We start from the raw sequence: 57,671 nt of genomic DNA, 5'->3' as shown, positions 1-57,671 counted from the left end.
TTCTTCGCGCCAGCGAGCAGCATCACGATCCGGTCGATGCCGAAGGCGGCGCCACCATGCGGCGGTGCGCCGTACTGGAAGGCGCGATAGAGACCGCCGAAGCGATCCTCGACGTCCGCCTGGCTGAGACCCACCTTTTCGAAGGCCTGGACCATCAGTTCCGGCGACTGGTTACGGATCGAGCCCGAAGCGATTTCGAAGCCATTGCAGACGGCATCGTACTGGAAGGCCTTGATCGTCAGCGGATCCTGGTTCTGCAGCGCCTCCAAGCCGCCCTGGGGCATGGAGAAGGGGTTGTGGGCGAAGTCGACCTTCTTCTCGTCCTCGTTCCATTCGAAGAACGGGAAGTCGACGATCCAGCAGAGTTCGAAACGGTCGCGGTCGATGAGGTTCAGCTCGTCGGCAGCGCGGTTGCGCGCTTCGCCTGCGAACTTGTAGAACTTGTCCGGCTCGCCGGCGACGAAGAAACAGGCATCGCCGTCATCGAGGCCGAGCTGGGTGCGGATCGCATCCGTGCGCTCTTCGCCGATGTTCTTGGCGAGCGGACCGGCTCCTTCGAGCTTCTCGCCTTCCTTGCGCCAGAAGATGTAGCCGAGGCCCGGCTGGCCCTGGCTCTGCGCCCAAGCGTTCATGCGGTCGCAGAAGGCGCGGGAGCCGCCGGTCTTTGCCGGGATCGCCCAGACTTGGACCTTCGGGTTGGACGCGATCATGTTCGCGAAGACCTTGAAGCCGGAGCCGGCGAAGTGTTCGGTCACGGCCTCCATGACGATCGGGTTGCGCAGGTCCGGCTTATCGGAACCGTATTTGCGAATTGCCTCGTCATAGGGAATGCGTGGCCATTCCTTCGTCACCGGCTTACCTTCGGCAAACTCCTCGAACACCTTGGTCATCAGCGGACCCGTGGCGTTCCAGACGTCTTCCTGGGTCACGAAGCTCATTTCGAGGTCGAGCTGATAAAACTCGCCAGGCAGGCGGTCGGCTCGCGGGTCTTCATCACGGAAGCAGGGCGCGATCTGGAAATAGCGGTCGAAACCGGCAACCATCAAGAGCTGCTTGTAGAGCTGCGGCGCCTGCGGCAGAGCGTAGAAGGTGCCGGGATGGATGCGGCTCGGCACCAGGAAGTCACGCGCGCCCTCCGGCGAGGAGGCCGTCAGGATCGGCGTCGAATATTCGGTGAAGCCGATATTGCCCATTTCACGGCGCATGGCAGAGATGATCTGCGTGCGCTTGACGATGTTCTTGTGCAGCGTCTCGCGGCGAAGGTCGAGGAAGCGGTACTTGAGGCGGACGTCTTCCGGATAGTCCGGCTCGCCGAAGACCGGCAGCGGCAGTTCCTTGGCGGCGGAGAGGATTTCGATCTCCTGCGCGTAGAGCTCGATCTCGCCGGTCGCCATCGCCTTGTTGACGGTGTCTTCAGTACGCGCCTTCACGAGGCCGTCGATGCGGATGACCCATTCGCCGCGAACGGTTTCAGCGATCTTGAAAGCCGGCGAATCCGGATCGGCAACAACCTGGGTGATGCCGTAATGGTCGCGAAGGTCGATGAAGAGAACGCCGCCATGGTCGCGAACGCGGTGGACCCAGCCGGAAATCCGGACATTCGAGCCAACATCCGACTTACGGAGGGCTGCACATGTGTGGCTGCGGTAGCGATGCATAATGTCAAATCCTGGTATTTTGGCTTGAGACGGCAGCAAGGGGCTCGAATGGCTCTCCGGTGCCGACAAGAAAATCGGGCGGAAAAGCGCATGGACGGTCTGATTTGTCAAGGCTTGGGCTGCATTGAGCACCACTTTGGCACGGTTTATTCGGGCGCCCGATGCAAGGGAACTGCGGCAGTTTGGCCCTCACTTCCTTATTGATGAAAAGCGCAGTCAACTTTAAAGATGGCGCCATTGTTGTTGCCGGAGCGCCAGATGCCCCTACTCACCCGCCGCAATCTGTTGAAGGCGTCCGCCGTCGCCGGCGCCTACAGTGCCGGCATGGGCATTGCCGGCAAGTTCGGCTTTGCCGGCTCGGCCACCGAACCGCAGGTGCTGAAGGCGGTGAAGACCGAGGCTTCGCTTACCGCTGCCGGACCGACGATGGATGTCATGACCTGGGGCGATGGCGGCCCGCCGCCGGTGCTTCGCATGGCCCGCGGCAGGCCCTATGCCGCACGCCTGACCAATGCTCTCGACGAGCCGACGACGATCCACTGGCATGGCCTTCGCATCGACAACAGGATGGACGGTGTGCCTTTCATGACGCAGCCCTACGTTTATACGGGTGACAGCTTTGACTACGCCTTCACGCCGCCGGATGCCGGCACCTTCTGGTATCACCCGCATTGCAACACGCTGACCCAGATGGGCCGCGGCATGACCGGCTTGATCGTCGTCGAGGATCCTGCCGATCCGACTTTCGATGCCGAGATCGTGCTCAACATGCGCGACTGGCGGCTCGGCGGAGATGGGCAATTCATCGCGCCCTTCCGTCCGCGCGACGCGGCAAAGACCGGCACCTATGGAACGGTGCGCACGGCGAACTGGCAGCAGGAGCCGCAATATGATGCGCCGGCCGGCGGCCTTGTCCGCCTGCGCATCGCCGTAACGGATGTCACCCGCGTCTTCTCGCTGCGGATGGAAGGCGCCAAGGCGACGGTAATCGCCATCGACGGCAATCCGGTGCCGCAGCGCTTTCCGCTTGACCTGCTCCAGATCGGTCCCGGCCAGCGGCTGGACCTTGCCGTGCGGATGCCGGACAGCGAAGGCGGTGTAGCGATACTGGAGGATATCCGGGGGACCGCGCCGAAAACGATCGCGAGCCTGCGCGCCGTCGGTCAGTCGCTGAAACGCAACGCCGGCGACCTTGCCCCGCTTGCCGCCAATCCGGTCCCGCAGGCCGATCTTTCCGCCGCCGAAAAGATCCCGCTGGTGCTCAGCGCCACAGCGGAAAACGCCTCCGTCGACAGCATATGCGGCACGCTCGACTACAGTTTCTGGGCGATCAACAGGCTGCCGTGGCCGGGCGATATTGCCGATCCGACCGCCCCGCTTGCCGAACTGAAGCTTGGCAAGAGCTACATCTTCCAGCTCGAGAACGTGACGCCGCACCTGCATCCGATCCATCTGCACGGCATGAGCTTCACGGTCATTTCGTCCTCGACACGCGAGGTGATGCCGCTCGTTTCTGACACCTATCTCGTCCAGCCCGATGAGAAGGTCCAGCTTGCCTTCGTCGCCGACAATCCGGGCAACTGGGTGCTTCATTGCCATATCATCGAGCATCAGAAGACGGGCATGACGAGTTATGTGCGGGTTGCTTGAGGTAAGCTCACATGAGGATTTCGCCGTCAAGATCAATCACTGTTTCATAGCGTGCTCCTTTCGATTTGTATCGAATCCATGGCTGAGCCACCTCGCATGACGCGGCGCGTTTCCGTCGCCGGTTCAAACTCACATACGGTCGCCGTTTTGTCCGGCAGCACCACTATCCCGCTTGCGTAGCGGCAAGGCTCAGGAGAACGGGACCAATCTAAAGCGCGGCATTTGAAGCCCGACTTAGCGGCGGTTCGTTCACCTGGATCCGCCAGGATTGATCAGTCCTGGAAGATTTGTGTGTTCGGCCATTTTATGGTCGTCAGGCGGTCTTCATAACAGCCCCTTCGATGACAACACCCGCAGTGACAAACTTCCACAGCGCGATAAGGAGCTTGCGCGCCAGGGCAACTATCGCGGCTTTCTTTAAACGACCACCATTCGATTGGACCCGATCCACAAACCAACGACTGAGCGCTGACGCTGGCTGATTGCGTAGCCATAGCCAGGACAATTGAATCATCGTGGTGCGCAACCGGGGATTCCCTGCTTTTGAGACACCTTGTTCGTGGTCGATCGTCCCGCTCATCCATGGGGTCGGTGTCAAACCTGCATAGGCGGCAATCTGCCGCCGATTATCAAAATGTCGGCACAGCGCTTCGGTCCAAAGAACGGCGGCAAACTCAGCGCCGACACCTTTTAAAGTAAGCAACATTGCCGGCGCCGGTGCCTCAGACGCTAGCGGCTCATGTACGGAAAGCAGGGAATTACGCTCGCTCTCCACCTCGACGATTTGCTCAAGCAGCAACTCAAGACGATCGAGTTCTCGATTTATTTGAGCCTTGAGATGCTTCGGCAAGCCACGGCCGTCTCCGGTGCAAAGCTCCTCAAGCCGTATGCGGCGATCTTTTCGAAGCGGTTGATAGCCGCTGACGCCCTGGGCGAAAAGTAGACCCTTGACGCGATTAACATGCCTTACTCGCTCCGCAATCAACACTTTGCGTTCCCGGGCAGATTCGACGCCGGTCTTCGTCCTCTGGAGCTGGCGCTCTGACCATTGCGCACACACGTGGCTCGCCACGCTTGAATGCCAGCAGTGTCCGCGTCAATGCCTCTCCATCAATCTTGTCGGTCTTAACGCGCCGACGTCGACGAGAGGTCGCGATAGAAGCTGCATCAACTACGTAACTCTCAATCCCGTTCGCTTCCAGAACCCGATGGATCCAAAAGCCATCCAATCCAGCCTCTTGGATCGTCACGATGGGAAACGACTTCCCTGTTCGTAGCCGCGCCTTCAGTTGGAGCTGCTCAAACCGAGCGAGCAACTCGGCTATATTGCCGCCGTCCACCACATGCTTCGACATCTTTTCGCCGTTGCCCGGCGACAACGAAGTGATCAACCAGGTCGATCGGCTAAGTTCCAACGACACAAAAATTGCGCCAAGATCAGTGCGGACAGCGGTTGGCGTCTTTGATTGAACGGATGTGGCTTCCATAACCTGTTCCTTCTGAGCGAGTGCTTTGATGCAGCCTCACTCTGCCAGAGCGTCGGCCGCTGTTCACTCCTCATGGGATCTAAAGCCCTCGTCCGCCTGCCGGCACCTTCTTCCGGCTTTAACGGGGCAAAGGTGATATGCCGCAACCTCTCCGTCCTTCTCAGTCATTTCGCGAGGCAAGCCCCGCTTGCGGGGAGAGGTTACGGTGAAGGGCTTCGGCATGACGCAGCCTCCTGCATCTGGTTCCTCGCCGATTGCGTTACGTCTGGCAGGAGGACGTGCACTGACCCCATGGGCGGCATCGAAATCTTCGCTTTCATTGTTCTGCCTGCGATGATCGCCGCCGGAGGCTGGATTGCCGTGCTCGCCAATGAATACAGCAATCGTGCGAAGCGCCGTATCGATCCCGGCGAATAACCCGCCGGCCACGCCGGCATAGGCACCTTCAACGTATTGACATATCGAGCGTAAAGGAGAAGGAAGGTTAACCGACCTTTTTCCTTGCGAATGAATTGACATGATAGAAACAACCGCCGAATTGGCGGCCGCCTGCAAAGAGCTGGCCAAGTCCGACTTCATTACAATCGACACTGAATTCCTGCGTGAGACGACATTCTGGCCGGAGCTTTGCCTGATACAGATGGCAAGCTTGACGACGGAAGTCATCATCGACCCACTTGCTAAGGGCATAGACCTTGCACCCTTCTTCGAGTTGATGGCCAACCAGAATGTGCTGAAGGTTTTTCATGCGGCGCGCCAGGACATCGAAATCATATTCCATCGCGGCGGGCTGATCCCGCATCCGATCTTCGACACGCAGGTCGCCGCCATGGTCTGCGGCTTCGGCGACAGCGTTTCCTATGACCAGCTCATCAGCCGGACAAAGGGCGTGCAAATCGATAAATCCTCGCGCTTCACTGACTGGAGCCGGCGGCCACTTTCCGAAAAGCAGCTCGATTATGCGTTGGCAGACGTCACGCATCTGCGCGACGCCTATCTCTATCTCAAGGCCGAACTGGAGCGCGAAGGCCGTTCGTCCTGGCTCTCGGAGGAGATGGATATTCTCGAATCGCGCGAGACCTACGACATGCATCCGGATGACGCCTGGCAACGTTTGAAGATGCGGCTGCGCAAACCGCAGGAACTTGCGACCCTCAAATATGTCGCGGCATGGCGCGAGCGGGAGGCGCGATCCCGCAACGTGCCGCGTTCGCGCGTATTGAAGGACGATGCGATCTACGAGATCGCCCAGCAGCAGCCGAAGGACACCGAGGCCCTGAGCCGCCTGCGCACGATCCCGAAGGGATGGGAGCGTTCTGCCGCCGGTACGGCGGTTCTCGAAGCCGTCAATACGGCCCTTGCCCTGCCGAAAGCCGAGATGCCCCATGTGCCCCGCCACACGCAGGCGCCTGAGGGTGCTGCCGCTGCGGTCGAATTGCTCAAGGTACTGTTGAAGCTGATTTCGGAAAAACACGGCGTCGCGCCGAAAGTCATCGCCAATAGCGAAGACCTCGACAAGATTGCCGCGGACGGCGAGAAGGCGGAGGTCGCGGCACTCAGCGGTTGGCGCCGCGAATTGTTCGGTGCGCCCGCGCTGCAGCTTATCAAGGGCGAGATCGCGCTCCGTTTCGTCGGCAAGAAAGTCGATACCGTTTCGCTTTGATGGCCCTTGCCCCTTGAGCCGGCTTGCGAAATCGCTTGACCGAAGCGTCTCGCGTGGAAAAATGCGCGCGGGCGCCAACACAGGTCAGATGTCATGAAAGAGATTTCTCCAGCGCAGAACTGGCTTCTCTTAACGGCCGTGATGGCTGCAAGCGGCGTAGCCTATGGCCTGGTGGTCTTTCCCGACGAACCGGTCATCATCGGCGCGGTCTTTGCGGTCTTTATCGGCATGCCGATTTTGGCCTTCGAGCGGAGAGCCTTCCTGCGCCCGCTCTACCGGCGGCTCCAAAAACTTCCGACGGCGTCGTTCATCATTTCAGCTTTGCTGATTTATGAAGCCCTCATGAACATCGGCTACGCGCTGGCCGCCTCGCTGCTGTCGGCGATCGGGCTGATCAAGCCTGCAGTTGTTCTTGAACATCCTTGTGATGCCGTTCAATGTCTTCATGTATGCGCTGGGGGTCTGCGCCGTCGTCATCTTCGTGTTGCGCGTGCGCGAACTGCTCGGCCGCGATGTTTTTCTCAGCATGTTTTCCGGCCGCTACCGGACCCCCGTCCAGGAGGAACGCATCTTCCTCTTTATCGACCTCGTCGATTCGACTCCTTTTGCCGAAAAGCACGGAGATCTTCGAGCGCAGCAATTGCTGAATTCGCTGTTTGCCGCTTTTGCCGAACCGGTGCGGCGGAACAAAGGGGCGATTGATGATTACGTCGGCGATCTCGCGATCATAACCTGGCCGCTCGCGCGCGGGCTGAAGGATGGCCGCTGCGTGCGCTGTATCTTCGACATCCTGAACGATATCGAAGCCGATGCGGAAAGCTGGCTGAAGCAATATGGACAGGTGCCCCGCCTGCGCGCAGCCCTCCATGGCGGCTTTGTCATCACAGCGGAAATCGGCGTCGATCACCACAAGATCACCTATTTCGGCGACACCGTGAATACAACTTCAAGGCTTGAGTCCCTTTGCAAGACACTGAACCGGCCGGTGCTGATCTCGAGCGAGCTGGCCCAACGCCTGACGCTGCCTGAAAGGATCAGCGCGCAGGACCTGGGTGTTCATGCGCTCAAGGGCCGGGGCCAGGGACTCGGCGTCATGACGCTGGCACAGGCCCTGCCGACGTCGGCAGCGTCACCAAAGCTTCATTCAACCTTCAATTAGGCGCCATCAATGGACTGCTAAGCGAAACCGCCATTTCATTTACTGGAGGTTTCCATGAAAGCTGCGCTTTTCAGTTCCGTCTCCCTCTTCTTCCTCGTCGCCGCCTCCGCTTCCGCCGACCAGCGGGCTTTTCCGGCCAAGCTCGCCGGCCAGGCGATCCTACCTGCCAACACGCTGGTTCCGGCACCCGCCGACGCGCCCGAATTCCTGAAGCACGCCGGCAAGTTCACCACTCCAGACCGCAAGCGCACCGAAGCGCTCGGCTCCGTTTCCGGCAAGGACGGACAGCGCCTCACCGACATCAAGCTGCCGCTCGACGGCCAGCCTGTCCAAGGCTTTTCCGGCATCAAGACGATGGAAGACGGCACGTTCTGGACGCTCTCCGACAATGGTTTCGGCTCCAAGGGCAACTCCAGCGACGCCATGCTCTTCCTGCACCAGATGAACCTCGACTGGACGACCGGCAAGGCAGACGTCGTCAAGAACATCTTCCTCTCCGATCCGAACAAGATCGCGCCCTTCCCGATTACTCTCGAAGGTGCCGAGAAACGCTATCTGACCGGTGGGGATTTCGACATCGAATCCATCCAGCCGGTCGCCGACGGCTTCTGGCTCGGCGATGAGTTCGGTCCCTATCTTTTGAAGGTCGATACCGAAGGCCGGTTGACCGACGTGATCGCCACCACGGCCGATGGCAAGCCGGTGATGTCGCCCGACAACCCGCTGCTCTCGGTTCCGGCAAATCCGGCCGCCAAGATGCCTGCCTTCAACCTCAAGCGCTCCGGTGGCTTCGAAGGTCTTGCCATGTCGAAGGACGGAAGCAAGCTTTACGGCCTTCTGGAAGGCGCGCTCTATCAGGATGACGGCAAGATGGAATCCGTTGACGGCCACACCGCCATCCGCGTCATCGAGTTCGACGTCGCCTCCAAGAAATGGACGGGCCGCAGCTGGTTCTATCCATTCGAGGACAAGGGTGCCGCGATCGGCGACTTCAACATGCTGGACGACACGACCGCCCTCGTCATCGAGCGCGACAATGGCGCCGGTACGAAGGACAAGGTCTGTGCCGATCCCAAGGAGCCCAAGCCGGACTGCTTCCAAGCTCCGGCGGAGTTCAAGCGCATCTACAAAATCGAGCTCGACGATGCCAACGCCGGCAAGGCCGTGCGCAAGATCGGTTACATCGACCTGATGCATATCGAAGACCCGGACAACAAGAAGAAACAAGGTGGCCGCGAAGGCTTCTACGACATGCCCTTCGTGACGATCGAGAATGTCGACCGCGTCGATGCCACGCACATCATCGTCGGCAACGACAACAACCTTCCCTTCTCCGCCGGCCGCGCCGTCGACAAGGCAGATGACAACGAGTTCAGCCTGCTGGAAGTGGGTGATTTTTTGAGTGCGAAATAGACAGACGCTCTTGGGGATCGAGAGGGTGGCGCGTGAGTGCTATCCTTCACTTCCTTGCGGCTGATGACGGATGAGGCGTTGCTCGGCGGACCGTTTTTTCGCTCTCCCGCCTCATACCTGTGCCTGCCACAGAATCCGGTGCGCCAAAAGTCCTTGAGGCGCGGGAGGCTCATCTTGATTTGCGCGAGAGTTATTCACGGCGCAGACGCGCCGTGGCTGGATTCCTCTGACGAGCACAGGAATGACGGTGTTCAAGGGCGCTTCAACGCAGAATAAAATCCACGAATGCCCCTACTCGAACCTGAACACCAGCCGTCTGTTCGTCAGCCGCGAGAGCTGCTGCAGGCGGCCGTCGAGGCGTTCTCCCGCGAAGTCGCGATATTCCGATGGCACGACGAATTCGAGGTCGATGCTTGGATTGGAGGACTTCCGGAATGTCAGGTTCTTCACCAGGCCCGGCATGGAGGCCGAGAACAGATAGACGACGCGCAGCATGCCGCCGAGCAGCTTGGCGCGCTCGACATATTGCGGGCCGGCGATCGTGGCAAGCGGTGCCGTCGAGCCGTCGTCTTGCAGGCCTTGGAAGCGGTAGTAATTGGCGAGCGCGATGAAGGCCCGGCCGGGATGGCTGATGCCGACGAAGGAGGAATGGGCAATCAGGTTCAGCGCCTGCAGGCCGCGGTAGTCCGGATGTGCGCGCCAGCTGATGTCGGCGAGCAGGCACGCCGCCTGGCGGTAGCGGGCTTCCTCTTCCGTTTCCACAACGCCGAAATAGGGCATCATGTAGCCGGTCCATCGGGCAAGCTCGCGCGCATGCTCAGGGGAACGCGCGCGCAGGATGGCAAGCTCGCCGGCCGCCGAAAGCAGCGGATCGGCGCGGCGCTCGCCCTCCGACAGCAGCGAGTAGAGATAGCCCTCGCGAACGCCCTGCGCCGAGAAGGAAATGATACCGGGATTCATCGCGCTCAACACTTCCTTCATGGCAACGGCACCGAAGGGCAGCAACGCACGGCGATGCTTCGAGACCGCCTGGAAGGCCGGATCCTTGGAGTCCCTGGCTACTTCCACCTGGTCGAGGAACTGCATCATCGCTTCGAGAGAAACCTCGTAGCCCTGCATCATGTGAAGCGGATATTGGGTAAGCTCCATGTGCAGCTTGGCGATGTTACGCCAGGTGCCACCAACCGCGTAGAAGGTCCGCCCGGCCCCCTTTTCCAGGATTTTTGTGGCGCTTCGAACATGCTTGCGAGCGAAAGTGCGGGCTCTTGCGAGGGAGCCGCCGGCATATTCCGAAAGGCGAAGCCCTCCAAGCGGCAGGGTGATCCCCCTGCCGATCTCGCGCTCCTTGATGTCGATGAGTTCCAGCGAGCCGCCCCCGAGGTCGCCTGCGATGCCGTCCGGATGGAAGAAGCCGCTGATGACGCCGAGCGCGGAAAACTTCGCCTCCTCCTCGCCGGAAAGCACGCGAATCTTGCGCTGGAGGATCGTTTCGGCCTGGTGGATGAAATCAGGCCCGTTGGAGGCTTCGCGCGCGGCAGCCGTTGCCAGCACATACATGGTCGCCGCGCGGGCCTGGTCGGAAAGAGCCTTGAAACGATGCAGGGCGGCCAGCGCGCGGGCGACGCTTATCTCATCCATCCTGCCGTTCAGCGCGATGCCCTTACCGAGGCCGCAAAGCACCTTTTCGTTGAAAAGGATCGCCGGCGACCGGGACATGCCTTCGTAGATGACCACGCGGATCGAATTCGACCCGATATCGACGACGGAGACCGGGGCAATCCCTGGCAGGCGCCCCTGGGCTTCTGATTCAACCATGCAGGTCCAGTTTTATCTCTTGGTCCAGCCGGAAAGCAGGCCGGCGATCAGCTTGGGCGCACTGGATTTCAGGGCTTCACCACGGCCGGAAAGGCTGGGATTGGTCATGAAATACTGCTGCGCATTGAACGGCTCTTCGCCTTTGCGCACTTCCATGCGCCGAGACGTGCCGTCGGGCAATATCTCGTAGCTCTGCTGATTGTCAATGATATTGCCTAGCATGATCTGGGACAAAACCTGCTCGTGCACAGTCGGATTGATGAGCGGGACGAGCGTCTCGACGCGGCGGTCGAGGTTTCTGGGCATCATGTCGGCGGAGCCGATATAGACGAGCGCCTTGTCGGACGGCAGCCCGTGTCCATTGCCGAAGCAGAAGATGCGGCTGTGCTCCAGGAAGCGGCCGACGATCGACTTGACGCGAATATTGTCGGAGAGGCCCGGCACCTGCGGGCGTAGGCAGCAGATACCGCGAATGACCAGATCGATTTCAACGCCTGCCCGGCTTGCCGTATAGAGCGCGTCGATAATTTCCGGATCAACGAGCGAGTTCATCTTCATCCAGATCGCTGCCGGCGCACCGTTCTTGGCATGTTCGATCTCCTCGTCGATGTGACGGAGGATGCGCGAGCGCAGCGTATAAGGCGAAACGGCGAGCTTCATGCTCTCCTCCGGCTCGCCGTAGCCGGTGATGAAGTTGAAGATGTTCGCCATATCGTGGGCGATCACCTGATTGCAGGTGAAGAACGAGAGGTCGGTATAGATCTTCGCGGTGACCGGATGGTAGTTGCCGGTGCCGAGGTGGCAGTAGCTGCGGAGTCTGCCCTCCTCGCGGCGAACGACCAACGACATCTTTGCGTGTGTCTTGAGCTCGATGAAGCCGAAGACGACCTGCACGCCGGCGCGTTCGAGGTCGCGTGCCCAACGGATGTTCGCCTCTTCGTCGAAACGGGCCTTGAGCTCGACGAGGGCAGTCACCGACTTGCCGGCTTCGGCAGCATCGATGAGAGCCCGGACGATCGGGCTGTCGTTCGAAGTGCGGTAAAGGGTCTGCTTTATCGCCACGAACGTCAGGATCGCGCTGCAGCCTGGAGAAGAAACTGGACCACCACGTCGAAAGACTCGTAGGGGTGATGAACCACCATGTCCTTTTCGCGAATGGCCGCGAAGCAGTCTCCGGCATGCTCGCGAACGCGTTCGGGAAATCGCGCATTGTAGGGCGGAAACCGAAGGTCGTCGCGCGGCGCCTTGGTGATCTCGGAGACCGTATTGAGCGCGAGCAGGCCCGGCAAAACGGCGACACGATTGTCTGGAACGTTCAACGCCTGCACCACGAACTGGCGCAGCGATGCCGGCATCTCGGAATCCGTCTCGATGCGGATCACCTTGCCGCGGCGGCGGCGCTTCAGCGCGGTTTCAAAGAAGCGCACGAGGTCTTCGGCTTCTTCCTCCACTTCGATATCGCTGTCGCGGATGAGGCGGAATGTACCGGAGCCCTGCACCTCGTAACCGGGATAGAGCCGGTGAATGAAGATGTTGGCGACATCCTCCAGCGTGATATAGCGGATCGTGCCGGCGTCATCCGGCAAGCGGACGAAGCGATCGAGCGCAGGCGGCAGGCGAAGCAGCGCCGTCATCGGCTCGCGCCCGCGCTTGCTGGTCAGCTGCAAGCCGATCGAGAAACCGAGGTTCGGGATGAACGGGAACGGGTGAGCCGGGTCGATCGACAGCGGCGTCAGAACCGGAAAGATCGCCTGCTCGAACTCTGCGGCCAGCCACTGCCGGCTCGGCGTCGCTGAGCGCGCCGGGACGGACGAACAGGATGTCTTCCTTCGCGAGCATACTGCTGCAGGACGGCAAGCGAAGCCTGCTGCTCCATCTGCAGATTGTCGACTCTCCTGCAGGATTGCATTCGAGCTGTTCGGCGGGCGTCTGCCGTCGTCACTGCGGTCGCGAAACGCACGATGTTCTGGCGTACCTGGCCTTCGAGGCCGGCGATGCGCACCATGAAGAATTCGTCGAGATTGGCCGCGGAAATCGACAGGAAACGGACGCGCTCGAGCAGCGGGTGCTGCAGTGTTCATGCGTTTCCTCGAGAACGCGACGGTTGAACTGCAGCCAGGAAAATTCACGGTTGATGAAACGTTCGGGACTAGCAAGCAAGTCTTCCAGCGGCGGGACTGCTGCCGCTGTTTTCGGAATGGGTTCCTGATGCTCCGCTACCGCACTGTCCATGTTCCGATCGCCCCGTTTCACTCGTCCATGCGCAGTATATCAGTTTCACGACAGAACTGTGACAGTCAATCGGACGACGCCGAATTACCCAATTCATTCAATACTTCGGCAGCGAGAGACCGGGTGATTTTCGTGCCCCGCGCAAGGGCCAGCCGGTCGAGCCTTTCGACGATCGTCTGGGCCGCGTTCAGCGACCGCTCCATCCGGTTCACGATATAAAGGACGAGTTTGTCATCTATATTAAGCTGCCGGTCGGAGAAGAGCTTGACGATAACCTGGGACAGCAATTCCTCGTCCGGCTCGCCGATTTCGACGACGGTCGCAGCCTTGAGCCTCGAGCGCAGGTCGGGAAGCTCCACCGGCCACGACATCGGCCACAGGCGGCTCGTCATCAACAGGCTGTTGCCGTTTTCGCGCGCGCTGTTGATGACGTGAAAAAGTTCGGTGTCATCGAAGCCGAGGCGGTCGACATCCTCGAAAAGGACAGGCCCGTTTGCCGCAGTAACGGCGGCATCCGATCCTCGCTTCGGATGTATGGTGACGGCACCGCTATGCTCTTTCCAGATGCTTGCAAGATGCGACTTTCCGGAACCGACCGGCCCGGCCAGAATGACGACCGGCGATGGCCATTGCGGCCAGGCGTCGATGATGGTCACCGCAGCGCTCAGCCGGTCGGAGACCAGCAGGTCGTCTCGGCCGCTTGCCGCATCATGGGAAAAGACCAGCGGGAGCTGTTCCCCCGCCTTGCGCTTCACGTCGTTCATTTGGATTCGGCTTTTGTCTTCCGGGCTTCGGCAGGTTGCGAACGGCCCGCATAAAGATCGCTCTGAAGGTAGCGCGAGAGCGCAAAGCGGACAAGGACGCCGACGGCGGCAGCGGCCGGCACCGCAACGAGCAGGCCGACGAAGCCGAAGAGCGCGCCGAACGCAAAGAGCGCGAACATCAGCCAGACCGGGTGAAGTCCGACGCTGTGGCCGACGAGTTTCGGCTGCAGGATATTACCTTCCAGGAACTGGCCGCTGAAGAAGACAACGAGCACGGCGCCGACCCAGAGATAATCCGGCCAGAACTGAACGAGCGCCACTCCGACCGCAAGGACCAACCCGACCAGCGAGCCGACATAGGGGATGAAGCTTATCATGCCGGCAAAGAGTCCGATGAGCAGGCCGAAGTTCAAGCCTACGAGCGACAGACCGACGGCGTAGTAGATTCCGAGGATCAGGCAGAGAGAGCCCTGCCCGCGAATGAAGCCGGCGATCGCCTGATCGATCTCATGAGCGATCTGGCGAACGTCGCTGACATAATCGCGCGGAATCCACTGATCGACCTTGGATATCATCCGGTCCCAGTCGAGTAGGATGTAAAAAGCAACGACCGGCGTCACGACCAGCAGCGAGATGACGTCGACGATGGCCTTGCCGGAATTCCAGATCTGGCCAAAGAGGCCGGTCAGGAAGCCCATGCCTTCCGACAATATGCCGGAGAAATTGTCCTTGATCGTGCCGAAGCTGGTTCCTGATCCAACCCGGCAGCACGGAATCCTGTACGTTGGCGATGAAGGCCTGCAGCTGGCTGATATATCCGGGAAGCCGCTGGGCGAAATCGTTGAACTGATTGATCAGGACCGGAATGAGGATCATCAGCGCCAGCGCGAAGATGATGACGAAGGCGACCAGGATGCCGATTGTTGCCATCAAGCGGCTGAGCCCCAGACGCTGCAAACGGTCGGCCACGGGATCAAGGAAATAGGCGATCGCCATGCCGGCGACAAAGGGCAGCAGGATGGAGCTGAAGATATAGAGAAAGACGATGAAGAAGACGAGCACGCCCAGCCAGAAGAAGACCTGCCGTTTGAGACTTGCTCCGCTGACCTGATGTGGCATCGCTTTCCCCGTTCGTCCGCCCATGACGCAATCTTTTCGCGCCGCTACTCGAAGCACATAGGATGCGGGCCGGAAGATGGTCAACCCTGCGGCGGAAAATCCAACCCTCCCCTATGGAAAGAGCGGGAAATTGGGGCTTTTCTCCATCGCCGCCTTGCATAAAGCGCACTCTCATGCAATTGCGACCCGCATGTGACGCGGTCCATTATACCGCCCGAACCAGCCATCGGAGATCAGCATGAGCCAGTCTGGACGAAACGGCCTGACCTATAGCGACGCAGGCGTCGATATCGATGCCGGCAATCTGCTTGTCGAGAAGATCAAGCCGACCGTCCGCTCGACGCGCCGCCCCGGCGCCGATGGCGAGATCGGCGGCTTCGGCGGCCTGTTCGACCTCAAGGCCGCGGGCTTTCAAGGACCCGGTTCTCGTCGCGGCCAACGACGGCGTCGGCACCAAGCTGAAGATCGCCATCGATGCCGGATGTGCCACGATACGGTCGGCATCGACCTCGTCGCCATGTGCGTCAACGACCTCGTTGTACAGGGCGCAGAGCCGCTGTTCTTCCTCGACTATTTCGCCACCGGCAAGCTCGACCCCGATCAGGGCGCGGCCATCGTCGGCGGCATCGCGGAAGGCTGTCCGCGAGGCCGGCTGCGCCCTGATCGGCGGCGAGACCGCGGAGATGCCCGGCATGTACCGCGATCGGCGATTACGATCTCGCCGGCTTTGCCGGTGGGCGCGGCCGAGCGCGGCCAGCTGCTGCCTGACCGCCGATATCGCCGAGGGCGATATCATCATCGGCCTTGCGTCCTCCGGCGTTCATTCGAACGGCTTTTCGCTGGTCCGCAAGATCGTCGAGCTTGTCCGGCCTCGGTTGGGATGCGCGATGCGCCGTTCAAGTCCAAGGCACGACGCTTGGCGAAGCACTGCTGACGCCGACGCGCATCTATGTGAAGCCGCTGCTTGACGGCGATCCGCGAAACCGGCGCCGATCAAGGCGCTGGCGCACATCACCGGCGGCGGCTTCCCTGACAATATTCCCGCGCGTGCTGCCGAAGAATCTTGACCGCCGAGCATCGATCCTGCCGGCCGTCAAGGTTCCGCCGGTGTTTTCCTGGCTTGCCAAAACGGGCGGCGTCGAGCGCGAAGGAAATGCTGCGCACCTTCAACTGCGGCAGTCGGCATGATCGCCGTTGTTGCTCGGCTGAAAATGCCGCTGCGGTGACCGCCGTCACTGAAATCGCAGGGCGAGACAGTCAGTCACGCTCGGCACGGATGATCGGCCGCGCCGAGGTGCGCCGGTGTACGGTCTATCAAGGGCACGCTCGCTCTATGACACGACCTGCCGCGCAAACGCGTCGTCGATCTTCATTTCCGGCGGCGGGCTCCAACATGATGGCGCTCGTCGCGGCAGCGAAGAGCTCCGGACTATCCCGCTGAAATCGTCGCGCGTGATCTCCGACAAGGCGGATGCCGGCGGCCTTGACGAAAGCTGCCGCGGAAGGCATCTCCACGTTGCGCTCTTCGTCCGCAAGGATTATGCCAGCAAGGACAGCCACACGAGGCGGCGATCTTTGAAGCGCTGCGACTGGCTCTCGCCGGATATTCTCTGCCTTGCGGGCTACATGCGGCTGTCTGAGCGCGAAATTCATCCGAACGTTACGAGGGCCGGATGATCAACATCCACCCTTCCCTGCTGCCGCTCTTCCCGGGACCTCCACACGCATCAGCGCGCCATCGACGCCGGCATGCGGATCGCAGGGCTGCACGGTGCATTTCGTGACCGAAGGCATGGATGAAGGGCCGGTGATCGCGACAGGCCGCCGTGACCGGTTCTGTCCGGCGATACCGCCGAGACGCTCGCCGCGCGTGTCCTCACGGTCGAGCATCAGCTCTATCCGCAAGCGCTGCGGCTCTTTGCCGAAGGCAAGGTGCGGATGGAAGGCGGCAGGGCGGTGGGCGCAGAGATATCCGCCCGCCCCAATGCCAATCACATCATTTCCCTGATCGCCTGATCCTTCAGGCAACGAGCGCCCGAAGCTGATGCAAGGTGCCGTCGCTGTAGACGAAGCGTCCGCCGCAGAAGGTGGCGCGGATGCGGTGCACATCGCCCGGCTCGACGACGACCAGATCGGCGCGCTGACCGACGGCGATCTCGCCGCGGTCTGTCAGACCTGCGGAACGGGCGGCATTCCTGGTCGCCATGGCGACCGCGGCCGGCATTGCGGTGTAATCGGCGATCTTGAAGATGCCGGGCACGCACAAGCCGCCGGGTGATAATCGGCAGCAATCACCGTCAGGAGCCCGGCCTTGGCGGCATCGAGCGCACTCAGATTGCCCGACATTGACTGGCCGCGAAGCGCATTGGGCGCTCCCATAAGCGTCCAGAGCCCGCGGCGGCGGGCCTCCGCGGCAGCTGGTAGCGTGACCGGAAACTCGCTGATCGTCACACCGAGATCATGCATCTCGGCAACCTTTTCAGCACTATCGTCATCGTGGGAAGCAAGCGACAGCTTCCACTTGAGCGAGAGGGCGACGATCTCCTTCAGCTTTGCCTCGATCTCCGGATTGCTGCGCATCGCAATGCGCTTGGCGACCATTTCCGCCGCCATTTCCTCGGAGATCGCCCGGCGCTCGGCGATGCTCGATTATGTAGCTCTGGATGTTGTTGTACTGCCCCTGCCCCGGCGTATGGTCGGTCAGCGACACCATATCGATATGACCGGCTTCAAGCAGCTTTTCGAGCGCGGGCGCGGCACCCAGATTGGTGATCTCATAGCGCGCATGGACGCGATGGTCGATCAGCAGATCGGGCTCGCAGCCGGTTGATCCCCTCGATGATCGCACCCGTTGTTTCGAGTGAGCGGACATAGCCGTAGACGCTCTCGGTCGCAAAGGAAATCGCCGCAAAAGCCGTCGTCACGCCGGCGGCCGCGAGTTTCTTGTCGAGTTCATGGATGCCGAAATCAATCGGCATCATGGCGTTCGGGCGCGGGGCGATCTCGCGCTCGACCATGTCGCCATGCAGATCGACAAAACCCGGCATCAGCAACCGCCCGCCGCCGTCGATCGCGGCATCGCCGACCGGCTCCGGCCGTATCTCGGCAATCGCCCCGTCCTCGATCCGGATTGCGCCCCGGCTCACCACCTCTGCGGGAAGAACGAGCGTGAAATTGCTGAGCCACATGGGCACTCTCCTGACGGCATTCCATGATTTGATAAACTGCAGCGCTAGGCGGGATTCGTGACAACGGTATGAACTTGGATGCTGCTGCGACAATCAACCCAAAGCACTTTCACAATACTTGATGAGCTGCATGAAAAATATGCCGGCCTGCTCGTGCCGTCCTTTGCCCATCGTGCGGAAACGGCAATCAATCTCGTACTCTGGAAATGGTCGAGCACGCTTGCGTATCAGGTGAGGGTCATCGATCCAAGCGGTCGACTGCCGAAAGATCAACGGTCCTGGAAAAAATGTCGATTAGATCAAGCTATCCCGCTTCATCGCCGCCCATTGCAGCAGGATGATCGTCTTCATGTCGCGGATATCGCCGCTTTCGATCATCGCGATTGCCGTGTCCAGAGGCACGTCCAGCACTTCGATATCCTCATGCTCTTCGTCCAGGCCACCGCCGTTCGAGACGCGGTCGGACGTATCGATCGGCGCGGCGAAGAAATGCACGACTTCGCTGTTCGAACCCGGCGAGCTGTAGGCCCTGAAGAGGAACCGGACGTCGCGGACGCGGAAGCCCGTCTCCTCCACCGCTTCGCGGCGGATCGCTGCTTCCGGCTCCTCGCCGTCGAGAAGGCCGGCTGGCGTTTCGATCATGAAGGCGGGCTCGCCCCGAAGATTGGGCGGCAGGCGGAACTGTTCGACGAGGACGACGGAGCCGCGTTTCGGATCGTAGAGCAAGATCGTCGCGGCCGGCGTGCGGTGATAGACCTCGCGATGGAGGCGATGGGTAAGGCCGTTCGAATCCGTGTAATCGAGCTTATAAACGCTCAGCCGCGTCCAGCCTTCCGCGCAGCGTCGTTTCCTCGACGACCTCCGCCCTTGCCTTCGCAAACTTCGTCATACGGCATCCTTGCGCAGCCAGACTTTGTTGTCGTGGACGGCCGCACCGCCATAGGGCGCGACGGGGTCTGCGCCGGTGAGCACATTGATGCCCTCGCCGTCGACATGCGCCTTGTTCGGCCACAAGCCTTCGGCGATCAGAACGCCGCGGCTTCGACCTCGGTCGTGACGTGGGCGTGCAGGCGCACCTCGCCGCGCCGGTTTCCGATCTGGACGAGATCGCCGTGGGCAATGCCGTTTATCTCGGCATCGTGCGGATTGATCATCAGTTCGGGACGCCCCTCCTTCTGCCGCGACGTCTTTGTTTCGGAAAAGCTGGAATTCAGGAAGTTGCGCGCGGGCGAGGTTGCCAGCCGGAAGGGATGTTCGGCATCGGCCGATTTCGATGACATCCACCTGATCGGGAAAAGCCGGCAGCTCGGGATGCGGGCCGAGCAGGCCGATCGGATTCCGGTGGACGGTTAGGCGCCGGCTGGTTGGTCCAATCCGGCCGAAAGTGGAACTTGCCGTCCGGATGCGCGAAACCGTTGAGGAAATGCGCGTCTTCGAAGTCAGGCTGGCGGTCGAACCATTTATGCTCGAGGAAGTGGTCGTAGTCCGGCAGGCCGCTCGTTTCGAGAATGCGGTCGACCATTTCCCGGGCGCTAAAGCCGAAGCCTGGCTGATCGGCAACGCCGAGGCGCTTTGCGAGCTCCTCGATGACGAAAAGGTTGGTACGCACCGTCGGCGGCGGTTCGACGAGCTTCGGGCCGAGCAGGATATGCTGCTGGCCGCCGCCGCGGTAAATATCGTCATGCTCCACGAACATCGTGGCCGGAATGACGACATCGGCAAGTTTCCGCCGTATCGGTCATGAACTGCTCGTGCACCGCCATGAAGAGGTCGTCGCGCAGCATGCCGCTGTTTCACCAGGCGCTGCTCCGGCGCGACGTTCGCAGGATTGGTGTTCTGCACCAGCATCGCCGTGACAGGTCCGCGACCTGCGCGGAGCGCATGCCGGCATCGCCGGTCAGCGCGCGCCCCGATCTTGCGACTGGTCGAGCATGGCGGACATCCGCATCCTGCATCGGCCCTGCCGGTCAGCTCGCGCGTTGTCCATACGGAAGATGCCGCAGTTCGAATGGAAGCCGCCGCCGCCCTCATATTTCCACGAGCCTAGTTACGGCCGGCAATCGCATGGCTGCGGCATGCATGGCGACCGCGCCATTGCGCTGGCGGGCGAACCCATAGCCGAGGCGGAAGAATGTCTTCTTCGTCGTACCGACGAGACTGGGCGAAGGCTTCAATCTCATCGCAACGGACAGACCGGTGATTGCGGCAGCCCATTCCGGCGTGCGATTCGTCTTGAGGTGCTGCTTCGAGGCCCTGCCGGGTCGTCGGCATAGGCGTTGCCAGATAGTCCCGGTCGGCGTAGCCCGTCGCGGAAGAGCGACGTGCATGACCGCGCAGGCGAGTGCACGCGTCGGTGCCGGGCTTCAGGACCAACCGCCATGATCGGCCTGCCGCATCGGTCGGCTGTCTCGTAGATGTCGATGGCGACGATCTTCGCGCCGCGCTCCTTGCGCAGCCCGGACAGCATGCGTCATCACATTGACCTGCGTCGCCGACCGGCGTTGGTACCCCAGATGACGACGCAGTCTGACTGCGGCCCATCTCGCGCGGATCGACGCCACCGAGCGTGCCGGTCGCCGGCAAAGAACCCGGACCAGGCGAGGTTCGTGCAGATGCTGACGAGACTAGGCCGGTGTAGCGTCTTGGCATGGCGCAGGCGATCGATGCAATCGCGCTGCACCGAGGCCCATGGTGCCGGCATAGTAGTAGGGCCAGACCGCTCTCGCAGCCGTCCTTCTGCCTCGGACTTCAGGAAGGCGTTCGGCGATCTCGTCCAGCGCCGCGTCCCAGGACATCGCCTGCTGTCCAAACGCCCTTCCCCCTTGGCGCCGACGCGGCGCAAAGGTTGCAGCAGCCGGTCCGGGTGGTAGAGTACGTTCCGCATAGCGGGCGACCTTGGCGCAGATGACGCCGGACGTATAGGTGTGGTCGTTGGCACCGCGCACACGGCCGATGCGGCCGTCCTCCGCAATCTCTACTTCCAGCGCGCAGGTGGAGGGACAGTCGCGCGGACACGGGCGGTGTGCCCGACCTTCTTGCCGGGATCGGCGGATTTGGCGTGAATGGGGGTCGCAATGTTCATGGCTTTTCTATATTCCAAGCCGTCATCCACCAAAAGCCGGAAATGACGGCTATGACATGAATTCATAACAGGCATCAGCGAAAATGAACTACCGCCACATCTATCACGCGGGCAATTTTGCCGATGTGCTGAAGCACGCCGTTCTGGCGCGTCTCATCCGCTATCTGCAGAAGAAGGACGGCGCTTTCCGAGTGCTCGACACGCATGCCGGCGTCGGGCTTTACGACCTCTCCTCGGAAGAGGCGCAAAAGACCGGCGAGTGGCAGGACGGCATCGGCAGGATCATGGAGGCCGAGCTTGCGCCGCAGGTGGCCGGACTGCTCGAGCCCTATCTTTCCGCGGTCCGGGAACTCAACCCGGATGGCGGCGTGCGCTTCTATCCCGGTTCGCCGAAGCTTTCGCGCATGCTCTTTCGCCCACAGGACAGGCTTTCGGCGATGGAACTGCATCCGGAGGACTATATCCGCCTTCACCGGCTGTTCGAAGGCGATCACCATGCCCGCATCACCGAGCTCGACGGCTGGCTGGCGCTCGGCGCGCATCTGCCGCCGAAGGAAAAACGCGGCATCGTGCTTGTCGATCCGCCGCTTCGAGGAGGACGGCGAATACGAGCGTCTGGTTGACGGCCTGGCGAGGGCCTACCGGCGGTTTCCGGGCGGCACCTATTGCCTTTGGTACCCGCTAAGAGGGGCGCTCCCATCAAGGAATTTCACGAGGCGCTGCAGGTGACCCAAATTCCGAAGATGCTGTGCGCTGAACTCGCGGTGCGCAGCGACCGCGGCGTTACCGGGTTGACGGGCTCCGGTCTTATCATCGTCAACCCGCCCTTCACGCTGAAGGACGAGTTGCACGCGCTGCTGCCGGCGCTCAAGGATCATCTCGCCCAAGATCGGTTCGCCTCACAGCGTGCCTTCTGGCTGCGTGGCGAAGCGAAGACCGGAACCGCCGATTGACCGCTTGCTGCACGTGCGAAATTTGTCCGCGCCGAAACCGCTTTCGAGGTGAAACATGAAGCTGCTTTGCTCCCCGACATCGCCCTATTCCAGCAAGGTGCTGATGGCCGCGCATTATCTGGAACTCGGCGTCACCGAAATCCGCGTCGATACCAATGCTGGCCCGGCGATCCTTCTCGACAACAACCCGCTCGGCAAGATCCCGACGCTTCTGACCGACGAAGGGGTTTCGGTCTTCGACAGCGTGGCGATCATGCATTATTTCGGCCGGCTGAAGAACACGAAGCTCTACCCTGCAAAGAGCGGCAAGCGAACCGATGCTGAAATTCTGGAAGCACTCTGCTGACGGATCTGCGACTGCCTGCTGGCGATCGTTTACGAGCGCCGCTTCCGCGACGAGGAGAAGGTGCACCAGCCCGTGGATCGACCGGCAGTGGAAGAAGGCCGTCAGCGGCCTGAACCACATCAGCGCGCATCCACCGAAGATCGGCCGGAGGCTGAATGGCGGTCACTTCGCGCTTGCTGCGACGATCGGCTATCTGGAACTGCGCTTCAAGGGCCAGTGGGAAGCCGAGCGATCCGAACCGATCGACTGGACACGCAAGTTCGAGAAGAAATTTCCTGCCTATCAGGAAACTCAAGCCGCACGGCTGAGATCCGGTAGGAGGGAGCCTTGCGGTGTCCCTCCTCCCACGCCACCGTGCGTACGGTTCCGTACATGGCGGTCCATGGCGCGCTCGGTTTCATGGTCCCCAATGCCCGCCGCCCTTACAAGCGCCCCGGCCTGATCTCGCGGGGTTCCGCCCGCTACCTCCGGCTTGGGCCGCTTGCGAGGCATCTGCTCAAGGCGGTCGGAAAAGCGGTCCCCTTGCTGTTCAGCTAACGGTTCCCATCACCAGGGCCCGCAGAGGGACTGTCACCTCCAAGTCATCGGCCGCATACCACCCGGCCAAACGGTGTTCTCACACCACGCGCCATGCCTGGCGCACAAACAAAAAAGCCGGGCGCGAGGCCCGGCTTTCATCAGGTATGTTCGGCAGACTTAGAACTTGACGCCGATACCGACCTTGACGCTGTGTTCGTCATAGCCGCGAGATACGTTCGTGGCGCCGAGATCGAAGTCCTTGTTCTGATAGTCGCTGAAGCGATATTCGAGCACGTGCCGTGATGTTGTTCGTCACCATGGCTTCAGCACCGGCGCCGACGGTGTAACCGAAAGCTGTATTGGAATCGGATTTACCGAAGCCGCTGACCTTGTTGTTCGCCGCAGCGGCACCAGCCGTCGCGTAGAGCAGGAACGGGTTCAGGTCGTAACCGACACGGCCGCGAACGGAGCCGTTGAAGCGGTTCTTGTTGGTGATGCCGTCCGACGTGCTGTCGAGGCCGGAATAACCGAGATCGGCTTCGACACCGTAGACGATCTGGCCGCTCTGCCAGTTGTAGCCCGTGTAGAGCTGGCCGCCCATCGCGTAACCGTCGCGGTCTGCACCGAAGTTGCCCTTGTTATAGGTGCCCGCGCCGCCGAGGTAAAAGCCTTCCCAGTTACCTGCAGGAGCGGCCGGCTCGGCCTGTGCTACCGGAGCTTCCGGAACCTGGTCGACTGCATCGGCGGCGTTGGCGGCAGAAAAGCCGGCGATCACGAAGGCGGACGCCATCAGACTAGCAATAAATGTACGCATACTCATTTCTCCTTTCGATCTCGCGCCCTTCGTAACTGTCCTACGCCGAAGCATTCGCGAGAAATTACAAGATGTCCCTCTCGGATCGAGGTCGAAAGTGGAGCGCAATTGCGGATTTGAGAGAGCCAAATTGTGAAATGATTGAGGCAGCGAAGCGGCTGAAATTTGATGTTGCTATAGGGCAACAGAATATTTGTTAACCATAACGATGAGTTAAATTGTCAATACTTATTCTAAGAACTTTATTTCTCAAATAATACATAGAATAGGTCTGCCACAAAGGCAATCGTGACACCCTATTTATATAGTCTGTGCCTGCCCCTATATAGAAACGCACTTAGACTCGCGGGACCAGAAAGCACGCTTTTGAACGAGCAAAGACTTAAGGCCGCGCTCATAACCGGGGCTGGCAAGAGAATAGGCCGGGCGATAGTCGAGGATTTGGCGGAAAACGGCTTTTCCGTTGCCATTCATGCCAATAGCTCGATCGACGAGGCGGAGGCGGTTGCGGCGGAATTGCGGCAAAAAGGCAAATACGCCGTCGCAGTGCAAGGCGACCTCACGAAAACAAACGAGACGGAAGCCCTGGTAAAAAGGGCCGCAGACCGGCTCGGTCCCATCGATCTGCTCGTCAACAATGCCTCCGTCTTCCGCGAAGATTCGGTGCGAAAAATGGATGCCGGTGTCTGGGATGAGCATTTCGCCGTGCATGTCCGGGCGCCTTCGATCCTCGCCGCCCAATTCGCCGCCCAGCTACCGGAAACGTCCACTGGCCTCATTGTCAATGTCATCGACCAACGCGTCTGGGCGCTGCGGCCGAGCTTCTATTCCTACACCCTGTCGAAGTCGGCGCTTTGGACCGCAACGCAGACGCATGGCGCAGGCGCTTGCTCCGAAAATTCGTGTCAACGCCATCGGGCCTGGCCCCTCGATGCCAAGCGAACGGCAGTTGCAGGAAGACTTCCAAGCGCAAGGTCGCAGCCCTTATCTTGAAGCAAGGACCTGCGTTGGAGGAATTCGGCCGAACGATTCGTTTTCTGTTCGAGACGCCTTCGATCACGGGTCAGATGATTGCACTCGACGGCGGCCAGCATCTCGCGTGGCAGACGCCGGATGTGCTGGAGATCAAGGAATGAATGCCAAGAAGCTGCCCGATGGCGGTGTTCTTTATGATGAAACCGATGAAAACGAAGACGATATCGAGGTGGAAAGCGACCTTTCCGCCTCGCCGCTTCCGGCTGCGATCGACTGGAATGAAGGCGGCGGCAACGAGAGCGGGCTTGCCGGCGCGGAACTGATCGGCGAATTCGTCAAGCGGCTGCCGAACAGCCCCGGCGTCTACCGCATGTTCAATGCCGATGGCGACGTGCTCTATGTCGGCAAAGCGCGCAGCCTCAAGAAGCGCGTCGGCAACTATGCGATGGGCCGGGTCCATTCCAACCGCATCGCGCAGATGGTCCGCCTGACCTCGCATATGGAATTCGTGACGACGCGCACGGAGACCGAGGCGCTGCTCCTGGAAGCGAATTTGATCAAGCGCTTGCGGCCGCGCTTTAACGTGCTTTTGCGCGACGACAAGTCGTTTCCCTATATCCTCATCACCGGCGATCATCGCGCCCCGTCGATCTTCAAGCATCGCGGCGCCCGCGCCCGCAAGGGCGATTATTTCGGCCCCTTTGCTTCCGCCGGCGCAGTCGGCCGCACGATCAATTCGCTGCAGCGCGCCTTCCTGATCCGCACCTGCACGGACAGCGTTTTCGAGACGCGCACGCGACCCTGCCTGCTTTATCAAATCAAGCGTTGTTCTGGCCCCTGCACCCGGGAGATCAGCGACGAAGGCTATGCGCAACTGGTGCAGGAGGCGAAGGACTTCCTTTCCGGCAAAAGCCAGAAGGTGAAGGCGCACATGGCGGAGGAAATGAACGCTGCCGCCGAAGATCTCGATTTCGAGCGTGCGGCGATCTATCGCGATCGCCTTGCCGCGCTGTCGCACGTCCAGAGCCATCAGGGCATCAATCCGGCAGGCGTCGAGGAGGCGGATGTCTTCGCGATCCACCACGAGGGCGGGATTTCCTGCATCCAGGTCTTCTTCTTTCGCACCGGCCAGAACTGGGGCAATCGCGCCTATTTCCCAAAGGCCGACCCGCAGCTTTCGGGCGCCGAGGTTCTGAATGCCTTTCTCGCGCAGTTCTATGACGACAAGCCGGTGCCGAAGCAGATCATGCTGTCGGAAACGGTCGAGGAAATGGCGCTGCTGGCGGCAGCGCTCGGCGAAAAGACCGGGCACAAGGTTTCGATCCTGGTGCCGCAGCGCGGCGAAAAGCGCGATCTAGTCGACCATGTCGTTGCCAATGCCCGCGAGGCACATGGCCGCAAGCTCGCCGAGACTGCTTCGCAATCGCGCCTGCTCGAGGGCTTCAAGGAAACGTTCGGCCTACCCTATGCGCCGCAGCGGATCGAGATCTACGACAACTCGCATATCATGGGCACGAATGCGGTGGGCGGCATGGTCGTGGCGGGGCCGGAAGGCTTCGTGAAGAGCCAGTACCGCAAGTTCAACATCAAATCGACCGACATCACGCCCGGAGACGACTTCGGCATGATGCGCGAGGTGATGACCCGGCGCTTCTCGCGGCTGATCAAGGAGGAAGGCATTCCGGACCGGACGCAGACGGTATCGAGCGCTGAGGCCGCCGATCTGCCTTTCCCTGTTTGGCCGGACGTGATCCTGATCGACGGCGGCCAGGGTCAGATGACGGCGGTGCGCGCCATCCTCGAAGAACTCGCCATCACGGACAGCGTCATTGCCATCGGCGTTGCCAAGGGCGTCGACCGCGATGCGGGCCGCGAGCGTTTCTTCCCGCCGGGGCGCGAAAGCTTCACGCTGCCGCCACGCGATCCCGTGCTCTATTTCATCCAGCGCATGCGGGACGAAGCGCACCGCTTCGCCATCGGCTCGCATCGCGCGCGACGCAAGAAGGAGATGGTGAAGAACCCGCTCGACGAGATCGGCGGCATCGGCCCGTCGCGCAAGCGGGCGCTGCTGCAGCATTTCGGCACCGCAAAGGCCGTTTCGCGGGCAGCGCTTTCCGATCTCATGGCAGTCGACGGCATTTCCGAAACGGTCGCAAAGCAGGTCTACAACCATTTTCACGACGATGCCGCGAAATAGGCGGCTACTGGTCGCGAAATTCCCACGCAAAGGCGGCAGAAAAACAGAAAGAATGTTGACGGCTTGCGGTCAAACCCGTCATCTACAAGCACAAAAATTCAGAGAACGGTTTCATGGCATCGCGCGCGTATAATATTCCCAATTTGCTGACCTACGGCCGCATTCTCGCGGTACCGCTGATCGTCCTGTGCTTCTTTGTCGAGGGGCGGCTTGCGATCAGCAACACGGCGCGATGGGTCGCCCTTTGGATATTCATCATCGCTTCCCTCACCGATTTCCTGGACGGCTATCTGGCGCGCATCTGGAACCAGACTTCGAATATCGGCCGCATGCTCGACCCGATCGCCGACAAGCTCCTAGTCGCCTCGATCCTGCTCCTGGTTGCCGCGGACCAGACAATCGCCGGCTGGTCGATCTGGGCGGCAATCACCATCCTGTGCCGCGAAATCCTCGTTTCGGGACTGCGGGAATATCTCGCCGCCCTCAAGGTCAGCGTTCCCGTCACACGGATCGCCAAATGGAAAACGACGCTGCAACTGGTGGCTATCGCGTTCCTGCTTGCCGGTCCTGCGGGCGACGAGATTTTTCCCTATACGACGCAGATCGGCATAGGCCTGCTTTGGATCGCGGCGATTTTGACCATATATACCGGCTATGACTATTTCCGCGCCGGCTTGAAGCATATCGTGGATGACGAAGAATGACGCGTCTCGTCTATTTTGCCTGGGTGCGGGAACGGATCGGCAAGAGCGAGGAAGACATCGCCCTTCCCGCCTCCGTCGTCACCGTTGCCGATCTCCTCGGTCACTTGAAGACCCTGGGCGAAGAATACGAGATGGCGCTTCAATACGAAAACGTCATCCGCGTGGCGCTCGATCAGGAACACGCCGAACACGACGAACCGGTCGGCAATGCCCGGGAGATCGGGATTTTTCCGCCGATGACGGGCGGGTGACGGATGACGGACGCACGCTCGCGTTTCCGAGAAGACAAATGGAAACACTGCCTATAGAGACGGCTGCCCCACGCTTGTCCGTCATTCCTGTGCTTGTCACCGGAATCGAGCCACGGCGCGTCCACGCCGTGAATGACTCTCTTTGTCTTGCAAGAACGTCTTTCGCTCCCAAGGCGTTAGGCGCACCCGCTCCCTGTGACAAGCACGGCGACGAGGCAGTGCGTTTTGAGGTCAGCGCGCATCAGCAAAGGGGAAGCATGTCGTGAGCCCAGCCCCCACCATCCGCGTCCAGCGCGAAGATTTCGACCTGCAGACTGAAGTCGACCGGCTGAAAATGGCCGCGGCCGGCGTTGGAGCGGTCGTAACATTCTCCGGCCTGTGCCGCGACGAAGGCGGCACATTGGCAGCGCTGGAACTGGAACATTATCCGGGCATGGCCGAGGCGGAGATGACGCGCATCGCCGAGTTGGCGATCGACCGTTTTGGCCTGCTTGGGCTCACCGCCATCCACCGCTTCGGAAAAATCGCCGCAAGGGAAAATATCGTTCTGGTGATTGCCGCGGCGCCGCACAGGCAGGCGGCATTCGACGGCGCGAACTTCGTCATGGATTATCTGAAGACCTCCGCGCCCTTCTGGAAGAGGGAACATGGCATGGATGGCTCGGCAGGCGATTGGGTCTCTGCCAAGGACGCAGACGACGCTGCGCGCGACAAGTGGAAGTAGTCACGGAATGGCGCGCTCGCGCCGGCTCAGCACCAGCAGGAAGACGAGCAGCGAGAAGATGACGAAATCCCGCCAGAGGAACGGGCCGTAGGCGGTCCAGAGGGTTTCGGCAAAACCGATGCCTGCTGCACCGCCTGCGGATTTCAGCGGATCGGAATAGCCGCCGGCAGCGGCGATCATCAGCACCTTGAGGCCGAAGAGCAGACCCGCACCGAAATCCATCGAACCGTAATAGAAGGTCGTCAGGATGCCACAGCAGGTGGCGATGAAGACGGCGGCCACATAGGCAGCGAGGAACACGCGGATTGCGCTGACGCCGCAGAGTTCAGCGGCGAGCGGGTCGTCCGTCACCGCGCGCCAGATGCGACCCCAGGCGCTGCGGCGCAGCACCAGGCCGCCGACGGCGATCAGCGCACACATCAGCCCGGTATTGATAAGCTGGATATAAGTCAGCGTCACCTTGAAGGATGCGTCGCTCCAGAAAACGACGGTGCGGTTGAGGAAGGGCGATAGCCAGAGCTCCCGCGTATCGGAGGCCAACCGCGCCGTTTCCATGAGCAGGATGGTCACGCCGAGGGCTGCGACGATGACCGTATTCGGTGAACGTCGCACGAGCGGCTCAATAACGGAGCGGCCGATCCAGAAGCCGGCGCCGAGCGAATAGGCGAAAGACATGACGGCGCCGATCGCGAGCGATGCGGGCAGGACCAGCCAGAGACGGTTATAGGCGAAATCGGTGAACAGCAGCAGGATCTGTCCCGCGAAAGCGAAGACCGCACCATAGGTGATATCGGCGCGCTTGGTGACGCCGAAGGCAAGCGCATAGCCAAAGGCAAGCGCCGCGTAGAGCGCTGCCAACGGCACCGCGTTTGCCAGCTGCTGCAATAGATAACCCATCAGGAAACTCCAGATCCTCTGCAAATAATAACTGGCAAAACCTATTTTACCAGTTATATTTTCTCTATGATCTTTGCCTGGACCGCACATCGTTTTTCTGGCGGCGCGCTGGCGCTGGATGTCGCCAACAGCGTCATTCTGCGTCATGATGTAGCGCGCAGCATCGACCGCTTTGCGGCGGATGAACAGTTCGCGAGCTTTCCGCATGCGGCTGCGGAATTCTGCGCCGAGCGCGCCCTGTTCAGGGACGTTCTGCCGGTGGCGCCAGAAGACAGGCTGAATTTCATCGCGCTGCGCGAGGCGACGGACCGCTATTTCCGGCAACGGGCTTTGACAGGCAATGACGATCAACTCCTCGCGGACCTGCTTGGAAAACTTGCCGTAACCCTCCGCAATGCCAGGCCCAACGGGCTCGACGCGGCGACCGCGCATTCGGTGCTTCGCCTGATCGCGATGCCTGATCCGGAGCGCTTGAAGATATGCCGCAATTGCGGCTGGCTGTTCATAGACCGCAGCAAGAATAAAAGCCGTGCCTGGTGCGACATGGGCGTCTGCGGCAACCGCGCCAAGGCAAGCCGGCACTACCGCCGGAAGAAAGAGGACGCGACATGAAGATCAAGGTTATCACGGCGCTGGCGCTGAGCGCCGCGCTGCTCGCCGGCTGCCAGCGCGAGATGGAGAAGATGGTCGAAGTGAGCGGCCATATTTTCGTGTTCAATTATCGCGTCGCAAGCGCGACCTACCTCGTCACGTTGAAGAAGACTGCAGCCATTCCCGATGGCGCCGTGGCGATCGCGGAATTCGAGAACCCGGCCGGCGGCGACCCAATCGTGCTCACCGAGAAGATCTATCCGGGCTGGGACAAGATCACCCTCCAGAGCCCAAAAGTACACTGCATCCGCAAGGATAGACCTTATTCCGTAAAGATCCGTCTCGTCGATGCCGAGGGCGCGACGCTGCAGGAGTTGAAGACACAACTGGTCTCGGACGTCGATCAATCGATCCTGCCGAGCAAGCCGCTGGTTGTCGGGCCGCTCTATACGCAGAACCCGGATGTCTTCAAGCCGGACGGAACGACGGACTTCAGCAATACCGACAAGTGTCCCGCCGCATAACGAAAAAGCCGGAGCGAAGCTCCGGCTTTCAGAAACATTTCAAAGGCTTCAGCCTCCCGGCTGAAATTGCGATTCAGCCGACGATTTCGGTGTCGGAGAACCAGTATTTGATTTCCTGCGCAGCCGTTTCCGGAGCGTCGGAGCCGTGAACGGAGTTTTCGCCGATCGAAAGCGCGTGCACCTTGCGGATCGTGCCTTCGTCAGCGTTTGCCGGGTTCGTCGCACCCATGATTTCGCGGTTCTTGAGAATTGCGTTTTCGCCTTCGAGAACCTGCACGACGGTCGGGCCGGAGGTCATGGTGTCGACGAGTTCGCCGAAGAACGGACGCTCCTTGTGAACGGCGTAGAAGCCTTCAGCTTCGCGCTTGCTCATCCAAACGCGCTTGGAAGCAACGACGCGCAGGCCCGCATCTTCCAGCATCTTGGTGATAGCGCCCGTCAGGTTGCGCTTCGTTGCGTCCGGCTTGATCATCGAAAAGGTGCGTTCAATCGCCATTGGGTCAAATCCTCTGGTTTAGCGGGAAAAGTGGGCGGTCTTTATCCGCCCCTAGCCCCGAAAACAAGGGGGACGCGGCAATTTCACGCCGTTGTCATAGTGCGGCCCCTGCCTTGATAACAGATCAAGGCAGCGCTCGAACCAACTCTTCACATCTTCCCCGCCCGAAAGGACTGGGATTTTCAGCGGCGGCCCAGGTCGCCCTTTCGCGTTCTCGGGAGACGGGTTTAAACCGCCTTCGATGGCCGTGTTCCGGCCGCAAGGATGTTGACCGCCGCGTTGACGTCGGCATGGTCTGCGCGTCCGCAGGAGAGGCAGAGGAACGTCGCTTGGTTTTCTTCTCTTGGTTTTCGCGGTTTCCCTTGTCCCTCGACCCTAATTCGCAGCAGGTCACGGACGTGTATCCCAGGATCGACCTTCACGAGTTGCCGCCACGGTCTTGCCTTGATCGCGGCTTTCGGCCAAAACGCCGCCCATGATCACGATTACCGACATTTCGGCCCGCATCGCCGGGCGCCTTCTCCTCGACAATGCCAGCGTGACGCTTCCTGCGGGCACGAAGGCTGGCCTTGTGGGGCGGAACGGCGCGGGCAAATCTACGCTTTTCAGGATCATCACCGGCGATCTCGGCGCAGAAACGGGCTCAGTTTCCATACCGAAGAACGCCCGCATCGGCCAGGTGGCGCAGGAAGCACCGGGCACGGAAGATTCGCTGATCAAGATCGTGCTGTCCGCCGACAAGGAGCGCGCCGCGCTGCTTGCCGAATCCGAGATCGCGACCGATGCGCACCGGATTGCGGAAATCCAGATGCGGCTTGTCGATATCGATGCGCATTCGGCAGAGGCGCGGGCGGCAAGCATTCTTGCCGGCCTCGGCTTCGACCAGGATGCCCAGCAGCGCCCGGCCTCGGCCTTCTCCGGCGGCTGGCGCATGCGCGTGGCCCTTGCCTCAGTGCTCTTTGCCGAACCCGATCTCCTGCTTCTCGACGAGCCGACGAACTATCTCGACCTCGAAGGTACGCTCTGGCTGGAAGACTATGTGCGGCGCTATCCGCACACGGTCATCATCATCAGCCATGACCGCGACCTTCTGAACAATGCCGTCAATTCGATCGTCCATCTCGACCAGAAGAAGCTGACCTTCTACCGCGGCGGCTACGACCAGTTCGAGCGGCAAAAGGCGGAAGCCGACGAATTGCAGACGAAAGCGAAGGCCAAGAACGAGGCCGCGCGCAAACATCTGCAGAGTTTCATCGACCGCTTCAAGGCAAAGGCCTCCAAGGCGCGCCAGGCGCAGAGCCGCGTCAAGGCGCTGGAGCGCATGGGCACGGTCGCCGCGGTGATCGAAAATCATGTGCAGCCGATCACTTTCCCGGAACCGGAAAAGCAGCCGGCATCGCCGATCGTCGCCATCCAGAGCGGCGCCGTCGGTTACCAACCGGGCAAGCCGATCCTCGAGAACATCAGCCTTCGCATCGACAACGACGACCGCATCGCGCTGCTCGGCTCCAACGGCAACGGCAAGTCGACCTTCGCAAAATTCATCGCCGGCCGGCTTTCGGCCGAAAGCGGCGACATCAAACTCGCACCGAGCCTGAAGATCGGCTTTTTCGCCCAGCACCAACTCGACGATCTCGTCCCCAACGAGTCGCCGGTCGAGCATGTGCGCCGCCTGATGCCCGCAGCGCCCGAGGCCAAGGTCCGCGCCCGGGTGGCGCAGATGGGACTTTCGACGGAGAAGATGTCGACCGCCGCCAAGGATCTTTCTGGCGGCGAGAAGGCCCGCCTGCTGATGGGGCTTGCCGCATTCCACGCGCCGAACCTTCTCATTCTCGACGAGCCGACCAACCACCTGGACATCGACAGCCGCCGCGCTTTGATAGAAGCGCTTAACGACTACGATGGCGCCGTGATCCTCATCTCGCACGACCGCCATCTCATCGAGGCGACGGTCGACCGTCTCTGGCTGGTCAACAACGGCACGGTTTCGAATTTCGAGGGCGATATGGAGGAATACCGCAACCTCGTCGTCTCTTCGGGCAAAAAAAAAGACGAAAGGCCTGATCTGAGCGAAGAGCCCGCCTCCAAGGCGGATCAGCGCAAGGCGAATGCCGGCAGGCGCGCCTCGCTCGCGCCGCTCAGGAAAAAGATCAACGAAATCGAATCATTGACGGCGAAGCTGGAGAAACAGATTCAGGAGCTCGATGCGGAACTTGCCGATCCGGCGCTCTACGAAAAGGCGCCGGCAAAGGCCAGCGAGAAAGCCAAGCAGCGTGGCGAGGCAGCCGCAAAGCTCGCAGCCGCCGAAGAACAGTGGCTGGAGCTTTCGGCCGAATATGAGGACGCCATGGCAGGCTAGGTGTCGCGCCTTGTCGATCTGCACGTGACAAGCCAGCTTGCCCGGCGCTAACATTCTGATAAAACACCGCCCAATAAATCATACTTTTGTGCGAAACACCGAACGCGAGCTTCAGCCATGTCACCCATCAACCTCGCCATCGTCGGCGTCGGCAAGATCGTCCGCGACCAGCACCTCCCCTCGATCGCCAAGAATCCGGATTTCAAGCTTATCGCGACGGCAAGCCGCCACGGCACCGTCGACGGCATCCAGAGCTTCACAAGCATCGAGGCCATGCTCGACGCCGTGCCTGAGATCGACGCCGTGTCGCTTTGCATGCCGCCGCAATATCGCTACGAGGCAGCCCATAAGGCGCTTTCTGCCGGCAAGCACGTCTTCCTCGAAAAGCCGCCGGGCGCGACCCTGAGCGAGGTCGCCGACCTCGAAGCGCTGGCCGCCGAAAAAGGCGTCTCGCTCTTTGCAAGCTGGCATTCGCGCTATGCGGCTGCGGTCGAGGCCGCGAGAGCCTTCCTCGCCTCGACGAAGATCGAAAGCGTCCACGTCATCTGGAAGGAGGACGTGCGCCACTGGCATCCGAATCAGGACTGGATCTGGCAGGCGGGCGGGCTCGGCGTTTTCGATCCGGGTATCAATGCGCTGTCAATCGTCACCCATATCCTGCCGAAGGCGATCTTCCTGACGAGCGCCACGCTGGAGTTTCCGGAAAACCGCGACGCGCCGATTGCGGCCGACATGCATTTCAAGAATGCCGACGATGTTCCGGTTCACGGCGAATTCGACTGGCGCCAAACCGGCAAACAGAGTTGGGACATCATTGCCGAGACGGCAGCCGGCAAGATGGAGCTTGCGGAAGGCGGATCGAAGCTTTCCGTCAACGGCGAACTGAAATTCTCCGCTCCGGAAGAGGAATATCCGGCGCTCTACCGGCGCTTCGCAGAGATCATCACGGCAGGCAAGTCGGATGTCGACCTCGCACCGCTACGTCACGTTGCCGACGCCTTCATGCTCGGCAAGCGGAAGTTCGTGGAAGCATTCCACGACTGACCGACACATCGTCGGCCGGCTGCCAGTGCTAGCGTTGACTGTTAGAGTGGCAAGATCGAGCCTCGCCAAGGACGTCCAATACGATGCAGCAGGAGCAAGACGAATCTTTCGGGTTGGGCGTGCGTCATTTGACCGTCACGCTCGCCGCTCCCGACGCCAGGTGGCGGGAAGCCTATGCGCTGGAAGAGGCTAGAATCCGAGGTGCGCTCGGATCTCTGGCGCTCGACATCCAGCATTTCGGCAGCACCGCCATCCCGGCGATCAAAGCAAAACCAATCATCGACATTCTGATCGGCGTCAGACGTTTCGAAGACGGAGCGACCTGTGTCGGCCCGATGGAACAGATCGGCTACGATTATGCTGGAGCCGATATCGTGCCCGACGACTACATCTTCGGCCGCGGCATCAAGGGCGAGACGCGCACGCACCTCGCCCATATCGTCGAATATCAGGGTCACAATTGGAAGCGGAACATTCTTTTCCGCGATAGGCTTCGGAGCGATCCCATTCTCGTCCAAGCCTATGAAGAGCTGAAGATCGATCTTGCGCGGAAATATGCCCAAAATCGCGCCGCTTATACCGCCTCGAAGAAGGCTTTCATCGACAAGGTCGTGACGGACGGCGGTCTTGTCTGACCTGGGCGGTCAGGCCTTCTTCTCCCAGCGTCCCTCCGGCGTCTGCTGCCAATAGGTGAGGCTATGCCCCTCACTCTTCAGCCTCTTCCACTGGGCCCGCGCGGCTTCGAGCTGCTCCTGGTCGTATCCGTCGAACATGAAGACGATGCGCTCATAAGTGTCCAGCGACGGCGGTTCGGCGCCGTCGACGACGAAACGCACGGTCGCAGCGTTGGCGTTTCCGGCCGATGCCGTCACCAGGACGGGCTGATCTTCGGCGAATTCAGCCTCGTCGGTGCCGTGCGGCAAAAAGCTGTCTTCGCGGAAAGTCCACAGGTGCGCGTCGAGCGCATCCCTTCGAGCCGTTTCCTTCACCTGGATCGCGACACGCCAGCCGCGCCCGACGCTCTTGTCGACGAGCGGCGGCAGCGCGTCCTCCAGCTTGGATTCGGTCAGATGATAGAACAGCACTTCCGTCATTGCGCAATCAGGCTTCGTAGTGGTCGCGCACCAGGCGATCCAGCAGGCGGACGCCGAAGCCGGAGCCCCAGGACTGGTTGATCTCATCCAGCGGCGAGCCCATCGCGGTGCCCGCGATATCGAGGTGCGCCCAGCGGGTGTCCTGCACGAAGCGCTTGAGGAAATGCGCCGCCGTGATCGAACCTGCATAGCGGCCGCCGGTGTTTTTCATGTCGGCGAACTTGCTGTCGATCATCTTGTCGTATTCCTTGCCGAGCGGCATGCGCCAGACCTTCTCGCTTGTGGAGAAGCCGGCCTCCGTCAACTGGCCGGCAAGCGCGTCGTCGTTCGAAAACAGGCCGGCATAGACGCTGCCGAGCGCCACGATGACAGCGCCTGTCAGCGTCGCAAGGTTGACCATGAACTGCGGCTTGAAGCGGTCGTTGCAGTACCAAAGCGCGTCGCAGAGCACGAGACGCCCCTCGGCATCGGTGTTGATAACCTCGATCGTCTGGCCGGACATCGAGGTGACGATATCACCCGGGCGTTGGGCATTGCCGTCCGGCATGTTCTCGACAAGGCCGATGATGCCGACCGCGTTGACGGCCGCCTTGCGCGCCGCAAGCACATGCATGAGGCCGGTAACGGCCGCCGCACCGCCCATATCGCCCTTCATGTCTTCCATGCCCGCTGCCGGCTTGATCGAGATGCCGCCTGTATCGAAGACGACGCCCTTGCCGATGAAGGCGACGGGACGCTCCTTGGCCTTTCCGCCCTTCCACTGCATGATGGCAAGGCGCGGCGGACGGACGGAACCCTGGGCGACGCCGAGCAGCGCCCCCATGCCGAGGCGCTTCATCTCGCGCTCCGTCAGGATTTCGACCTCGACACCGAGCTTTTCCAGTTCCTTTGCCTTCGCGGCGAACTCGACGGGGCCAAGGACGTTCGGCGGTTCGTTCACGAGATCGCGCGCCAGGTTGACGCCATCGGCGACAGTTTCGGCATCGGCAAAGGCCTTCCTTGCGCCAGCTGCATCGGCGGTAACGATAGTAACCTTGCCCTTGCCGCTCGCCTTGTCCTCGTCATCGGTCTTCTTCGTCTTGTAGGTGTCGAAGCTGTAGCCCCGCAGCAACATGCCGAGCGCGAAATCGGCCCCAGCCCTGGCATCGACGCCAACGCCCGGCGCGTCGATGAAGACTGTCGCCTTCTCGGCTCCCTTGATCTTCGAGGCAGCCGTACCGCCAGCCTTCAGCCAGTCATGCGCCGTCAGTTCTTCGGCCTTGCCGAGACCAACCACGATGACGCGTTCGGCCGGCGAGCCTTCGGGGGCGACAAGATCAAGCGTACTCACCGGTTTTGCCGAGAATTTGGCAATTTTCGCGGCCCTGGCGATGACACCGGCCGGGTCGGCGATCTCAGCTCCCGCAGCCAAATCGGCGTCGCTTGCCTTCAACAGAATGGTCAGTCCGCCGCTGATCTTGGCCGACTTTGAAAATGAGATATCGAATTTGGCTGCCATGTTTTCTCCATTCGGATTCTGCGGAATCCAACCGGCGGCGATAATTTCGGGTTTCAGCGTCGAAAACAAGGCTTGATCGGGAAGCCATGGACAAATCCGCGATACCGAGTTAAAAAGCAACTGTGCTTGAGATGGTGCCGAAAACCACGAGAAGAATGCCCTGACGTGACCGCTAGTCTTGCAGACAAATTATCCGGCTCCCAAGTTCGCTTTCCGCCCAGCGCGGGAGGTACATTCATCGGCCTCTTCTGTCTGTGGTGGACGCTGCTTCTGATATTCCATACCTTCCCGCAGGTCGACATCCTAGCGTCGTGGCATTTCTTTCTCGTCGATACCTGCAAAGCCTCGGACGCAGCGGCACAGGTTTGCGGACATTTCCCCTCCCGTCAGACAGCCTTTCTGGACACGCTCAGAACGATCTTCTTCCGGCTGCCGTATGTTGTGGCGGCCGTTCAACTCGCCATGCTGATCGCCTGCTACTGGCGTCACGGTGCTACGTTCAACGCGCTTCGGGCCCGAAATCTCAAGATCGCTCTGGCATCGCTGCTGCTCGGACCCGGCCTTATCGCGAACGTCATCCTCAAGGAGCATTGGGGCCGGCCGCGGCCGATCGAGACTCTCAATTTCGGCGGTACCCTCGATTTTGTGCAGGCGGGATCGCTTGCCGGAAAGTGCATTTCGAACTGCTCGTTTGTCTCCGGAGAGGCGGCAAGCGCCGGCTGGCTGCTCTGTCTCGTCATGCTGATACCACAGCCGGCACGAACCGGACTATTCCTGCCGATTCTGGCGATCTCGTTCCTCACGCCGCTGATGCGGCTTTCCTTCGGCGCGCACTACCTTTCCGATATCGTACTCGGCTGGCTATTGGCGATTGTCGTTTTTGCCGGCGTGTATGCGTTTACCGAATTCATCACACAGGCCCAAAAAATTCTGAATTTTGAATGAAATTTTGACACCTGCTTGTCGCAAAAGCGCAGCAAAGAGCTTAGATGGTTCCTGCTGCGATGCTTCCGCTTCGCAGGTGCGTTCAAGGGCAGGCATGAAACTACTTGAAATCTACATATTGCGGCGCGTCGGCCAGATGTTTCTCGTAGCGCTGCTGCCGGTGCTCGCGATCATATGGACGACCCAGGTCCTGCAGCGCATCAACCTGGTCACCGATAGCGGTCAGTCGATCGGCTCGTTCGCCAAGCTTGCGACGCTGATCCTGCCGTCGATTATTCCTGTCGTCTTGCCTTTCGCCCTTGTGATCGGCGTCACGCAGACGCTGACAACGATGAACAACGATTCGGAGCTGACCGTTATCGATGCGGCCGGTGCCAAGCGAAACATCATCATCCGGCCGATCCTGCTGCTTGCGGCTGTCATTAGCGCGTTCTCCTTCTTCGTCGACAACGTCGTCGAGCCGAAGGCAAAGACCGGTGCGCGCCAGATGATTGCGGCGGCCTATGCCGATCTTCTGTCCACCGTCATCGAAGAAAAGAACTTCCGCAGGATCGATGAGGGTCTCTATGTGCAGATTTCCGAGCGGCTGGCCGGCCGCGTGCTGAGGGGCCTGTTCGTCGTCGACGAGCGCGATCCTGCCTTCGACATGATCTATTATGCGCGCGAGGGCGCCGTCGACGATACGGGAACATCGCTCATCATGCGCGACGGCGAGGTTCAGCGCAAAGCCCGCGACGGCAACGTCTCGATTATCAAATTCGATTCCTATTCTTTCGATCTCTCCGATCTGACGCAGAACCGCGGACAGGCGACGCTCCGCGCCAGCGACCGCGACCTGGGCTTCCTGCTCAATCCGGATCCGGCCGACAAGGATTACATCGCCAAGGCCGCAATCATACCGTGCCGAACTTCACAGACGGCTGACGGACTGGGTTCTGCCTTTCGTTTTGGCGCTGATTTCGCTGGCGATCGCCGGTGACGCGCGTTCGCATCGCGAGGCGCGCCTGCACCCGATGGTCACGGCTTTGACCTTTTCCTTTGCGCTGCGCTGGGCGTCGTTCTACGCCGCGAACCAGATCGACACCAATCCGTTTTACATCGGCGTGCTCTATGCGATTCCGGTCGTGGCCGGCGTCGCGGCGAGCGGCTTCCTCAATATGCACAAGCGCCTTTCGATTCCGGCCGCCGTGGGCGAACGTGCCGCCGGCATCTGGCACAGAATCGAGCGGCTGACTGCCTTCTGCGCTCGGAAAGACGCCCGGAGGCAGCGCATGATCTTCGGCACCTCGGGCACGCTACTTCTTGCCGCTACTCTGCGATCAACGATCTGGTTCTTCCTCGGAATCATCTCGATTGTCTTTCTTATCGATTTCAGCGAGACGGCAGGCCGAATGTCCGGGCTTCCGGGCTATACCGTTGCCGGTGGCCTGCTGATGACGGCCGTCCGACTGCCGCTCATCATCCAGCAGACCGTTCCGTTCATTGCGCTCTTTGTCGGAATGACGGTGCTGATCGGGTTGAACCGCAAGTATGAACTCGTGGTGGCGCGCGCAGCCGGCATCTCGGTATGGCAGTTCATGTCGCCCTTCATCGCCGGTGCCTTCCTGCTCGGCATCCTGACGATGGCGGTCATCAATCCGCTCGCGGCCTGGGGCCAGCGTCAGGCGGCACTGGTGGAGACCGATTGGCGCGGCCAGGAGAAGGCGACAAGCAGTAAGCCGCAGGTTCCCTGGCTGCGCCAGATCAGCGGAAAGGACGACGTCATCATCGGCGCTCGTACGATTCAGCAGAACGGAACGCTGCTGATCGATGCCGTTTTGATCCACTTCGATTCGGATGGCCGCGTGATTCTGCGCCAGGATGCAGCTTCCGCAAAATTGGAAGATGGTTACTGGCTCCTTAAGAACGTTACCGAGCGCCGGCCAGGGCGAAATCGCGGTCCGCAAGGATACGGTCCAGCTTCGCACCAATTTGAAACAAGACTTCGTCCAGGAGCGCCTGACATCGCCTGAAACCATTGCTTTTTTTGATCTTTCCAATCGAATAGCAATTGCAAAATCCTTCGGTGTTCCGACGAAGGCGCTGGAGACGCAATTTCACTCATTGCTGTCTCCAGCCACTGCTGCTTGTCGCGATGACTCTCATTGCTGCAACAGTGTCTTTAAAATTTAGCCGGTTCAACCAGTCGAGGTCGGTGATTCTGGGTGGAATCCTTTCGGGCTTCGTGCTTTATGTCGTCAACGTGCTTGTAAAGGCATTTGGAAGCAGCGGAGTCGTACCGCCTTTCGTGGCGGCGTGGATTCCGGTCGTCGTCGCGCTGGCCCTGGGCGCAACGATTCTGCTTCATCAGGAGGACGGCTAGTGGCGGCAGGCGACCGCAAGACTCTTAGTAAACAGTTGGTTGCCCTGCTCGCAGGGGCGACTCTGCTCTGGCTATTCTGGAAGCATTCCTGCCGGTGTTCGCGCAGGAGAATTCGACGTTGCAGAAGCTGCAGCCGAAGATCGATCCCGAAGCGAAAATGATGCTTTCGGCCAACGAGCTCGTCTACAACCGCGACCAGCAGATCGTCTCCGCAGTCGGGGGCGTCCAGATCAACTATGCGGGCTACAGAATGGTGGCCCAGCGCGTCGAATACAACCAGAAGACGCGGCCGCATGATGGCGGTCGGCAATATCGAGCTGATCAGCCCCGACGGCAATCGCATGTATTCCGACAAGCTCGACGTGACCGACGACTTCGCCGAAGGCTTCGTCAATGCGCTGCGCATCGAGACCACGGACAACACACGCATCGCGGCCGAAAGCGGCGAGCGCGTCAACGACAACCTGATGATCCTCAACAAGGGCGTCTACACCGCATGCCTTCCCTGCGCCGAGCGGCCCGAACGACCGCCTTTGCTGGCAGGTCAAGGCCGAGCGCGTCATTCAGAACGGCGAAAAACATACGATCCGGCTGGAGAAGGCACGCTTCGAATTGCTCGGCCATCCGATCGCCTTCCTCCCCTGGATCGAGGTCCCGGACCAGACGGTCAAGCGGAAGTCCGGCTTCCTGTTCCCGAGTTTTAGCATCATCGAGAACCTCGGATTCGGCGTCACCGTCCCCTACTACTACGTCTTCTCGCCCAGCATGGACCTGACGGTCAGCGGCACCGGCTACACGAATCAGGGCTTCCTGCTCGACGCGGAGTTCCGGCAGCGTTTCGAGAACGGCACGCATACCCTGCGCGTAGCGGGCATCAACCAGATGCAGCCCGGAGAGCTTCACCGCGGGACACAAGCGACCAGGAGGCCGATGACCGCGGAATGATCGGATCCAAGGCAGAGTTCAAGATCAATCCCCGCTGGGCATTCGGCTGGGATGTCATGGTGCAGAGCGATAATAACTTCTCGCGTACCTACGAACTCAAAGGGTTCAACGAGACAACCCATGTCAACCAAGTCTACCTGACCGGCCTCGGGAAGCGGAATTACTTCGACATCAGGTCGTTCTACTTCGATGTTCAGGACTCCGATCCGCATAGCGAGGAAGAAAAGCAGCAGGCGATCGTCTATCCCGTGATAGACTATCATGCCGTGGCTCCGCAGCCGCTGGCCGGCGGCGAATTGTCGCTCGACGTCAACTTCACGAATATTTCGCGCACCCATGACAGTTTCTTCGACAATCCGGCAGGTGATGATCGCTTCTCACTGAAGGGGCAGACATCGCGTCTGACCGGCGAACTCGAGTGGAAGCGAACTTTCGTGACGCCGCAGGGCGTACTCATCACGCCTCTGCTCGCCGCGCGCGGCGATGCACTGGCGTTGAATGTGGACGATCCCAACTCCATCAGCGGGACGTCCGTATACAACGGCGACTTCGAAAACGGTGATGGCGCAACGCGCGGGATGATTACCGCTGGCCTGGAAGCGCGCTATCCGATTCTGATGACGACGGCCAACAGCACGCATGTCTTCGAGCCGATTGCCCAAGTCTACGCCCGTCCCGATGAGTCTCTGGCGGGCGCCCTGCCCAACGAGGACGCACAGAGCTTCGTCTTCGACGCGACGTCGCTCTTCGAGCGCGACAAGTACTCGGGTTACGATCGCATCGAGGGCGGCACGCGTGCCAATATCGGCTTCCAGTACACCGGCACCTTCGACAACGGCTACAAACTTCACGGCATTTTCGGCCAGTCCTATCATCTTGCCGGCCAGAACTCGTTCGCCACGGACGATCTCGTGAATGCGGGAGCGAATCAGGTCTTGAGACCGACCGTTCCGACTATGTCGGGCTCGGCGGCATCGAGACGCCGCAGGGCCTTTCCCTCGCCGCCTCGTACCGTCTGGACGAGAAGGATCTCTCTTTTCGCCGCGGCGATCTGACGGCCGGATTCCAGACCGATACATTCCAGAGCCAGCTTCTCTACACCCATATTTCGGCTCAGCCGGATTACGGATCGGCCGAAGACGGTGATGAAATCCAGACCAAGGCAACGGTCAAGTTCAGGGACTACTGGTCCGTCTTCGGCGGCATTGCGTGGGATCTCAACAACGACGTCGTCAGCAGGAAGACGCTCGGCCTCTCCTATGAAGACGAATGCACGATCTTCACGATCGCCTATACTTCAAAACGCGATACAAGCGACGAGTCGGCAAGCGACTGGAGCATTGGCGCCAGACTTACGTTCCGCACGCTCGGCGATGTCAACGTCGGATATTCTGACGATATCGAAAAGAATATCTACAATAATTGATTGCGATATTGGACGGCGAAAGAAAGCGAGCCTTTCTTTCGCCGCAACACTATGCAGGACATTGCCGTCAATCGGGTTATGAGGCATAGGGATGTCGCTTGGGGGCGGCATCCGGCCTCGGCAAAGCTGTGTACACGCGCACTTGCTGCCGCAGCGTCTATGGCAAGCCATCGACACATGATTCGCGCGAGAAAGACTGTCACGACTCTGTTTGCCGGCGCTGCCTTCTGCGTGCTCGCGGCGCTTGTTCGGCCACAGGGCGGTTCCGCATTTGCCGCCAGCGAAGTCAAGGCCGTCGTCAACGGGGTGGCGCTGACCACGGGCGACGTCGCAAGGCGCCAGGCGTTCCTTCGTCTCCAGCACCAGAAGGCCGATGCGAAGACGGCGGAAGAATCGCTCGTTGACGAGACCCTGAAGCGTCAGGAAATCTCGCGGGTGCGCATGTCCGTCTCCAAAGGAAGACGTCGATGCGTCCTCTGCGCGCTTTGCGTCCGGAAACAAGCTCTCCACCGAGCAGCTTACCCAAATTCTCACTCAGGCCGGGGTCGGCGCCGATCATTTCAAGCAGTATATTGCCGTGCAAATGAGCTGGCCGCGCGTCGTCAATGCGCGCTACGGGTCGAGCGCCCGCATGCTCCAGCAGCGACCTCGTCAGCCGCATGATGGAGAACAACAAGCGAAAGAAGCCGGTCACGACCGAATACGTGCTTCAGCAGATCATCTTCGTGGTGCCGCAAGCGAAGAAGGGCATGCCCGGGCAAGCGCAAGAGCGAGGCCGAAGCCTCCCGTTCGAAATATCCGGGCTGCGAACAGGCAAAGGTCTTTGCAGCAACGATGCGCGACGTCTCGGTCCGCGAACTCGGCCGCGATCCTCGCGCCGGAACTTCCCGGCCGAGTCGGAAGCCGTTGGTCGAGCAGGCCAAGGGCAATACCACGGCGACCCGCGTGACGGACAAGGGCGTGGAGTATCTTGCGATCTGCAGCCAGCGCGAGGTGTCCGACGACACCGCCGCTGAGATCGTGTTCCGCCAGGAGGAACCTCGACAAGGCCAAGGCCGGCAAGAGCGCCCCGGAAAACGAAAACGCTGCCAAATATCTCGAAGAGCTGCGCACGAAGGCGCAGATCATCTATCGCTGACCGCCGTGGCTACCCCGTTTTCGCGACCGCTTGCGCTGACGCAAGGCGATCCGGCCGGCATTGGCCCGGACATAACCCTGATGGCCTGGCTGAGGCGGCGTGAGCTCGGCCTGCCGCCCTTCTTTCTGATCGGCGATCCTGACGTGCTGGCAGTAAGAGCACGGCAGCTCGATCTATCCGTCGCGATAGCCGAGGCGAACGCCGCAACGGCCGCGGATGTCTTTGCCGGTGCTCTCCCCGTCATGCCTGTTCCTGCGGGCGTCGAGGTGGCTGCCGGCGAGCCGCATGTCGCGACTGCAACGGGTACGATCGCTGCGATCGAAACGGCCGTATCGTTGGTCGTCAAGGGCGAGGCAGCGGGCGTCGTCACCAACCCCATCGCCAAAGCTGTTCTTTACGAGGCCGGCTTCAAGTTTCCGGGCCACACCGAATTCCTTGCTGATCTCGCGAGCCGCGCGACCGGCAATCCGGTCAGGCCGGTGATGATGCTTGCCGGACCGAAGTTGCGGGCGATACCGGTTACCATTCACATCCCGATCAAGGACGTGCCGCAGGCTTTGAGCGGTGAATTGATCGCAGAGACAGTGCCGTATCGCACATTCCGATCTCACGCACCGCTTCGGCATCGAACGGCCGCGCCTTGCCGTCGCCGGTCTCAATCCGCATGCCGGCGAAAACGGAACGATGGGACGCGAGGACGAAGACATCATTCATCCCGCCATACAGCTTCTGCGCTCCGAGGGCATCGACGCGATCGGCCCCCTGCCCGCCGATACCATGTTCCACGACGAGGCTCGCGCCCGGTATGATGTCGCAGTCTGCATGTATCACGATCAGGCCCTGATCCCGGTCAAGGCGCTCGGCTTCGACAATATCCGGTGCGAATGTGACGCTCGGCCTGCCTTTCGTGCGGACATCGCCGGATCATGGCACAGCCTTTGGCATTGCCGGCAAGGGCATCGCGCGCGAAAAGAGCCTGATTGCCGCCCTCAAGCTTGCAGCCCATCTCAGTCGTCCCGCGGAACACCGCTGATGGCTGCGCTCGATGGTCTGCCGCCGCTTCGCGACGTGATCCAGCGTCACGGCCTCGATGCGCGCAAGGCGCTCGGGCAAAACCTCCTTCTCGACCTCAACCTGACGCAGAAGGTCGCCCGGCACGGCAGGATCGCTGGAAGGCTGCACCTGTCTTCGAAGTGGGACCTGGACCCGGCGGGCTGACGCGCGCCATCCTGGCGCTGGGTGCGAAGAAGGTGATTGCCGTCGAGCGTGATCCGCGCTGCCTGCCAGCACTGGCGGAAATATCCGCTCATTATCCTGGCAGGCTCGAGGTCATGGGCGGCGATGCGCTGAAGACCGATTTCGAGGCGCTGGCGCCTGGGGGACCCGTCAAGATCATCGCCAATCTTCCGTACAATGTCGGCACGCAACTGCTGGTAAATTGGCTGCTGCCAAAAGAGTGGCCGCCGTTTTCGGGAATCCTTGACGCTTATGTTCCAGAAAGAGGTCGGCGAGCGCATCGTCGCCGAACAGGATGACGACCACTATGGCCGCCTCGGCGGTACTCTGCGGGTGGCGCGCCGATGCCCGCATGGCTTTCGACGTATCGCCGCAAGCCTTCACGCCGCCTCCGAAGGTGACGTCGACGGTGGTGCATCTGACGCCGAAGGCAAACCCCATCCCCTGCGCCGTCGCCAATCTTGAAAGAGTAACACATGCGGCCTTCGGTCAGCGACGCAAGATGCTTCGCCAGAGCCTCAAGCCGCTCGGCGGCGAGACGCTGCTCAACAAGGTTGGTATAGACTCGCAGCGCCGCGCCGAAACGCTATCCGTCGAGGAATTCTGCCTGCTCGCGAATTCGCTTTAAAGAACCGGCGTCTCTTCCAGCAGTTTGGTGACGAAATCGTAGATGCCGTGCCGCCGGTCGCGGCGCAGGCGCTCGGCCCCCACGATTGCCTGCACGGCGTCGAAGGCAGTATCGAGATCGTCGTTGACGATGACATAGTCATATTCCCGCCAATGGGCGATTTCGGCGCGCGAATCGGCAAGCCGCGCAGCACCGACCTCTTCCGAGAATCTTCCGCACGGCGGTGAAGCCGTGATTGCAACTCGGTCATCGTCGGCGGCAGCACGAAGATGGATACGCACATCCGCCGACATCTTCTCCTGCAGTTGCTGGGCGCCCTGCCAATCGATGTCGAAAAGCATGTCGCGGCCTTCGGCCATCGCTGCTTCCACCGGTTCGCGCGGCGTGCCGTAGAAATTGCCGTGCACTTCAGCCCATTCCAACAGCGCATCGGAATCGCGCAGTCGCTCGAATTCGCGGATGCTCTTGAAGTGGTGGTCGAATGCCCTCGACCTCGCTCGGGGCGCCGCTGGCGGGTCGTCGCGCTGCCGGAGAGGCCGATCTGGCCTTGTCCTGCGCAAGCAGCGTCCGCGCAATCGTCGACTTTCCCGCGCCCGAGGGCGACGAGATCGACGAGCATCAGACCGCGGCGAGCGATCGGAACGGGCGAGGCTTTCGCCGGTTTCATGTCCTACTCCAAGATTCTGGACCTGTTCGCGGAACTGGTCGATGACGACTTTCAGTTCGATGCCGGCGGCAGTGACCGCCGAGGCATTCGACTTCGAACAGATGGTATTCGATTCGCGGTTAAATTCCTGTGCAAGGAAATCGAGCTTGCGGCCGACCGGGCCGCCGCGACCCAACAGATCCCGTGCGGCCGCGACATGCGCCTTCAGCCGGTCGATTTCTTCGCGCAGATCGGCCTTCGTCGCAAGCAGAGCCGCCTCTGCATGCAGCCTGTCGCGGTCGAGCGCGCCCGCTCCGTCCATCAGCAAGGCAACCTGCGCCTTGATGCGCGCGGAAATCTCCTGCGGCGTGCGCGACGGGTCGCGTTCGATCGCGTGCGTCAGGTCCTCGATCGTCGAGACGTGATTGAGCAGCACGCGAGACAGTGCAGCCCCCTCCTGTTCCCGCATGAGCTTGAGGTCAAAAAGTGCAGCCAGCAGGCCCTTCGTGACGTCCGCATCGCGGGCGGCGATTTCTTCTTCGCTGTCCTCCGTCTCGCGAAATTCGACGAGTCCGCGGATCGAAAGCAGCGTATCGAGGGTCAGAGGCGCCGGATCGATGACGCCTGCAAGCTGGTCACGCATTGCAAGCACATTGGCCAGAGCGTGCTGATTGAGAACCGTTTCGAAGCGGTTTTCGGCTGCCGAAACCGAAAGGTTGGCCTGCATGTTGCCACGGCTGAACTGTTCGCCCGTAATGCGGCGAACGTCTGTTCCCATGCGCTCGAGGCCCGGCGGCAGGCGAAGGCGCAGGTCGAGCCCCTTGCCGTTGACCGACCGCAGTTCCCAAGCCCAGCGCCAGCGGCCGCTCGTTCCCTCGCGCCGCGCAAAACCGGTCATGGACTGCAAAGCCATCCGAGCCTCCGAAATCAGTTCGTCTTCTTTTTCTTCTGTTGAGCCGCCGGCTTCGCCGCCTGAGCCTCCGGCTGGCCGTCAACCACGATATTCGGATCGGCGCCCTTGTCAGCTTCAAGCTTGCGCCAGCGCTTGACGTTGGCATTGTGCTCTTCGTAGCGTCGCCGCAAAAACGTGGCCGCCGGTGCCGTCGGCAACGGAACGAGAGGTCCGCCGTCTTCCAGGCATTGGCCGCCGCTTCCAGGGCATCACGGCCGGGATTTGCGATTGGCGTCGGCGGCAGGCCCTTGATCACGTAAGTGTTGTAAGGCGTTTCCTTCTTCAGGTCCGACAGGTAGATCGGCCGGTCGGCAGGCTTGCCGTCACCACCGAACAGGCCGTAGATGATCGTCGGATCGGACTGAAGCCGCATGCCTTTGGCGAGCCGGTTGAGGAAAACGGATGCGACATGCGCGCGCTCGTCGGGAATGCCAGTCTCCTTCTCGACGATCGAAGCAAGTACTACGAACTCTTCCTTGGATTTCAGCGAGACCGAAGGATCGCGTTTCTCCCAGATCTGGTCGACGAGCTTTTTCTGCTCTGCAGCCATCTGGTCGATGATCTCGGAGCGTTTCGTGCCGCGGGAGAACTTGTAGGTATCGGGACGCAGGCTGCCTTCGGGCGGCAGCGCCGTCGGCAGCTCGCCTTCGAGGACGGTATCCCCGCTCATGCGGTTGAACATCTGGCGCACCGTCAGGCCCTCCGGGAAGGAGATCGAATAGAGGATCGATTTACCGGACTTCAGCAGTTCCATGATGTCGTTCATGGAAGCCTTCGCCTTGATCTCGTATTCGCCGGCCTTCAGGCTCTCCCCCTCGTTGAGGTACGTCGCCGTGAGATAGCGGAAGATGCGGGCGTCGGAGACGATGTTGTTGCGCTCGAGATTGGTGGCGATTTCCGAAAGGCCCGCGCCGCTGCGCACGATGAAATTGGTGTTCGTCTCCAGCGGACCGGGGTCCTGGTAACTGGAGATCGCGTAGTAGAAGGCGAAGATGCCGGCGGCGCAGGCAAGCACGACCATCGTCATCAGGAAGTTCAGGAAGATGACGACCTGGCTGCGCGCCTTCTTCGAGCGCTTCGGCGGCTCCGGAACGCGTTCCGGGCGCAGCGCTTCATTGGGCGACTTCGGAATGATCGGCCCGTTCTGCGCCGGATGGCCGTTGTGGCCCGCCGCGTCGTTGCTCTGATTCGTATCGCTCACCGGCAATCCTCTAAACTTGGCCCTGTCCGCTGTTTTAAGAAGCAATACGGCAAAAAACAGGTAGGCCTCCCTCCCAAAAGGTACGGGCCCGTCCTCCGTCCTGTCAAAAACCGCCTTCAGGCAGTATAGCGGCGCAGCACCAGCGATGCATTCGTACCGCCGAATCCGAAGGAATTCGAGAGCGCGACATTGATTTCTCGCTGACGAGCCTTGTGCGGGACAAGATCGATCGCCGTTTCGCGCTCGGGATTATCGAGATTGAGCGTCGGCGGAGCGACATTGTCGCGGATCGCAAGCGTCGCGAAGATCGCCTCGATGGCACCGGCTGCGCCCAGCAGATGGCCGGTCGCCGACTTGGTCGAAGACATCGAAATCTTCGATGCCGCATTGCCGACCAGACGCTCGACGGCGCCAAGCTCGATCGTGTCGGCCATGGTCGACGTGCCATGCGCGTTGATATAATCGACATCTGCAGCCGTCAGTCCGGCGCGCTTCAGCGCCATGGCCATGCAGCGCTGCGCGCCGTCACCGTCTTCCGCCGGCGCAGTGATGTGGTAGGCGTCGCCCGAGAGGCCGTAGCCGACGATTTCGGCGTAGATCTTCGCGCCACGCGCCTTGGCATGTTCCAGCTCTTCGAGAACGATGATACCGGCACCTTCGCCCATGACGAAGCCGTCGCGGTCGCGATCGTAGGGACGCGACGCTTTCTCAGGATCGTCGTTGTGCTGCGTGGAAAGCGCCTTGCAGGCAGCAAAGCCCGCAAGCGAGATGCGGCTGACCGGCAATTCCGTACCGCCCGCGACCATGACATCGGCATCGCCGAGCGCGATCATACGGGCAGCATCGCCGATGGCGTGCGCGCCAGTCGAGCAGGCGGTAACGACCGAGTGGTTCGGCCCCCTAAGCTTGTGGCGGATCGAGACCTGGCCGGATACGAGGTTGATCAGGCGGCCGGGAATGAAGAAGGGCGAGATGCGGCGCGGGCCCTTATCGCGGAGCGTATAGCCCGCCTCGACGATACCCTCGATGCCGCCGATGCCGGAGCCGATCAGCACGCCGGTCGCGATCTGGTCGTCGTCGTTCTCAGGATGCCAGCCGGCGTCATTCAGCGCCATGTCGGCAGCGGCCATGCCGTAGATGATGAAGGGATCGACCTTGCGCTGTTCCTTCGGCTCCATCCAGTCATCCTGGTTGAAGGTGCCCTCTGTGCCATCACCAACCGGAATGCGACAGGCAATCTTGGCAGGGAGATCATCCACCTCGAATTCGGTGACAAGGCGGGCGCCGCTGCGGCCAGCGAGCAACCGCGACCACGTCACTTCAGTTCCGCATCCCAAGGGTGATACCATACCGGTACCGGTGATGACGACCCGTCTCATCGACAGCTTCCCCGCCTGTTCTTTCGCTAAAGCAATGCACAAACAAAAAGGGCGGACTCATGGCCCGCCCTTTGAAAATCGCACAGGATTAAGCCTGGGCCTTTTCAATGAACTTTACTGCGTCGCCGACCGTGAGGATCGAGTCTGCTGCGTCGTCCGGAATTTCTACGCCAAATTCTTCTTCGAAGGCCATGACCAGTTCGACCGTGTCGAGCAAGTCAGCACCCAGATCGTCGATAAAGCTGGCGCTTTCGACAACCTTCTCGGCATCGACGCCAAGATGATCAATAACAATTTTCTTTACGCGTTCTGCGATATCGCTCATGTCGGTTTCCTCGACCTTATATCCTGATGAGAATGCCTACCGGCATCCCTACCCTGGTTCAGCCTTCGGCGCCTTCTCGGCACTTTCAGCAAACTCGTTAGCCCGGCTCTCTAAGATGTTCCCCGCTGGCAAAACGCCCGCCGGTCCGCCTTGTTTCCCGGAACGACTGTGACAGTCATGGCCCGCTTAACACGGTTTATGTCTGCCGCAAAGCCTGAAAATCAACCCTGTTCCATTGCTCAACACGCTATTCCGCCGAAAAACGCAAACAGGACCAGTTTCTGTTTCAGATCATGGCCATGCCGCCGTTTACGTGCAGCGTCTGACCCGTCATATAGGCGGCTTCGGAGGAGGCGAGATAGGCAACGGCGGACGCCACTTCGCCACCCGTGCCCATGCGCTTCATCGGGATTGCGCCCATGATCGCTTCCTTCTGCTTGTCGTTCAGCTTGCCGGTCATGGCGGATTCGATGAAGCCCGGCGCGACGCAATTGACGGTCACGTTGCGGGTCGCGATCTCCTGGGCGAGCGACTTGGTGAAGCCGATCATGCCGGCCTTGGAGGCGCAGTAGTTCGCCTGACCCGGGTTGCCGGTGACACCGACCACCGAGGTGATGTTTATGATGCGGCCGTAGCGACGGCGCATCATCGGATGCGTCAGCTCGCGCGTCAGGCGGAACATCGCTGTCAGGTTGACCTCGATGACGTTATCCCAGTCCTCGTCGCTCATCCGCACGAAGAGGCCATCCTTGGTGATGCCTGCGTTGTTCACCAGAATATCGACGCCCTCGAGCTCGGCTTCGGCCTTGACGCCGAGTTCCTTGACCTCGTCACGGTCGGAGAGGTTCGCCGGGAATATCTTGACGCGGTCGCCAAGCTCGTTTGCCAGCGCTTCGAGCTTTTCGACGCGCGTGCCGTGAAGGCCGACGACGGCGCCCTGTTTGTGGAGAATGCGGGCGATTTCCTCGCCGATACCGCCGGATGCACCGGTGACGAGCGCCTTGCGGCCGGAAAGATCGAGCATGGATGCGTTCCTTATATCTGGTGAAACCAATCAGGCCATGAGGGCGGCGACGGCCACGTCGATATCGGCGGGCGTATTGACGGCAATGCCGTTCACCGTCTTGTCGATGCGGCGCGCAAGGCCGGTCAGCACCTTACCGGAGCCGAGTTCATAAAGCGTCGTGACATTGTTTGCGGCAAACCATTCCACCGTTTCGCGCCAGCGGACCTGGCCGGTGACCTGCTCGACGAGGAGCCTGGCAATCTCATCGGCGTCTGTCACCGGCGCGGCGCGAACGTTGGCGATCAGTGGCACGACCGGGTTGGACTTTGAAACGCCCGCGAGCGCTTCGCGCATCGCCTCGGCAGCCGGCGCCATCAGTGAGGAGTGAAAAGGAGCGGAAACCGGTAGAAGGATCGCACGCTTGGCGCCCTTCTCGGTTGCCAGTGCCGCGCCCTTTTCGACCGCGGCCTTTTCGCCGGAGATGACGATCTGGCCGCCGCCGTTATCGTTGGCGATCTGGCAGGCACCAGCGGCCGAAGCAGCTTCGCAAACGGCCACGACATCGGCATGTTCCAGCCCGATGATCGCCGCCATGGCACCAACGCCGACAGGAACGGCAGCCTGCATGGCGTTGCCACGAATACGCAGTAGACGCGCGGTTTCGGCGAGTGAGAAGGTGCCGGCGGCACAGAGTGCGGAATATTCGCCGAGCGAATGACCGGCAACGTAGGACACCTTCGGCTTGGGGTCGAGACCCTTCGCCTGAAGGACACGGACCACCGCAAGCGATACCGCCATCAGCGCCGGCTGGGCATTGGCCGTCAGCGTCAGCGTGTCTTCCGGCCCTTCGAACATGATTGTTGAAAGCTTTTCGCCGAGCGCATCGTCAACCTCTTCGAAGACGGAACGGGCCTCGGAAAAATTTTCCGCGAGTTCCTTGCCCATGCCCACGGCCTGGCTTCCCTGGCCGGGAAATGTGAAAGCGACGGTCATCTAATGTCCCTTATTATGTCAACTTGGACTATTTCGCCTCCAATTGACGTTCTTGCGGGCAGAGTCAATAGCGCTGCCAGGGTCTCTAGAGCCTTTGCAGGCGCGAAAAGCCGCGATTTTTTCCTTGCGCTTGGTCAATTCGCGCCTAAATTTGCGCCGCCCTCCCCGGCTACCTCCGCTCATCCGTTTTCAAGGTTCCAATGAAGTTTAATAGATTAGGCCGCACCGATATTTCCGTTTCGCAAATCTGCCTCGGCACCATGACGTGGGGCACGCAGAACACTGAAACCGAAGCGCACGAGCAGATGGATGACGCCGTCGAGAAAGGCGTCAACTTCTTCGATACCGCCGAGCTTTACCCGACAACTCCCGTTTCGGCGGAAACACAGGGGCGCACCGAGGACTATATCGGCAGCTGGTTCGCAACGACCGGCAAGCGCAACGACATCGTGCTGGCGACAAAGGTCGCGGGGCCCGGACGCTCCTATATCCGGGGCGGCGAAGGTGCCGACGCCAAGAATATCAAGCTTGCCGTCGAAGCGAGCCTCAAGCGGCTGCAGACCGATTACATCGATCTCTACCAAATCCATTGGCCGAGCCGTGGGCATTTCCACTTCCGGCAGAACTGGCATTACGACCCCTTCAAGCAGGATCGGGCAAAGGCGGTCGCCAACATCACCGATATCCTCGAGACGATGGATATGCTCGTGAAGGAAGGCAAGGTGCGCGCCGTCGGCCTGTCCAATGAAACTGCGTGGGGCACGCAGAAATACCTGACGCTCTCCGAGCAGAAGGGCCTTCCACGCGTCGCCAGCATCCAGAATGAATACAGCCTGCTCTACCGCCACTTCGACCTGGACATGGCGGAACTGTCGCATCACGAGGATGTCGGCCTGCTCGCCTATTCGCCGCTTGCGGCTGGCCTGCTCACCGGAAAATATCTCGATGGCGTCAGGCCAGAAGGATCGCGCGCTACGATCAACGGCGATCTCGGCGGCCGGTTGCAGCCGCTGCAGGAAGCGCCCACCAGGGCCTTTGTCGAGATTGCAGCGAGGCACGGGCTTGATCCGGCAGCCATGGCGCTTGCCTTCTGCCTCACCCGCCGCTTCATGACCTCCGTCATCATCGGCGCAACGACGATGGAGCAGCTGAAGATCGATCTGAGCGCCGTCGAGGTGAAACTCTCGAACGACGTCCTCTCCGAGATCGAAAAGGTCCACCGGCAGTATCCGATGCCGCTGTGACGAGCGCTACGGGACTTCGGATAAAGCAAGCCCGGAACATCTGTTTCCAGCGCTGCGGAGAATTAAAGTCTATACCCTGGTGAAGACTGCGCCCTTCCTTGAAGACCGCTTCCAGGTCGGTGCCTGTCGCATGCCTTTCGGCCACGCCCTTATAGAAAGCCGGGGCGGGTTCCCGCCTGGCCTGTCGGATCTCATCGCATTCGAAAGCGATCACGACTATATCGGCGATAGAACGGTTTTCACGGTGCGCAAGCCCGTGGACAAGATTATGGGCTTGGCGCTGCGAGCGAAAAGCCGAGGTTTAGCCGTGGACAACTCCTTTCTGACATATGCAGAATTTGCCCTCAAGATCACTGTAAACGGCAAGATGGCCCTGCTTAATTGTATCCGAACGCTTGCCTTTCGCCGAAAAATCCGTATAAGCGCCCCTGTTCGCAAACCCGGTCTTCTGGCTGGTGGCTGAACGGAGGGCCGGTTTCTTTGGAAATCGTTCGGAACGGAAGCGTTCCAGCCTCCCGTGTCTCCGCTCTCGACCGTCTCGGAAACGCTTTTCTTGCCTGGGTTCAGCCCAATCGGGAGCAGTCGTTGAGGCTTAGCCGCCGAATATCGGGTTGAACCAACGCAAGAAAGGCAAAGCTGTCATGGCTCTTTATGAACATGTATTCCTTGCCCGGCAGGATATTTCCGCTCAGCAGGTCGATGCCCTCGTAGAACAGTACAAGGGCGTGATCGAAGCTAACGGCGGCAAAGTCGGGCGCATCGAAAACTGGGGTCTTAAGTCCCTCACCTACCGCATCAAGAAGAACCGCAAGGCTCACTACGCCCTGATGGACATCGATGCACCGCCAGCTGCCGTCCAAGAAATGGAACGCCAGATGCGCATCAGCGAAGATGTTCTGCGTTACATGACGCTCGCGGTCGAAAAGCACGAAGAAGGCCCGTCTGCCATGATGCAGAAGCGCGACCGCGACGACCGCGGCCCGCGTGACGGCGCCCGTGGCCCGCGCGAAGGCGGTTTCGACCGTGGCCCGCGCCCGCCGCGTGAAGGTGGCTTCGGCGACCGTGAAGACCGTCCGCGCCGTCCGCGCGAAGACCGCGTATAAGGAGATTTGAGATATGTCTGAAGCTTCCTCCGCTCCGGTCCGCCGCCCGTTCCACCGCCGCCGCAAGACCTGCCCGTTCTCGGGCGCGAATGCTCCGCGGATCGACTACAAGGACGTCCGTCTTCTGCAGCGTTACATTTCCGAGCGCGGCAAGATCGTTCCGTCCCGCATCACGGCTGTTTCGCAGAAGAAGCAGCGCGAACTCGCCCAGGCGATCAAGCGCGCCCGCTTCCTCGGCCTGCTGCCGTACGTCGTAGCCTAATTTGCTATCGCGGCCCTCTGGTCCCAAACCAGAGGGTCGCATCCCTTCCGCGGTGGGCGCGGATCGGAACCCTGAAAACCCATGTTGAGGCGGGTTTTCCTGAACTTGATTCAGGATACTCCTCTAACTGCTTGATGAAGCAGGACAGCGACGTGACCAAAATGAACTTCAAGAGGCTGCTGACCGGCGCACTCGCCGGATTGACCGCCGCGCTCCTGGCGCTCGGCGCGAGCCTCCAGTTGTCGTTCAGCGCCCTGCTTTACGCCGCTTCCGCCCTGCCCATCCTTCTCGTGGGTCTCGGCTGGGGCAATGCCGCGGCAATCTCTGCCGTCGTCACCGCTGCCGCCTTCGGTGCTGTGGCCGGCTCTCCGGCTTTCGCGCTGATGATGACACTGGTGACGCTCATTCCCGCCGGCTGGATCAGCCACCTGGCAAACCTTGCCCGCCCCGCCGCCGAGCTCGGCGGCCCGGAACACCTGACGGCCTGGTATCCGCTCTCCGACATCCTGCTGCATCTCTGCGGCCTGGTGACGCTTGCCGTCATCGTGACCGGCTACATGATCGGCTATGGCCCGGAACTTATCGGCCAGATGGTCGATGCACTTTTCGGTTCCTTTGCGCAGCAGCAGCCGGATTTCACGTTCACTGACACGGCCACCGCTCAGACCAAGTCGCTGCTGCTCCTGATGCTGCCCGCCATTCAGGGCGCGATGTGGGTGCTGATGCTGTTTGCGGCCTACTATATCGCGGCACGCATCGTGAATGCGTCCGGCCGCGCGCTTCGCCCGCGCGAGGACATTCCGTCCGCGCTGCGCATGAACCGCAACGCGATCTTCGTCTTCCTCGCTGGTCTTGCCGCCACCTTCTTCGGCGGCGTTCCGGCGATGATCGGAGCAACTGTCGTCGGCACCTTTGGCGCCGGCTTCCTGCTTTCCGGCTTCGCCGCGCTGCATTTTCGCACGCGCGGCAAGGACTGGCGCCTGCCGGCGCTCGTCCTCTGCTACCTGGCATCGCTCGTACTGATGCTGCCAGCTTTTTTCATTCTTGTCGTCGGTCTGTCCGATACGCGCAAGGCGATTGCCCTGACCCCGAACAAGAATGCCGATGCCCCTCAATCCACAGACAAGAAAACCTAGAGACACGAAAGGAAAACGAAGATGGAAGTCATTCTTCTCGAACGCATCTCCAAGCTCGGCCAGATGGGCGAAACCGTCAAGGTTCGCGACGGCTTTGCACGCAACTATCTCCTGCCGCTCGGCAAGGCACTGCGCGCCAACGCCGCCAACAAGGCCCGTTTCGAATCCGAACGCGCAACGCTCGAAGCCCGCAACCTCGAGCGCAAGTCGGAGGCCCAGAAGGTCGCCGACGTGCTTAACGGCAAGTCCTTCATCGTCGTTCGCTCTGCCGGCGAAACCGGCCAGCTCTACGGCTCGGTTGCCGCCCGCGACGTCGTTGAAATCCTGGCCGCCGAAGGCTTCAACATCGGCCGCAACCAGGTTCACCTGAACACGCCGATCAAGGCGATCGGTATCCACAAGGTCGAACTGCAGCTTCACGCCGAAGTCGAAATCCACGTCAATCTCAACGTTGCCCGCTCCGCCGACGAAGCCGAGCGCCAGGCAAAGGGCGAGACGCTCACCTCCGTCGACGCGATCTACGGCGTTGATGAAGACGCCCTTCGTGCGGAAGACTTCTTCGATCCGGATGCCGACGGCAACGCCGAAGACGAAGCATAAGCTTCGCACGCTTCCTTCACAAAGCAGAAGCCCGGCTCCAGGCCGGGCTTCTTGCGTTTGTCAGTTGGCCGCGGTTCTCATTGCCCCCGAACTGCCAGCAGGTTTGCCTGCATGGCGCGGATGACGCTCAGCGTCGTCCTCAAGTCACTTTCGGAAATGCCGGCGACGACCCGGGCGCGCACGTCTGCGGCAAGATCCTCGACCTCGCCGGCGACGACCCTTCCCGCATCCGTCATGTAGATCTCCTTGGCGCGGCGATCGGAACCGGCGACACGGCGTTCCAGGAAGCCTTGCGCCTCCATTGCGTCCAGGATCCGGACCAGCGTCGGCGTTTCGAGTTCCAGCCGTTCGGCCAGTTCTCGCTGATTGATGCCGTCCTTCTTGTTGAGCGTAAAAAAGACTCGCGCGCGCGGCAGTGTCATGTTTCTCTCACGCACCAGGGAATCAAACGTCGCTCTCAATTTTCGGGTGAACGCAGCGATGTCCTCAATGAGTTCCCGCCTGAGAAGCATATTCCCCATAAATTCCCCATTATTTAGTTAGCGCACTAATTATATTTCCTCTGTCTAATCGAGTTCAGAGGTCTTTTCAAGTGCCACGCTCGAGGCATTCAGGCTAAAATATTATCGGTTGGAATAAGTCGCGGTCTTTATGCCGTGTCCTCAAGGTGACATCGGCAATATTTTCTCCCAGGCGGCCATCAGCGCTGTGGAGAAGTCGAACAATGTGCAAAGCGTTACGGATTTCACGACAGGCCCAAGGCTGTTGCTGAGCTGCACTTGCATTTGCCTTGGCGAGCCTTCACATCCGGGAACGGAAAAGACAGAACGGATCAAGATGAACGACGCCGCGCGAAAGATTGCCGCCGTTGCTCCAGCAGAGCAGCACTACCGCGAAGCACCTAACAACATCGAAGCCGAGCAGGCGC

General features: G+C 60.7%; 34 protein-coding genes and 22 pseudogenes (2 of these 56 running past the window's edge). 32 read left to right on the top strand and 24 right to left on the bottom strand.

The window, feature by feature from the left end; genetic code table 11:
• Positions 1-1,658: the 5' portion of an aspartate--tRNA ligase gene (aspS, locus tag ACW4PC_RS02270; protein WP_028739574.1), read on the bottom strand. It extends 133 nt beyond the left edge of the window; only the first 1,658 of its 1,791 coding nucleotides appear in the window; its start codon is at positions 1,656-1,658; its stop codon lies off the left edge, out of view.
• A 258-nt stretch (positions 1,659-1,916) separates the two neighbouring features.
• Between aspS and ACW4PC_RS02265 the strand changes: the two genes are divergently transcribed.
• Entirely contained in the window at positions 1,917-3,308 is a 1,392-nt protein-coding gene (locus ACW4PC_RS02265; RefSeq protein ID WP_455872698.1) for a multicopper oxidase family protein, read from the top strand.
• 313 nt (positions 3,309-3,621) lie between these two features.
• Here ACW4PC_RS02265 and ACW4PC_RS02260 read toward each other — a convergent pair.
• Positions 3,622-4,795: pseudogene (locus tag ACW4PC_RS02260) on the bottom strand (IS110 family RNA-guided transposase).
• 63 nt (positions 4,796-4,858) lie between these two features.
• Positions 4,859-5,464 carry a hypothetical protein gene (locus ACW4PC_RS02255; protein ID WP_455872955.1) on the bottom strand — a complete coding sequence of 202 codons (606 nt, stop codon included), beginning with the start codon at positions 5,462-5,464 and terminating at the stop codon, positions 4,859-4,861.
• Here ACW4PC_RS02255 and rnd point away from each other — a divergent pair.
• From rnd to ACW4PC_RS02240, 3 genes and pseudogenes are all read left to right on the top strand, one after another.
• Positions 5,355-6,458, top strand: coding sequence for a ribonuclease D (gene rnd / locus ACW4PC_RS02250; protein ID WP_455872938.1), 1,104 nt, complete (start codon positions 5,355-5,357; stop codon positions 6,456-6,458). The two genes, ACW4PC_RS02255 and rnd, sit on opposite strands and share 110 nt — an antisense overlap.
• A 93-nt stretch (positions 6,459-6,551) precedes the next feature.
• Positions 6,552-7,617 (top strand): annotated as a pseudogene (locus tag ACW4PC_RS02245) (adenylate/guanylate cyclase domain-containing protein).
• Between the two features lie 54 nt (positions 7,618-7,671).
• Positions 7,672-9,030 carry an esterase-like activity of phytase family protein gene (locus ACW4PC_RS02240; RefSeq protein ID WP_455872697.1) on the top strand — a complete coding sequence of 453 codons (1,359 nt, stop codon included), beginning with the start codon at positions 7,672-7,674 and terminating at the stop codon, positions 9,028-9,030.
• 291 nt (positions 9,031-9,321) lie between these two features.
• Here ACW4PC_RS02240 and ppx read toward each other — a convergent pair whose 3' ends face one another.
• The 4 genes and pseudogenes from ppx to ACW4PC_RS02220 form a co-directional block, all read right to left on the bottom strand.
• On the bottom strand, positions 9,322-10,845 hold the full coding sequence (ppx, locus tag ACW4PC_RS02235) for an exopolyphosphatase (protein ID WP_455872696.1): 1,524 nt from the start codon (positions 10,843-10,845) through the stop codon (positions 9,322-9,324).
• 12 nt (positions 10,846-10,857) lie between these two features.
• Positions 10,858-13,044 (bottom strand): annotated as a pseudogene (locus ACW4PC_RS02230) (RNA degradosome polyphosphate kinase).
• A 98-nt stretch (positions 13,045-13,142) separates the two neighbouring features.
• The gene (hdaA, locus tag ACW4PC_RS02225; protein ID WP_455872695.1) at positions 13,143-13,841 is read right to left on the bottom strand and encodes a DnaA regulatory inactivator HdaA; all 699 of its coding nucleotides are present in this window, start codon (positions 13,839-13,841) and stop codon (positions 13,143-13,145) included.
• Positions 13,838-14,960 (bottom strand): annotated as a pseudogene (locus tag ACW4PC_RS02220) (AI-2E family transporter). The gene hdaA and the pseudogene ACW4PC_RS02220 overlap by 4 nt, the downstream one beginning before the upstream one ends.
• Positions 14,961-15,198: 238 nt before the next feature.
• Between ACW4PC_RS02220 and purM the strand changes: the two are divergent.
• Together purM and purN are read left to right on the top strand one after the other, a co-directional pair.
• Positions 15,199-16,281 (top strand): annotated as a pseudogene (purM, locus tag ACW4PC_RS02215) (phosphoribosylformylglycinamidine cyclo-ligase); the annotation flags it as partial.
• 22 nt (positions 16,282-16,303) lie between these two features.
• Positions 16,304-16,976: pseudogene (gene purN, locus ACW4PC_RS02210) on the top strand (phosphoribosylglycinamide formyltransferase).
• A gap of 4 nt (positions 16,977-16,980) precedes the next feature.
• Here the strand turns inward: purN and ACW4PC_RS02205 are convergent.
• The 3 pseudogenes from ACW4PC_RS02205 to ACW4PC_RS02195 form a co-directional block, all read right to left on the bottom strand.
• A pseudogene (locus ACW4PC_RS02205) lies at positions 16,981-18,148 on the bottom strand (alpha-D-ribose 1-methylphosphonate 5-triphosphate diphosphatase).
• A gap of 294 nt (positions 18,149-18,442) precedes the next feature.
• Positions 18,443-19,037, bottom strand: a pseudogene (locus tag ACW4PC_RS02200) (NUDIX domain-containing protein).
• Positions 19,034-21,296 (bottom strand): annotated as a pseudogene (locus ACW4PC_RS02195) (molybdopterin-containing oxidoreductase family protein). The pseudogenes ACW4PC_RS02200 and ACW4PC_RS02195 overlap by 4 nt, the downstream one beginning before the upstream one ends.
• A 17-nt stretch (positions 21,297-21,313) precedes the next feature.
• On the opposite strand from ACW4PC_RS02195, the pseudogene ACW4PC_RS02190 reads away from it, so the two are divergent.
• From ACW4PC_RS02190 to ACW4PC_RS02180, 3 genes and pseudogenes are all read left to right on the top strand, one after another.
• Positions 21,314-22,183, top strand: a pseudogene (locus tag ACW4PC_RS02190) (23S rRNA (adenine(2030)-N(6))-methyltransferase RlmJ).
• Positions 22,184-22,238: 55 nt separating this feature from the next.
• Positions 22,239-22,827 (top strand): annotated as a pseudogene (locus tag ACW4PC_RS02185) (glutathione S-transferase); the annotation flags it as partial.
• A gap of 29 nt (positions 22,828-22,856) precedes the next feature.
• On the top strand, positions 22,857-23,066 hold the full coding sequence (locus ACW4PC_RS02180; RefSeq protein ID WP_455872954.1) for a hypothetical protein: 210 nt from the start codon (positions 22,857-22,859) through the stop codon (positions 23,064-23,066).
• Between the two features lie 159 nt (positions 23,067-23,225).
• Here the strand turns inward: ACW4PC_RS02180 and ACW4PC_RS02175 are convergent.
• A pseudogene (locus ACW4PC_RS02175) lies at positions 23,226-23,862 on the bottom strand (outer membrane protein).
• A gap of 366 nt (positions 23,863-24,228) precedes the next feature.
• On the opposite strand from ACW4PC_RS02175, the pseudogene ACW4PC_RS02170 reads away from it, so the two are divergent.
• From ACW4PC_RS02170 to ACW4PC_RS02150, 5 genes and pseudogenes are all read left to right on the top strand, one after another.
• Positions 24,229-24,998 (top strand): annotated as a pseudogene (locus tag ACW4PC_RS02170) (SDR family oxidoreductase).
• On the top strand, positions 24,995-27,034 hold the full coding sequence (uvrC, locus tag ACW4PC_RS02165) for an excinuclease ABC subunit UvrC (RefSeq protein WP_455872694.1): 2,040 nt from the start codon (positions 24,995-24,997) through the stop codon (positions 27,032-27,034). The pseudogene ACW4PC_RS02170 and the gene uvrC overlap by 4 nt, the downstream one beginning before the upstream one ends.
• 113 nt (positions 27,035-27,147) lie before the next feature.
• A complete protein-coding gene (gene pgsA, locus ACW4PC_RS02160; RefSeq protein ID WP_022714716.1) occupies positions 27,148-27,738 on the top strand; it encodes a CDP-diacylglycerol--glycerol-3-phosphate 3-phosphatidyltransferase in 591 nt (196 codons plus the stop codon).
• Positions 27,735-27,989, top strand: coding sequence for a molybdopterin converting factor subunit 1 (moaD, locus tag ACW4PC_RS02155; protein ID WP_455872693.1), 255 nt, complete (start codon positions 27,735-27,737; stop codon positions 27,987-27,989). The genes pgsA and moaD overlap by 4 nt, the downstream gene beginning before the upstream one ends.
• Positions 27,990-28,251: 262 nt before the next feature.
• Entirely contained in the window at positions 28,252-28,713 is a 462-nt protein-coding gene (locus ACW4PC_RS02150; RefSeq protein ID WP_455872692.1) for a molybdenum cofactor biosynthesis protein MoaE, read from the top strand.
• Here the strand turns inward: ACW4PC_RS02150 and ACW4PC_RS02145 are convergent, their stop codons facing one another.
• The gene (locus ACW4PC_RS02145; protein ID WP_455872691.1) at positions 28,714-29,610 is read right to left on the bottom strand and encodes a branched-chain amino acid ABC transporter permease; all 897 of its coding nucleotides are present in this window, start codon (positions 29,608-29,610) and stop codon (positions 28,714-28,716) included.
• Positions 29,611-29,676: 66 nt separating this feature from the next.
• Between ACW4PC_RS02145 and ACW4PC_RS02140 the strand changes: the two genes are divergently transcribed.
• Both ACW4PC_RS02140 and ACW4PC_RS02135 read left to right on the top strand, forming a co-directional pair.
• Complete coding sequence (locus ACW4PC_RS02140) at positions 29,677-30,222, top strand: CGNR zinc finger domain-containing protein (RefSeq protein WP_455872690.1); 546 nt, start codon at positions 29,677-29,679, stop codon at positions 30,220-30,222.
• Positions 30,219-30,725, top strand: a complete 507-nt coding sequence (locus ACW4PC_RS02135; RefSeq protein WP_455872689.1) for a hypothetical protein — start codon at positions 30,219-30,221, stop codon at positions 30,723-30,725. The genes ACW4PC_RS02140 and ACW4PC_RS02135 overlap by 4 nt, the downstream gene beginning before the upstream one ends.
• Positions 30,726-30,798: 73 nt before the next feature.
• Here ACW4PC_RS02135 and ndk read toward each other — a convergent pair whose 3' ends face one another.
• Positions 30,799-31,221, bottom strand: coding sequence for a nucleoside-diphosphate kinase (ndk, locus tag ACW4PC_RS02130; protein WP_022714709.1), 423 nt, complete (start codon positions 31,219-31,221; stop codon positions 30,799-30,801).
• A 475-nt stretch (positions 31,222-31,696) separates the two neighbouring features.
• Here ndk and abc-f point away from each other — a divergent pair, with 475 nt between their 5' ends.
• The 3 genes from abc-f to ACW4PC_RS02115 all read left to right on the top strand — a co-directional run bounded on the left by abc-f (position 31,697) and on the right by ACW4PC_RS02115 (position 35,259).
• Entirely contained in the window at positions 31,697-33,580 is a 1,884-nt protein-coding gene (gene abc-f, locus ACW4PC_RS02125) for a ribosomal protection-like ABC-F family protein (RefSeq protein WP_455872688.1), read from the top strand.
• A 117-nt stretch (positions 33,581-33,697) separates the two neighbouring features.
• Positions 33,698-34,624 carry a Gfo/Idh/MocA family protein gene (locus ACW4PC_RS02120; RefSeq protein WP_455872687.1) on the top strand — a complete coding sequence of 309 codons (927 nt, stop codon included), beginning with the start codon at positions 33,698-33,700 and terminating at the stop codon, positions 34,622-34,624.
• An 83-nt stretch (positions 34,625-34,707) separates the two neighbouring features.
• The gene (locus ACW4PC_RS02115) at positions 34,708-35,259 is read left to right on the top strand and encodes a GrpB family protein (RefSeq protein WP_455872686.1); all 552 of its coding nucleotides are present in this window, start codon (positions 34,708-34,710) and stop codon (positions 35,257-35,259) included.
• A 9-nt stretch (positions 35,260-35,268) separates the two neighbouring features.
• Here the strand turns inward: ACW4PC_RS02115 and ACW4PC_RS02110 are convergent, their stop codons facing one another.
• Complete coding sequence (locus ACW4PC_RS02110; RefSeq protein ID WP_455872685.1) at positions 35,269-35,718, bottom strand: DNA polymerase III subunit chi; 450 nt, start codon at positions 35,716-35,718, stop codon at positions 35,269-35,271.
• Positions 35,719-35,725: 7 nt separating this feature from the next.
• Positions 35,726-37,216 (bottom strand): leucyl aminopeptidase, encoded by a 1,491-nt coding sequence (locus ACW4PC_RS02105; protein ID WP_455872684.1) that lies wholly within the window; start codon positions 37,214-37,216, stop codon positions 35,726-35,728.
• Between the two features lie 165 nt (positions 37,217-37,381).
• Between ACW4PC_RS02105 and ACW4PC_RS02100 the strand changes: the two genes are divergently transcribed.
• The 7 genes and pseudogenes from ACW4PC_RS02100 (at position 37,382) to rsmA (ending at position 45,896) form a co-directional block, all read left to right on the top strand.
• A complete protein-coding gene (locus tag ACW4PC_RS02100) occupies positions 37,382-38,161 on the top strand; it encodes a phosphatase PAP2 family protein (protein WP_455872683.1) in 780 nt (259 codons plus the stop codon).
• Between the two features lie 94 nt (positions 38,162-38,255).
• Positions 38,256-39,411 (top strand): annotated as a pseudogene (locus tag ACW4PC_RS02095) (LptF/LptG family permease); the annotation flags it as partial.
• Positions 39,412-39,432: 21 nt separating this feature from the next.
• A pseudogene (gene lptG / locus ACW4PC_RS02090) lies at positions 39,433-40,523 on the top strand (LPS export ABC transporter permease LptG).
• Positions 40,523-42,894 (top strand): annotated as a pseudogene (locus tag ACW4PC_RS02085) (LPS-assembly protein LptD). Before lptG ends, ACW4PC_RS02085 begins: the two co-directional pseudogenes overlap by 1 nt.
• A 177-nt stretch (positions 42,895-43,071) precedes the next feature.
• Positions 43,072-44,032: pseudogene (locus tag ACW4PC_RS02080) on the top strand (peptidylprolyl isomerase).
• 5 nt (positions 44,033-44,037) lie between these two features.
• Positions 44,038-45,065 (top strand): annotated as a pseudogene (gene pdxA / locus ACW4PC_RS02075) (4-hydroxythreonine-4-phosphate dehydrogenase PdxA).
• Positions 45,065-45,896, top strand: a pseudogene (gene rsmA / locus ACW4PC_RS02070) (16S rRNA (adenine(1518)-N(6)/adenine(1519)-N(6))-dimethyltransferase RsmA). The pseudogenes pdxA and rsmA overlap by 1 nt, the downstream one beginning before the upstream one ends.
• Here rsmA and ACW4PC_RS02065 read toward each other — a convergent pair.
• The 7 genes and pseudogenes from ACW4PC_RS02065 to fabD form a co-directional block, all read right to left on the bottom strand.
• Complete coding sequence (locus ACW4PC_RS02065) at positions 45,893-46,318, bottom strand: hypothetical protein (RefSeq protein WP_455872937.1); 426 nt, start codon at positions 46,316-46,318, stop codon at positions 45,893-45,895. The pseudogene rsmA and the gene ACW4PC_RS02065 overlap by 4 nt on opposite strands.
• 255 nt (positions 46,319-46,573) lie before the next feature.
• A pseudogene (locus ACW4PC_RS02060) lies at positions 46,574-47,455 on the bottom strand (YicC/YloC family endoribonuclease); the annotation flags it as partial.
• 14 nt (positions 47,456-47,469) lie between these two features.
• Positions 47,470-48,695, bottom strand: a pseudogene (gene mltG, locus ACW4PC_RS02055) (endolytic transglycosylase MltG).
• Positions 48,696-48,811: 116 nt separating this feature from the next.
• Complete coding sequence (gene fabF / locus ACW4PC_RS02050) at positions 48,812-50,074, bottom strand: beta-ketoacyl-ACP synthase II (RefSeq protein ID WP_455872682.1); 1,263 nt, start codon at positions 50,072-50,074, stop codon at positions 48,812-48,814.
• Between the two features lie 88 nt (positions 50,075-50,162).
• Positions 50,163-50,399, bottom strand: coding sequence for an acyl carrier protein (locus ACW4PC_RS02045; RefSeq protein ID WP_455872681.1), 237 nt, complete (start codon positions 50,397-50,399; stop codon positions 50,163-50,165).
• A 286-nt stretch (positions 50,400-50,685) separates the two neighbouring features.
• Positions 50,686-51,423, bottom strand: coding sequence for a 3-oxoacyl-[acyl-carrier-protein] reductase (fabG, locus tag ACW4PC_RS02040; RefSeq protein ID WP_455872680.1), 738 nt, complete (start codon positions 51,421-51,423; stop codon positions 50,686-50,688).
• Between the two features lie 30 nt (positions 51,424-51,453).
• Positions 51,454-52,398: an ACP S-malonyltransferase gene (gene fabD, locus ACW4PC_RS02035; protein ID WP_455872679.1), complete on the bottom strand. Its 945-nt coding sequence runs from the start codon at positions 52,396-52,398 to the stop codon at positions 51,454-51,456.
• 200 nt (positions 52,399-52,598) lie between these two features.
• Here fabD and ACW4PC_RS02030 point away from each other — a divergent pair, with 200 nt between their 5' ends.
• Complete coding sequence (locus ACW4PC_RS02030) at positions 52,599-53,642, top strand: aldo/keto reductase (RefSeq protein ID WP_455872678.1); 1,044 nt, start codon at positions 52,599-52,601, stop codon at positions 53,640-53,642.
• Between the two features lie 67 nt (positions 53,643-53,709).
• Here ACW4PC_RS02030 and ACW4PC_RS02025 read toward each other — a convergent pair.
• Positions 53,710-53,957 (bottom strand): annotated as a pseudogene (locus ACW4PC_RS02025) (plasmid stabilization protein); the annotation flags it as partial.
• Positions 53,958-54,283: 326 nt separating this feature from the next.
• Between ACW4PC_RS02025 and rpsF the strand changes: the two are divergent.
• The 4 genes from rpsF to rplI all read left to right on the top strand — a co-directional run bounded on the left by rpsF (position 54,284) and on the right by rplI (position 56,743).
• Positions 54,284-54,745, top strand: coding sequence for a 30S ribosomal protein S6 (gene rpsF, locus ACW4PC_RS02020; RefSeq protein ID WP_039844451.1), 462 nt, complete (start codon positions 54,284-54,286; stop codon positions 54,743-54,745).
• A 13-nt stretch (positions 54,746-54,758) separates the two neighbouring features.
• Positions 54,759-55,007 (top strand): 30S ribosomal protein S18, encoded by a 249-nt coding sequence (rpsR, locus tag ACW4PC_RS02015; RefSeq protein ID WP_004680498.1) that lies wholly within the window; start codon positions 54,759-54,761, stop codon positions 55,005-55,007.
• A gap of 161 nt (positions 55,008-55,168) precedes the next feature.
• Positions 55,169-56,143 carry a DUF2232 domain-containing protein gene (locus ACW4PC_RS02010; RefSeq protein WP_455872936.1) on the top strand — a complete coding sequence of 325 codons (975 nt, stop codon included), beginning with the start codon at positions 55,169-55,171 and terminating at the stop codon, positions 56,141-56,143.
• A gap of 21 nt (positions 56,144-56,164) precedes the next feature.
• Complete coding sequence (rplI, locus tag ACW4PC_RS02005; RefSeq protein WP_039844450.1) at positions 56,165-56,743, top strand: 50S ribosomal protein L9; 579 nt, start codon at positions 56,165-56,167, stop codon at positions 56,741-56,743.
• A 77-nt stretch (positions 56,744-56,820) separates the two neighbouring features.
• Here rplI and ACW4PC_RS02000 read toward each other — a convergent pair whose 3' ends face one another.
• Positions 56,821-57,264, bottom strand: coding sequence for a MarR family winged helix-turn-helix transcriptional regulator (locus ACW4PC_RS02000; protein ID WP_455872677.1), 444 nt, complete (start codon positions 57,262-57,264; stop codon positions 56,821-56,823).
• Between the two features lie 316 nt (positions 57,265-57,580).
• Here ACW4PC_RS02000 and ACW4PC_RS01995 point away from each other — a divergent pair, with 316 nt between their 5' ends.
• Positions 57,581-57,671: the start of a replicative DNA helicase gene (locus ACW4PC_RS01995; protein WP_074060728.1), read on the top strand. The gene runs 1,406 nt beyond the window's last position; only the first 91 of its 1,497 coding nucleotides appear in the window; it begins with the start codon at positions 57,581-57,583; its stop codon lies beyond the right edge, outside the window.

The organism is Rhizobium yanglingense (assembly GCF_977109285.1).
This window is presented reverse-complemented; position numbering and strand designations above follow the sequence as displayed.

Excerpts from the sequence above, each read along its gene's own strand:
- moaD (WP_455872693.1), top strand. The coding sequence starts at position 27,735 with ATGACGCGTCTCGTCTATTTTGCCTGGGTGCGGGAACGGATCGGCAAG.
- ACW4PC_RS02120 (WP_455872687.1), top strand. The coding sequence starts at position 33,698 with ATGTCACCCATCAACCTCGCCATCGTCGGCGTCGGCAAGATCGTCCGC.
- ACW4PC_RS02135 (WP_455872689.1), top strand. The coding sequence starts at position 30,219 with ATGAAGATCAAGGTTATCACGGCGCTGGCGCTGAGCGCCGCGCTGCTC.
- rpsR (WP_004680498.1), top strand. The coding sequence starts at position 54,759 with ATGTCTGAAGCTTCCTCCGCTCCGGTCCGCCGCCCGTTCCACCGCCGC.
- rpsF (WP_039844451.1), top strand. The coding sequence starts at position 54,284 with ATGGCTCTTTATGAACATGTATTCCTTGCCCGGCAGGATATTTCCGCT.
- ACW4PC_RS02110 (WP_455872685.1), bottom strand. The coding sequence starts at position 35,718 with ATGACGGAAGTGCTGTTCTATCATCTGACCGAATCCAAGCTGGAGGAC.
- abc-f (WP_455872688.1), top strand. The coding sequence starts at position 31,697 with ATGATCACGATTACCGACATTTCGGCCCGCATCGCCGGGCGCCTTCTC.
- fabD (WP_455872679.1), bottom strand. The coding sequence starts at position 52,398 with ATGACCGTCGCTTTCACATTTCCCGGCCAGGGAAGCCAGGCCGTGGGC.
- ACW4PC_RS02010 (WP_455872936.1), top strand. The coding sequence starts at position 55,169 with ATGAACTTCAAGAGGCTGCTGACCGGCGCACTCGCCGGATTGACCGCC.
- ACW4PC_RS02045 (WP_455872681.1), bottom strand. The coding sequence starts at position 50,399 with ATGAGCGATATCGCAGAACGCGTAAAGAAAATTGTTATTGATCATCTT.
- rplI (WP_039844450.1), top strand. The coding sequence starts at position 56,165 with ATGGAAGTCATTCTTCTCGAACGCATCTCCAAGCTCGGCCAGATGGGC.
- ACW4PC_RS02030 (WP_455872678.1), top strand. The coding sequence starts at position 52,599 with ATGAAGTTTAATAGATTAGGCCGCACCGATATTTCCGTTTCGCAAATC.
- ppx (WP_455872696.1), bottom strand. The coding sequence starts at position 10,845 with ATGGTTGAATCAGAAGCCCAGGGGCGCCTGCCAGGGATTGCCCCGGTC.
- fabF (WP_455872682.1), bottom strand. The coding sequence starts at position 50,074 with ATGAGACGGGTCGTCATCACCGGTACCGGTATGGTATCACCCTTGGGA.
- pgsA (WP_022714716.1), top strand. The coding sequence starts at position 27,148 with ATGGCATCGCGCGCGTATAATATTCCCAATTTGCTGACCTACGGCCGC.
- ACW4PC_RS02255 (WP_455872955.1), bottom strand. The coding sequence starts at position 5,464 with ATGATGACTTCCGTCGTCAAGCTTGCCATCTGTATCAGGCAAAGCTCC.
- uvrC (WP_455872694.1), top strand. The coding sequence starts at position 24,995 with ATGAATGCCAAGAAGCTGCCCGATGGCGGTGTTCTTTATGATGAAACC.
- ACW4PC_RS02000 (WP_455872677.1), bottom strand. The coding sequence starts at position 57,264 with ATGGGGAATATGCTTCTCAGGCGGGAACTCATTGAGGACATCGCTGCG.
- ACW4PC_RS02145 (WP_455872691.1), bottom strand. The coding sequence starts at position 29,610 with ATGGGTTATCTATTGCAGCAGCTGGCAAACGCGGTGCCGTTGGCAGCG.
- ACW4PC_RS02115 (WP_455872686.1), top strand. The coding sequence starts at position 34,708 with ATGCAGCAGGAGCAAGACGAATCTTTCGGGTTGGGCGTGCGTCATTTG.
- ndk (WP_022714709.1), bottom strand. The coding sequence starts at position 31,221 with ATGGCGATTGAACGCACCTTTTCGATGATCAAGCCGGACGCAACGAAG.
- hdaA (WP_455872695.1), bottom strand. The coding sequence starts at position 13,841 with ATGAACGACGTGAAGCGCAAGGCGGGGGAACAGCTCCCGCTGGTCTTT.
- ACW4PC_RS02240 (WP_455872697.1), top strand. The coding sequence starts at position 7,672 with ATGAAAGCTGCGCTTTTCAGTTCCGTCTCCCTCTTCTTCCTCGTCGCC.
- ACW4PC_RS02265 (WP_455872698.1), top strand. The coding sequence starts at position 1,917 with ATGCCCCTACTCACCCGCCGCAATCTGTTGAAGGCGTCCGCCGTCGCC.
- ACW4PC_RS02105 (WP_455872684.1), bottom strand. The coding sequence starts at position 37,216 with ATGGCAGCCAAATTCGATATCTCATTTTCAAAGTCGGCCAAGATCAGC.
- fabG (WP_455872680.1), bottom strand. The coding sequence starts at position 51,423 with ATGCTCGATCTTTCCGGCCGCAAGGCGCTCGTCACCGGTGCATCCGGC.
- ACW4PC_RS02140 (WP_455872690.1), top strand. The coding sequence starts at position 29,677 with ATGATCTTTGCCTGGACCGCACATCGTTTTTCTGGCGGCGCGCTGGCG.